66 protein-coding genes (2 of these 66 cut by a window edge) are annotated in these 56,180 nt (G+C 46.8%); all 66 read right to left on the bottom strand.

Annotation, left to right across the window (positions count from 1 at the left end):
- Window positions 1–1,638 carry the 5' portion of a glycosyltransferase family 2 protein gene (locus HZB61_10580; protein ID MBI5057048.1) on the bottom strand. It extends 2,241 nt beyond the left edge of the window, so the window shows 1,638 of its 3,879 coding nt (coding positions 1–1,638); the start codon lies at window positions 1,636–1,638; its stop codon lies beyond the left edge, outside the window.
- The gene (locus HZB61_10575) at window positions 1,631–2,773 is read right to left on the bottom strand and encodes a hypothetical protein (GenBank protein ID MBI5057047.1); all 1,143 of its coding nucleotides are present in this window, start codon (window positions 2,771–2,773) and stop codon (window positions 1,631–1,633) included. Before HZB61_10575 ends, HZB61_10580 begins: the two co-directional genes overlap by 8 nt.
- A gap of 128 nt (window positions 2,774–2,901) precedes the next feature.
- The gene (locus tag HZB61_10570; GenBank protein ID MBI5057046.1) at window positions 2,902–4,884 is read right to left on the bottom strand and encodes a class I SAM-dependent methyltransferase; all 1,983 of its coding nucleotides are present in this window, start codon (window positions 4,882–4,884) and stop codon (window positions 2,902–2,904) included.
- 5 nt (window positions 4,885–4,889) lie between these two features.
- On the bottom strand, window positions 4,890–6,476 hold the full coding sequence (locus HZB61_10565) for a hypothetical protein (protein ID MBI5057045.1): 1,587 nt from the start codon (window positions 6,474–6,476) through the stop codon (window positions 4,890–4,892).
- Window positions 6,477–6,707 (bottom strand): hypothetical protein, encoded by a 231-nt coding sequence (locus HZB61_10560; protein ID MBI5057044.1) that lies wholly within the window; start codon window positions 6,705–6,707, stop codon window positions 6,477–6,479. It abuts the gene before it with no gap.
- 96 nt (window positions 6,708–6,803) lie between these two features.
- Window positions 6,804–7,169: a flagellar export chaperone FliS gene (gene fliS, locus HZB61_10555; GenBank protein ID MBI5057043.1), complete on the bottom strand. Its 366-nt coding sequence runs from the start codon at window positions 7,167–7,169 to the stop codon at window positions 6,804–6,806.
- A 360-nt stretch (window positions 7,170–7,529) separates the two neighbouring features.
- Window positions 7,530–9,737 carry a glycosyltransferase gene (locus HZB61_10550; protein MBI5057042.1) on the bottom strand — a complete coding sequence of 736 codons (2,208 nt, stop codon included), beginning with the start codon at window positions 9,735–9,737 and terminating at the stop codon, window positions 7,530–7,532.
- A 331-nt stretch (window positions 9,738–10,068) separates the two neighbouring features.
- A complete protein-coding gene (gene fliS / locus HZB61_10545) occupies window positions 10,069–10,458 on the bottom strand; it encodes a flagellar export chaperone FliS (protein MBI5057041.1) in 390 nt (129 codons plus the stop codon).
- A gap of 12 nt (window positions 10,459–10,470) precedes the next feature.
- The gene (gene fliD, locus HZB61_10540; protein MBI5057040.1) at window positions 10,471–11,838 is read right to left on the bottom strand and encodes a flagellar filament capping protein FliD; all 1,368 of its coding nucleotides are present in this window, start codon (window positions 11,836–11,838) and stop codon (window positions 10,471–10,473) included.
- Between the two features lie 4 nt (window positions 11,839–11,842).
- Complete coding sequence (locus HZB61_10535) at window positions 11,843–12,193, bottom strand: flagellar protein FlaG (GenBank protein ID MBI5057039.1); 351 nt, start codon at window positions 12,191–12,193, stop codon at window positions 11,843–11,845.
- A gap of 63 nt (window positions 12,194–12,256) precedes the next feature.
- Entirely contained in the window at window positions 12,257–13,105 is an 849-nt protein-coding gene (locus HZB61_10530; GenBank protein ID MBI5057038.1) for a flagellin FliC, read from the bottom strand.
- Between the two features lie 372 nt (window positions 13,106–13,477).
- Complete coding sequence (gene fliW / locus HZB61_10525; GenBank protein ID MBI5057037.1) at window positions 13,478–13,885, bottom strand: flagellar assembly protein FliW; 408 nt, start codon at window positions 13,883–13,885, stop codon at window positions 13,478–13,480.
- Window positions 13,882–14,112 (bottom strand): carbon storage regulator CsrA, encoded by a 231-nt coding sequence (gene csrA, locus HZB61_10520; GenBank protein MBI5057036.1) that lies wholly within the window; start codon window positions 14,110–14,112, stop codon window positions 13,882–13,884. The genes fliW and csrA overlap by 4 nt, the downstream gene beginning before the upstream one ends.
- A 45-nt stretch (window positions 14,113–14,157) precedes the next feature.
- Complete coding sequence (gene flgL, locus HZB61_10515; protein MBI5057035.1) at window positions 14,158–15,069, bottom strand: flagellar hook-associated protein FlgL; 912 nt, start codon at window positions 15,067–15,069, stop codon at window positions 14,158–14,160.
- Window positions 15,066–16,688, bottom strand: a complete 1,623-nt coding sequence (gene flgK, locus HZB61_10510) for a flagellar hook-associated protein FlgK (protein ID MBI5057034.1) — start codon at window positions 16,686–16,688, stop codon at window positions 15,066–15,068. The genes flgL and flgK overlap by 4 nt, the downstream gene beginning before the upstream one ends.
- Window positions 16,689–17,144, bottom strand: a complete 456-nt coding sequence (locus HZB61_10505; GenBank protein MBI5057033.1) for a flagellar protein FlgN — start codon at window positions 17,142–17,144, stop codon at window positions 16,689–16,691. It lies immediately after the preceding gene.
- Window positions 17,141–17,431, bottom strand: a complete 291-nt coding sequence (gene flgM / locus HZB61_10500) for a flagellar biosynthesis anti-sigma factor FlgM (protein MBI5057032.1) — start codon at window positions 17,429–17,431, stop codon at window positions 17,141–17,143. The genes HZB61_10505 and flgM overlap by 4 nt, the downstream gene beginning before the upstream one ends.
- 102 nt (window positions 17,432–17,533) lie before the next feature.
- The gene (locus HZB61_10495) at window positions 17,534–17,854 is read right to left on the bottom strand and encodes a rod-binding protein (GenBank protein ID MBI5057031.1); all 321 of its coding nucleotides are present in this window, start codon (window positions 17,852–17,854) and stop codon (window positions 17,534–17,536) included.
- Window positions 17,855–17,884: 30 nt separating this feature from the next.
- Window positions 17,885–19,048, bottom strand: coding sequence for a flagellar basal body P-ring protein FlgI (locus HZB61_10490; GenBank protein ID MBI5057030.1), 1,164 nt, complete (start codon window positions 19,046–19,048; stop codon window positions 17,885–17,887).
- Between the two features lie 31 nt (window positions 19,049–19,079).
- The gene (locus HZB61_10485; GenBank protein MBI5057029.1) at window positions 19,080–19,859 is read right to left on the bottom strand and encodes a flagellar basal body L-ring protein FlgH; all 780 of its coding nucleotides are present in this window, start codon (window positions 19,857–19,859) and stop codon (window positions 19,080–19,082) included.
- On the bottom strand, window positions 19,831–20,541 hold the full coding sequence (gene flgA, locus HZB61_10480; protein ID MBI5057028.1) for a flagellar basal body P-ring formation protein FlgA: 711 nt from the start codon (window positions 20,539–20,541) through the stop codon (window positions 19,831–19,833). The genes HZB61_10485 and flgA overlap by 29 nt, the downstream gene beginning before the upstream one ends.
- Before the next feature lie 34 nt (window positions 20,542–20,575).
- Complete coding sequence (gene flgG / locus HZB61_10475; protein ID MBI5057027.1) at window positions 20,576–21,364, bottom strand: flagellar basal-body rod protein FlgG; 789 nt, start codon at window positions 21,362–21,364, stop codon at window positions 20,576–20,578.
- A 126-nt stretch (window positions 21,365–21,490) separates the two neighbouring features.
- Window positions 21,491–22,198 carry a flagellar basal-body rod protein FlgF gene (gene flgF / locus HZB61_10470; protein MBI5057026.1) on the bottom strand — a complete coding sequence of 236 codons (708 nt, stop codon included), beginning with the start codon at window positions 22,196–22,198 and terminating at the stop codon, window positions 21,491–21,493.
- Between the two features lie 214 nt (window positions 22,199–22,412).
- Window positions 22,413–22,580, bottom strand: coding sequence for a hypothetical protein (locus HZB61_10465; protein MBI5057025.1), 168 nt, complete (start codon window positions 22,578–22,580; stop codon window positions 22,413–22,415).
- Window positions 22,581–22,625: 45 nt separating this feature from the next.
- Window positions 22,626–23,357 carry a FliA/WhiG family RNA polymerase sigma factor gene (locus HZB61_10460; GenBank protein ID MBI5057024.1) on the bottom strand — a complete coding sequence of 244 codons (732 nt, stop codon included), beginning with the start codon at window positions 23,355–23,357 and terminating at the stop codon, window positions 22,626–22,628.
- Window positions 23,351–24,172 carry a MinD/ParA family protein gene (locus HZB61_10455; GenBank protein ID MBI5057023.1) on the bottom strand — a complete coding sequence of 274 codons (822 nt, stop codon included), beginning with the start codon at window positions 24,170–24,172 and terminating at the stop codon, window positions 23,351–23,353. Before HZB61_10455 ends, HZB61_10460 begins: the two co-directional genes overlap by 7 nt.
- Window positions 24,173–24,174: 2 nt before the next feature.
- Window positions 24,175–25,272, bottom strand: a complete 1,098-nt coding sequence (flhF, locus tag HZB61_10450) for a flagellar biosynthesis protein FlhF (protein MBI5057022.1) — start codon at window positions 25,270–25,272, stop codon at window positions 24,175–24,177.
- Entirely contained in the window at window positions 25,262–27,274 is a 2,013-nt protein-coding gene (gene flhA / locus HZB61_10445) for a flagellar biosynthesis protein FlhA (protein MBI5057021.1), read from the bottom strand. Before flhA ends, flhF begins: the two co-directional genes overlap by 11 nt.
- A 21-nt stretch (window positions 27,275–27,295) precedes the next feature.
- On the bottom strand, window positions 27,296–28,333 hold the full coding sequence (flhB, locus tag HZB61_10440) for a flagellar biosynthesis protein FlhB (GenBank protein MBI5057020.1): 1,038 nt from the start codon (window positions 28,331–28,333) through the stop codon (window positions 27,296–27,298).
- A 115-nt stretch (window positions 28,334–28,448) separates the two neighbouring features.
- The gene (fliR, locus tag HZB61_10435) at window positions 28,449–29,243 is read right to left on the bottom strand and encodes a flagellar biosynthetic protein FliR (GenBank protein MBI5057019.1); all 795 of its coding nucleotides are present in this window, start codon (window positions 29,241–29,243) and stop codon (window positions 28,449–28,451) included.
- Window positions 29,244–29,284: 41 nt separating this feature from the next.
- Entirely contained in the window at window positions 29,285–29,554 is a 270-nt protein-coding gene (fliQ, locus tag HZB61_10430; protein ID MBI5057018.1) for a flagellar biosynthesis protein FliQ, read from the bottom strand.
- Window positions 29,551–30,300, bottom strand: a complete 750-nt coding sequence (fliP, locus tag HZB61_10425) for a flagellar type III secretion system pore protein FliP (GenBank protein ID MBI5057017.1) — start codon at window positions 30,298–30,300, stop codon at window positions 29,551–29,553. Before fliP ends, fliQ begins: the two co-directional genes overlap by 4 nt.
- Complete coding sequence (locus HZB61_10420) at window positions 30,297–30,611, bottom strand: FliO/MopB family protein (protein ID MBI5057016.1); 315 nt, start codon at window positions 30,609–30,611, stop codon at window positions 30,297–30,299. Before HZB61_10420 ends, fliP begins: the two co-directional genes overlap by 4 nt.
- Window positions 30,608–30,931: a flagellar motor switch protein FliN gene (gene fliN / locus HZB61_10415; protein ID MBI5057015.1), complete on the bottom strand. Its 324-nt coding sequence runs from the start codon at window positions 30,929–30,931 to the stop codon at window positions 30,608–30,610. The genes HZB61_10420 and fliN overlap by 4 nt, the downstream gene beginning before the upstream one ends.
- Window positions 30,932–30,999: 68 nt before the next feature.
- Window positions 31,000–31,974, bottom strand: a complete 975-nt coding sequence (fliM, locus tag HZB61_10410) for a flagellar motor switch protein FliM (protein ID MBI5057014.1) — start codon at window positions 31,972–31,974, stop codon at window positions 31,000–31,002.
- Entirely contained in the window at window positions 31,971–32,474 is a 504-nt protein-coding gene (locus HZB61_10405; GenBank protein MBI5057013.1) for a flagellar basal body-associated FliL family protein, read from the bottom strand. Before HZB61_10405 ends, fliM begins: the two co-directional genes overlap by 4 nt.
- A gap of 670 nt (window positions 32,475–33,144) precedes the next feature.
- The gene (locus tag HZB61_10400; protein ID MBI5057012.1) at window positions 33,145–34,887 is read right to left on the bottom strand and encodes a hypothetical protein; all 1,743 of its coding nucleotides are present in this window, start codon (window positions 34,885–34,887) and stop codon (window positions 33,145–33,147) included.
- A 1-nt stretch (window position 34,888) separates the two neighbouring features.
- On the bottom strand, window positions 34,889–36,256 hold the full coding sequence (locus HZB61_10395) for a hypothetical protein (GenBank protein ID MBI5057011.1): 1,368 nt from the start codon (window positions 36,254–36,256) through the stop codon (window positions 34,889–34,891).
- Between the two features lie 9 nt (window positions 36,257–36,265).
- Complete coding sequence (locus HZB61_10390) at window positions 36,266–36,661, bottom strand: hypothetical protein (GenBank protein MBI5057010.1); 396 nt, start codon at window positions 36,659–36,661, stop codon at window positions 36,266–36,268.
- Window positions 36,658–37,122, bottom strand: a complete 465-nt coding sequence (locus HZB61_10385; protein MBI5057009.1) for a hypothetical protein — start codon at window positions 37,120–37,122, stop codon at window positions 36,658–36,660. The genes HZB61_10390 and HZB61_10385 overlap by 4 nt, the downstream gene beginning before the upstream one ends.
- Window positions 37,119–37,865, bottom strand: coding sequence for a hypothetical protein (locus HZB61_10380; GenBank protein ID MBI5057008.1), 747 nt, complete (start codon window positions 37,863–37,865; stop codon window positions 37,119–37,121). Before HZB61_10380 ends, HZB61_10385 begins: the two co-directional genes overlap by 4 nt.
- A gap of 46 nt (window positions 37,866–37,911) precedes the next feature.
- Window positions 37,912–40,476, bottom strand: a complete 2,565-nt coding sequence (locus HZB61_10375) for a hypothetical protein (protein ID MBI5057007.1) — start codon at window positions 40,474–40,476, stop codon at window positions 37,912–37,914.
- Window positions 40,469–40,747: a hypothetical protein gene (locus tag HZB61_10370; GenBank protein ID MBI5057006.1), complete on the bottom strand. Its 279-nt coding sequence runs from the start codon at window positions 40,745–40,747 to the stop codon at window positions 40,469–40,471. The genes HZB61_10375 and HZB61_10370 overlap by 8 nt, the downstream gene beginning before the upstream one ends.
- 35 nt (window positions 40,748–40,782) lie before the next feature.
- Window positions 40,783–41,166: a hypothetical protein gene (locus tag HZB61_10365; GenBank protein MBI5057005.1), complete on the bottom strand. Its 384-nt coding sequence runs from the start codon at window positions 41,164–41,166 to the stop codon at window positions 40,783–40,785.
- A gap of 52 nt (window positions 41,167–41,218) precedes the next feature.
- Window positions 41,219–41,980 (bottom strand): hypothetical protein, encoded by a 762-nt coding sequence (locus HZB61_10360; protein ID MBI5057004.1) that lies wholly within the window; start codon window positions 41,978–41,980, stop codon window positions 41,219–41,221.
- Window positions 41,955–42,107, bottom strand: coding sequence for a hypothetical protein (locus HZB61_10355; protein ID MBI5057003.1), 153 nt, complete (start codon window positions 42,105–42,107; stop codon window positions 41,955–41,957). The genes HZB61_10360 and HZB61_10355 overlap by 26 nt, the downstream gene beginning before the upstream one ends.
- Window positions 42,108–42,539: 432 nt before the next feature.
- Window positions 42,540–42,971, bottom strand: coding sequence for a DUF1834 family protein (locus tag HZB61_10350; GenBank protein ID MBI5057002.1), 432 nt, complete (start codon window positions 42,969–42,971; stop codon window positions 42,540–42,542).
- Window positions 42,972–44,759: a polysaccharide deacetylase family protein gene (locus HZB61_10345; GenBank protein ID MBI5057001.1), complete on the bottom strand. Its 1,788-nt coding sequence runs from the start codon at window positions 44,757–44,759 to the stop codon at window positions 42,972–42,974.
- A gap of 3 nt (window positions 44,760–44,762) precedes the next feature.
- Window positions 44,763–45,200, bottom strand: a complete 438-nt coding sequence (locus HZB61_10340; GenBank protein ID MBI5057000.1) for a hypothetical protein — start codon at window positions 45,198–45,200, stop codon at window positions 44,763–44,765.
- Window positions 45,201–45,212: 12 nt separating this feature from the next.
- Window positions 45,213–45,644, bottom strand: a complete 432-nt coding sequence (locus tag HZB61_10335; protein MBI5056999.1) for a DUF1320 domain-containing protein — start codon at window positions 45,642–45,644, stop codon at window positions 45,213–45,215.
- Window positions 45,645–45,702: 58 nt separating this feature from the next.
- Window positions 45,703–45,855, bottom strand: a complete 153-nt coding sequence (locus tag HZB61_10330) for a hypothetical protein (protein ID MBI5056998.1) — start codon at window positions 45,853–45,855, stop codon at window positions 45,703–45,705.
- A 57-nt stretch (window positions 45,856–45,912) separates the two neighbouring features.
- Window positions 45,913–46,848: a hypothetical protein gene (locus HZB61_10325; protein MBI5056997.1), complete on the bottom strand. Its 936-nt coding sequence runs from the start codon at window positions 46,846–46,848 to the stop codon at window positions 45,913–45,915.
- 60 nt (window positions 46,849–46,908) lie between these two features.
- Window positions 46,909–47,697, bottom strand: a complete 789-nt coding sequence (locus tag HZB61_10320; GenBank protein MBI5056996.1) for a hypothetical protein — start codon at window positions 47,695–47,697, stop codon at window positions 46,909–46,911.
- A gap of 5 nt (window positions 47,698–47,702) precedes the next feature.
- Window positions 47,703–48,758 carry a hypothetical protein gene (locus HZB61_10315; protein MBI5056995.1) on the bottom strand — a complete coding sequence of 352 codons (1,056 nt, stop codon included), beginning with the start codon at window positions 48,756–48,758 and terminating at the stop codon, window positions 47,703–47,705.
- On the bottom strand, window positions 48,755–49,234 hold the full coding sequence (locus tag HZB61_10310) for a phage virion morphogenesis protein (GenBank protein ID MBI5056994.1): 480 nt from the start codon (window positions 49,232–49,234) through the stop codon (window positions 48,755–48,757). The genes HZB61_10315 and HZB61_10310 overlap by 4 nt, the downstream gene beginning before the upstream one ends.
- On the bottom strand, window positions 49,231–50,025 hold the full coding sequence (locus HZB61_10305) for a minor capsid protein (GenBank protein ID MBI5056993.1): 795 nt from the start codon (window positions 50,023–50,025) through the stop codon (window positions 49,231–49,233). Before HZB61_10305 ends, HZB61_10310 begins: the two co-directional genes overlap by 4 nt.
- The gene (locus HZB61_10300) at window positions 50,018–51,511 is read right to left on the bottom strand and encodes a DUF935 family protein (protein ID MBI5056992.1); all 1,494 of its coding nucleotides are present in this window, start codon (window positions 51,509–51,511) and stop codon (window positions 50,018–50,020) included. The genes HZB61_10305 and HZB61_10300 overlap by 8 nt, the downstream gene beginning before the upstream one ends.
- A 167-nt stretch (window positions 51,512–51,678) precedes the next feature.
- Complete coding sequence (locus HZB61_10295; protein ID MBI5056991.1) at window positions 51,679–53,190, bottom strand: hypothetical protein; 1,512 nt, start codon at window positions 53,188–53,190, stop codon at window positions 51,679–51,681.
- Complete coding sequence (locus tag HZB61_10290; protein ID MBI5056990.1) at window positions 53,187–53,708, bottom strand: DUF3486 family protein; 522 nt, start codon at window positions 53,706–53,708, stop codon at window positions 53,187–53,189. The genes HZB61_10295 and HZB61_10290 overlap by 4 nt, the downstream gene beginning before the upstream one ends.
- Window positions 53,708–53,944: a hypothetical protein gene (locus HZB61_10285; protein ID MBI5056989.1), complete on the bottom strand. Its 237-nt coding sequence runs from the start codon at window positions 53,942–53,944 to the stop codon at window positions 53,708–53,710. The genes HZB61_10290 and HZB61_10285 overlap by 1 nt, the downstream gene beginning before the upstream one ends.
- Entirely contained in the window at window positions 53,941–54,210 is a 270-nt protein-coding gene (locus HZB61_10280) for a hypothetical protein (GenBank protein MBI5056988.1), read from the bottom strand. Before HZB61_10280 ends, HZB61_10285 begins: the two co-directional genes overlap by 4 nt.
- The gene (locus HZB61_10275; GenBank protein ID MBI5056987.1) at window positions 54,207–54,395 is read right to left on the bottom strand and encodes a hypothetical protein; all 189 of its coding nucleotides are present in this window, start codon (window positions 54,393–54,395) and stop codon (window positions 54,207–54,209) included. The genes HZB61_10280 and HZB61_10275 overlap by 4 nt, the downstream gene beginning before the upstream one ends.
- The gene (locus HZB61_10270; GenBank protein ID MBI5056986.1) at window positions 54,392–54,964 is read right to left on the bottom strand and encodes a hypothetical protein; all 573 of its coding nucleotides are present in this window, start codon (window positions 54,962–54,964) and stop codon (window positions 54,392–54,394) included. The genes HZB61_10275 and HZB61_10270 overlap by 4 nt, the downstream gene beginning before the upstream one ends.
- Window positions 54,957–55,562: a hypothetical protein gene (locus HZB61_10265; protein MBI5056985.1), complete on the bottom strand. Its 606-nt coding sequence runs from the start codon at window positions 55,560–55,562 to the stop codon at window positions 54,957–54,959. Before HZB61_10265 ends, HZB61_10270 begins: the two co-directional genes overlap by 8 nt.
- Window positions 55,563–55,710: 148 nt before the next feature.
- Window positions 55,711–56,028, bottom strand: coding sequence for a hypothetical protein (locus tag HZB61_10260; GenBank protein ID MBI5056984.1), 318 nt, complete (start codon window positions 56,026–56,028; stop codon window positions 55,711–55,713).
- Window positions 56,025–56,180, bottom strand: the 3' portion of a protein-coding gene (locus tag HZB61_10255; GenBank protein MBI5056983.1) for a hypothetical protein. Its footprint extends 144 nt past the window's final position; the window shows 156 of its 300 coding nt (coding positions 145–300); its start codon lies beyond the right edge, outside the window; its stop codon occupies window positions 56,025–56,027. The genes HZB61_10260 and HZB61_10255 overlap by 4 nt, the downstream gene beginning before the upstream one ends.

The following is a 56,180-nucleotide window of genomic DNA, read 5'->3' as shown; positions in this document are numbered from 1 at the left end:
ATCTATAATCAGGCGAAGCTCTTCTTCAAACTTGGTCAAATTTGTTGTCTCAGGCAATATCCTTATGTTCAGTTCAGGGAATTCTTTTTGAAAATCTTCCGCTGAATCCGGGGAAGCAAAAACCATATCGGCTTCATCATATAAATACGATTTATCGGGATCATGCCCACCCGTAAGATTTGACCCGGCAGCGTTAATAATTAAAATGCTCCGGGGAGATGATTCCCGGATTACAGACAGATAGAAAGATGAAATCTCAGTCGATCCAAGCAGAATGACATTAAAGGCTTGATGGTCCAGTAGGGTCTTAACAGACACTGTAGAGGCGTATTGACTATTAACCGAAACTCCTGATGAAGCGTGTTCCATTAAACCGTCCACGTCGTAGAAAACAATTACGCCCAGCCTCCTCAGATGCTCAACATATTTCCCCTTTTCAGCCCCCCTCCTTGCGACAAAGGTGACCTTGTGGGTTTCAGCCAAAGCCTTTATCATCAGGTACAGCCGGTCATGAGGGTCGGAATCAAACTCCGGGATATTTTCAGCGATTATTAAAATGGACTTCTCTGTATTATCTTTTTCCCTTTTGTCGCTGTCACCCTGTGATAAGATGTTTAAATTTCCCGCCTCCTCGGCAGTCTCCCAATCTGCAGCAATGACCACGGTGTCCTTTAAGTCTTCGAAGGCAAATCCCCATTTGCTGTCATTAAAGATAATGGGCTTCCCTTTCGCATTCATATCAGACGTCCATCCCTCAAACTGCGAAAGCTTTAATACGGGAATTTTTTCCGTCTTTTTTTCCTGTTCCAGTTTGCTTGCGTTTTCAGCTATCCACGCGCCGCCGTGCTCCAAATGATAAAGCCGCATAGGCTCCCTGAGTATTTCCTGCCGTATCCCCGCGTAATAAGAAATGATGAGCATAAGAGAGTCCAGATGGGGCGAGTACATGTCAAACTCCGGATAGCCGTTTAATCTGTGCCAGTCCGCAGTGGACATCAGTGTAAAGTCCCCGCAGGCGTTAAAATGCAGGTTGGTCAGCACAACGTCTATCTGGCCGTAGCTTGGATAATATCGTCCCGTCAACTTCTGGAGCGTGCCTTCCCTGCAATTAATCCTGATTATATTTTCCAGGCAATAATTAAGCTGTTCGTCGATTGTCGCTTGCAAGGGCACGTCTTCCGGCACATCCGTCCTGTCAATCCTGTATAAGACGCCTTCCCTCAATTCAGCCTTTGCCAAAAAGTGCATAAGCTCATCGCTGAACAGGACATCAATATTTGTTGCAAGAATAAACCTGCCTCGTGCCCTCCTCATCCCGACGTTCTTGGCGATCATCTGGTACAGCGGCAGCTTATGGGCATACTTATATTGATTATGTATTGCCGGGGGCACTTCAATGATCCTGACAGTGCAGAAGCCACTGTTATCAGGCCATATCAGCGCTTGAGACAACCGGGGTTTTTCCACTGGCGGGTTCCACTCAACGATAATCAATTCCGCCATGAGTTTATGCCTCTCGCATTGGGCCAGCAATCCATTGACGAATATCTGCATCCTGTGGATGAAGCCGCCGCCGTGGTTGTCGTTACGCGCTGTAACCACGATGCTCATTTTTATGTCCCTGCTGCCGTTAATCATTTTCGCACCTCTCTTTTGAGTCAGGCAATGTATCCCCGTCCAATCTCCTGATACCCGATAATATTTCTGATGATTCCCTGAAATTTCCAAGCTCCTTTTCTGCAATCCTCAGGGCCAGATTTATTTTTCCCATCTTCAGATAATTATTTACTCTCCGTATAATTTGCGAAAGCCGGGGTTCCGACAGGACCGCGTCTCTGAGGGAGACATCGAGTATACGGACATGTTCGAATATATTCGTTTCGTAATAATTCCTGCTGACGTCCGCCTGATAATGAGGAAATGTCAAAGGCCCTTTTCTCTCGTTCAATGTAAACCAGAACCAATGGGCGCCAAGCGAGAACAAATCATTTCCGAGCACATCCAGCATTTCTTTATGCCTTGCCGGGTCTTTTCCGATTTCCATATTCAATGCATGGTCGGCAGAATCAAATACAATGTTGTTTCTTGATACAAAGTCTACAATTGAGACTGCCTGCTCCACTGCGGAATTAATGTTCCCAAGTCTTACCCGCGGGCCTGACCAGTCATTTCCCTTCCATATGCCGTTATCGCCATATTCAGAGCTTTCAGCCGGAATATAACGCGCGTCAGACAGATCATGCATGATTACCATATTGGGTGTCCCTGCGATCTGCGGCAAAATTCTGCCGAGGACGCATTCAGCAACGTCATATCCATGCGCATCCCAGAAAACCAGGCACCGCTCCGCGCCCTTTAAAACAGATCCAAAATCAAAAGTCAGGATATCTCCTCTTATTACCGTAAGCGGCCTGAACCATTCCTCGCCTGTTTCCCGCAGTATTCTCCATTGAGTGATCTTTTCCCAATAATCTGAAAGACATATGCTTACGACCCGGCAGGCCGGTCCTTCTTTATTTAAATGATTGGCAGCTTCTGTGAATGCGCACGTTGAATTGCCGTGATGACGACCAAGTTCGAGAATGATGTCAGGCTTGAACTCAAGCACAACAGCCATCAATTGCGCCCACTGATTCGGACTTAAGTCCCCCTTGTAGTCTATGGCATCGGAAAGCTTAAGTATCCTGTCTCTCAAAGCACGCAATTCAAAACGCTGGTTCCAGTAAGCCTGTGCAGGGCTGAATATCTCCGGCTGGGTAGTTAAATCAAGCATTCATGATCCCGTGATTAAGGGTACAGTGATTTTGCATCCCGGGTTTGGCATCGCTGCTGTGGTCGTCGTTACGGGCCGTGACGACAAAGCTGACTTTTAACTGACGGTTCATTCTATCACCTTTCAATTTATTTCATATCCAGTTTTAATAATATAGGCAACGCCTTGTCAAAGCAGCCAAGCTCCGCTTTTATAATCCTTGAAGCAAACCCTGTCTTCCCCATCCCTATGTATTTGTTGATCCTCGGTATCACACGTAGCAGTTCAGGTTTAGACTCCGTCTCCTCCAGAAATGATACCCCCATTATTTTAATGACCGTGTCCGGTAGCTGGCTGTGCTTTAACAACTTAGGATTAATCCATGTCTGAACGCCGTCCAGAAAAATTATGTCCCCGTATTGCGTTGTACTTGTGCCGCCGCATGGGAAGTCGTATACCGAAATCCAGCCCATCTTGCCAAACATGGCGCGAAGCCCCTTTTCCACCTGGAGGCTATGTGTTCCGATGTGGACTTTTTTCACTTTCCTGTCCAGCTCCGCTGAAGCGGCTGAAAGTACCGACAGTTCCTCCCCCTGTACATCGAGATCGATCAGGTCCACTGAGTCCAGCGGAGCCAGTAAAGTGTTAAGACTGACAGACCTGATATCTTTTGCTGAAGATGATGCCGTAATTTTCCCCGCTATTGCCTGACCATACCATTCGTCCGCCCTGCCTGTATAAAACATCACGTTCCCGTCTCTGTCTGAGACGGCAGCTTCAATAAGCTGATGACTGTCAGGGTCAATGCCGTTGTCCAAAAAGTGCTGTACCATCCACCTGTAATGATCAGGTTCTGCCTCAACACCGATAAGCAGACTGGGGATATGATTTATTTTTCTAAGGGCGGTTGCCGCCCTGATCAGCCACCTGCCCCACCCGGCCCCCAACTCGATCATGACAAACCTTCCACTTGATGAGCAGGCAGCCTCAAGCACATCTGTCCATTCGAAGTACTGCTCGTCATAATCAGGATAAGAGGAAGGGTCGTAATTCTCCATATTATTAAAAAAGGTTTCTCTTGTCCGGACACCAAGGAAATCATGCAGCCAGCCATTGCCCGGCTTGTCACCCGAGCATTTAAAAAGACTGAAAACCGCATGATGGCCCGAGACGGCATCAGATTCTTCTTTGTTGTTCGGTTCGACCTTGTTCTGTGTATCATCCCGATTGATACTATGTCTGCAGGATCTTAAGTCCCTGGTCTTTATGCCGCCTACTACAAAAAACCCCGGGAAAAACTTTTTCTCAAAGAGAAGCCTTCTGCGCCCAAGTTCATACTGTTCATGCTCCGTCTCAACAAGCCTGTCCCAACATGGGTCCTCACTGAAATGATCCAGGCTCGTATTTATCGGCTGAATGCCGCATTCGCCGAACCATTCCAGAACGTCCTTCAATGTCCATTGCGTCTCGTGTGGATGGAGGCACTGGTCCCTGTACCACGATTTGAGAAATACGTCGCTGAACGGCTTATTGTGCAGATTCTTCCATAGTTCAAACCCCTCGCGCTCGATCTCCTCTCTTTGTGACGGGGTATCAGCATGCAGCAGGCGTTCTCTTATCGGACGAAACATTTCGAGCAAAGCATGTCTTCCGAATCTGTGATACAGACCTATATTCAAATACCCCCCGCTCTTTAACATGGAAGCAGCAATTTTAAGTCCCTCAAAACAGTCCTTTGTGTGATGCAGGACGCCGAGTGAATTAACAACATCAAACTCTGTTTGAACAATCTTTGGAAGTTCAAAGAGGTCATGGCAGATAATTTGGACCTTGTCAGCTACGTTCAGTTCCTCAGATGTGGCCCGCGCCTGTTCGACAGCCTTTAAACAGCAATCAACTCCCAGCACATTAACGCCGTACCAGTAAGCTGCTGAATTGCTGAACCATCCTGTGCCGCAGCCGATTTCCAATATTTGGGCGCCAGGGTTTTCAGAAAGACGGCGGGCAAGCGGCAGATAAGCTTCAATCTGATTCACTCTGCGAATTGTCTCAGCCTGTTCTGAAGCGCTTTCCTCATAATTGAACGGTATTTCTTCATAGAATTTTTTTACAGATTCATAGATTATTGACATTAGGCTCACCAAAGAGGATAAATGTTTTTCCTCAGGTCCTCATCATCGCCCCGATAATTACAAGAAATGGTCTTATCTTTCCGTGCAATTCCGAAAGACCCGGGATGTGACACAGGATTCACTGGATCAATGAAAAACTTATCTGTCCTGATCTGAAGTAAGTTTTTTAAAGGCTCATCAATTACTCTTCCGATGTATCTTCCAATCTTTTCATATGCTGAGGGGCGAGGATGACAAACATCGTAGAAATCATTTGGTATTTCCTCGTAACTTTCTGGAAGCATGAATGAATGAAGGTCAATTAGAATATATCCACGTTCCAAACAATATCTTCTGAGGAAATCATTATATTTACGCACCCCGTCTACAACTTTCCGAATATTTTCAAGTGATGGCTCCATATTGCACCAGAAATTAAAATATCTCCTGTTCAAACTTTCAAGATTGTACTCAAAATAGTTGGCATAATCTTTTCTGGGACTGTCGGTGCATAAAAGGGACTCTATCCCTTTCTGCTTGCATTCGTCGGTCAAACAAGTTGCCAGCGTACAGAAAGCGAGGACGTGCTCGCCTGCAAGGATGTCGAGCTTGGAACGCCAGTAATCTTCACTTGATTCGCCGTAAATAATATTGTGCCATCCCGTGTAACCTACTACACAGGCAAAGTTCACTATTTTATTAAGTTCCTTATATCTCTCAAGGACCCTGTCCAGGTTGTAGCCTTCAACAGCGGCATTGAGCGGCTGACACCCCCTTATGTTCAGATGCTGGGGCCAGCTGTCCACTGAAAAGCTTGCGCCGAATGTAGCGCTGTCCCCGAAAAAACCTACAACAGGAATGCCGCTCTCCAGTTCATTGCCTTTGCATCCGAGGGAATTTATCCTGATAATACGCTCTCCGCTTGCCCATATTTCCGTATTGGGTATTAACCGCCCTGTACTGGAGTCCATATAAAGGTCCTGCCATTCTGAGTACTTCTTAAAGTCATTAATACATTCGAGTTCAATCTTTCTGATAATATTCATATTCCCTTCTTTCTTCTCTGCGGCGTGGTTCTTGTAATAATTCACTTTATCTCTCCGTGCTAAAAACTTTTCCACCTCCTGAAATTTTCTGTAATTAGTCAACTCATGGCCTTTTTGTATAATTTCCCTGTTAATGAATTCGACAACGGATTCTGCACCCAGGAACTCGGATTTACCATTTATGTATTCCAATTTGATATCACACACCATGTTATGACTGATGTTCCAATAGCACATGGACTCAGGACTCCAGAAAGACAGGTAATCTTCCAGCTTCTTTAGCGGTATGCACAGGTTGGTGTCAAAGGAAATCTTGTGTCCGTATCCGGAGGCAAAATTAACGAATTCTCTCATGCCCGGAAGTATCAGCGGTTCTCCTCCGCTGATAAACAGATGCGTCGGGGGTATATAGCTGATGAAGTCGAGCAGGGTCTTGTCCTGTAACAAGTCGGTTGATATTGTATTCGTTCTGACATCCGACTGGGAACAGTATGAGCATTTAATGTTACATGCTATAGACGGGGTAAAACAAAACCACGGCATATCCAGAAGTTCTCTCATGTTCATTTAGCTTTCCTTCAACTTTGCCACCGCCATTGTGTGCCATCCCAGCCGCTTCTCAAACCAGCGGAAAACCGGCTTCGGCATAAAGCGGAAGTACCAGACCATTTCGTATTTATAGTTAACGTATTTATCGATCCTGTAAGGGAAGATGTGGTCTTTATATATTTTCACTACATCATATCCCTTCATGAGTTCACGAAAACCATCAAAAAATAATAATATGTCACAGGACATCCGGTCTGTGCCTCGGAATAAGTTCTAACAAGTTCGTCCGCCTTCTTTGATTTTGCGATTTTTTCTATAAGACTTTTCAAAACTTAATCTCTCTTTTTAGACATTACCTTTATCTATTTCCTTCCAGGCGTCTCTCAATATCATGATCACCCTCTCCGCGCCTTCAATTGCAACGATATCTTTCTGCTGTTCGGCCAGGAGAAGGCTATTGAGCACAAAATCATAGAGTCTTTTTAAATTCAGCGCTATCTCGCCGCCTTCCATGTTTAATGAACCCGCAAGCTCCCTTATGATCGCCGAGGTTTTTTTGATATACTGTTCAGCTCCGTATGAATCGCCCTGTTCCATTTTTTTCTTTGCGATCTTCAGAAAATTTAGCGCACCGTCATAAAGCAGCGATATGGTTTTTATCCTGCCTGAAATACCTGCTTCTGTCTCTTTTTCGATAACTGTTTTTTCCATTAGCTCCCCTTTCAATATTTATTAATAGACAACTGCTATGACATTTTCATGTAGTTATGCTTTCTCACTTTTCAAATAAAGAAATCATACCGTGATGTGATTGCAATTCCTTTGCCAGAAATGTGATTGAAGAGGAAATAAACAGGATGTTACTTCTAACTAATTAATATATTGACTTTAACTTGTTGCAGGATGATCTTGATTGAAGTTCTTTCTCTTATCTTGCAAAATGGGATTCACGTCAATTTAGTGACGCCTGCTCCCGGTAATGTCTTCATTTCTTAAATCTTATACACATTTTGTTTAGTTAAACCGAACAATGGCTTGGTGGCAGGCATAAATGTGAAAATCTTATCCTACCTATGCTCTTATTTTATCCATCAATGCGGCAGCCTTTTGATTTCCCGGATCGAACAGAAATACTTTTTTCAATTCTGCGTCTGCCTGGTCGGGGCTTCCCAACCGCAATAAAATTTCTGCTAATACCGTAAGGGCATCCAGATCAGCCGGATGATAGTTGAGGTATTCTTTTAAGGCGTTTTCAACAGCATTCAATTTCCCGGCTTCCGTTCCCATCCTTACGAGTGAATCCAGAACAGTCTTGTTGTCAGGGTCCTCATAGAAGCCCTTACAGACCAGTTGAAATCCATCCTCCTTATTTCCATCCTTCCAGCATTGCAGTCCTTCTGCATAAATTGTCCTGATACGGTCCTCCGGCGCCTGCTTGTTTAAAACTTTTTCAAAAATCTCCCTGACCTTTTCAGCAATTTTTTCAGAATCAAATTCAGTTTCCGCCCTCGCCAATGCCTTTTTACCGATACTCTCTCTGAGCTCTTTGTCGCTTATCAATTTTCCTATCGCATTATAAAGTGAGATATGATCATTTGATTGAACAAGAATACCCGCTTCCCTGACAACTTCAGGTATTGAGCCGGAATATGTGGAGACCACTGGTTTTCCACATGCCATGCTCTCTATCAGCACCATGCCGAACTGTTCCTGCCATGTTCTTATGGATATGCTCGGCAGGACAAATATATCAGCGAGATTATGCAGCTTGTGCATTTCATGATATGGATACTCCTCTATGAACGTGAACCTGCCGGAGATACCTAATGCCGCTGCACGCTCCTGCACACCGTAGAATTCGGATCCCTTCCCCACCATAAGAAATCTGACTGGAAGCCTGTTCAACGATCTGTCGCGTAGAATTCTCGCTGCGGCATGAACAAAATCATATACGCCTTTTTCCCATACCATCCTTCCGATAAAAAGGACCACTATTTCATCTTTCTTTATTCCGATGCATTCCCTGTCCCTTAATACATCTTCCTCTCGAGGCCTGAATCTTTTCAGGTCAATCCCCATGGGAACTACATCTATCATTTCAGAAGGAATGCCTTCAATCATGAGCGCCTCCATGGCGCGCTCTGTAACTGCAATATAATGATCGGCATGTTTTCTTACCGTTTCTTTAATATTGCGAACAGCTTCATATTCCTCATAATTGAAGGGTATATTTTCCCACTCCAGACATACAACTTTACATCCATACAATTTCTTGGCCTGCACGGCCTGGGCTGAAAATTGATATGTTATGTCCGCTGAGAAAACCAGGTCTGTTCCTGCAAGCTGATCTTCAAGTCCCAGCATATTCAGCAAGAGTCCCTGTGATTGGAATGGAAGCTTTATAACAGGTATCCTGATCTGGGTCGTGTCAAAACATGTCTGTATTGTAGTATAAGCGGTAAGGTTATATCTGTCTGACAGCGGCTCATAATTCTGCATCTCCCATTTATTCAGATTGGCCCCCCTGACAATCGCGATTTTTTTTAATCCTTTTTTGCCCGTATCAATCTGATCTGGCTGTTGAGATGTATTTCCTGAAGTCGTCGGTCTGCCCTGCATAGCTTTTATAAGATACTGGACTACAAAGAGGTCTTTTATATCATCCTCTGCGAGGTCCTTCAGTAATACCTTTCCAAATGCTATCTCTCCCGAAGAAGTATTATTAAGCTTATAATACCTGGGGTCAATATTTGCATTAATATCTGTTACCTGAAATCCTGCGTCTGCAAAAAGTTTCTCCATCTCTTTTTTAGTGAAAAATCTTAAATGCGTTTTGTCAAGGATGCCGTATTCTCCATACTTCCAATGCCCTTCTATCAGCATGTTGACGATTCCCCAATATCTGATATTAGGTATACTTGCCACAATAACGCCTGAAGCAGAAACATATTTCTTGAGTTTTTTTAGTGTTAGCAAAGGGTCCTTCAGGTGTTCCAAAATGTCAGCAAGCACTATGCAATCAAAATATCCCTCGTCAAAATCAAGCTCCATATCTTCTATATTGCCGCTTATCAGGCTTGACAGATTCTTTCTGGCATTAATGCCTGCATCCGGATTAACCTCTATGCCTACAACTTCTCTGACCCCTCTCTCAAGAAGTCTTTTGCCAAAGTTACCTTCTCCACAACCTACATCTAAAACCCTCATGGTATCTTGAGGGATAAGCGCTTCAACTTCTCTTCTTTCCTGCCTGTAATAGTCGCCTGTCTTAGTATTCATAGGAGATATCGTTCTCGAATAATGTATCTACTGACAAATCAAAAAACATGCCGTTACTCATCGAATATAATCGTAGTTCTGGCAACTGTTTATTTTCTAATAATATTTTTCGCAATGTAAGCACTACTTGTAATATCGCAAATATCTTGCCAAAACAAAGAAAATGTAATATGCAAAGGTAAGGTTATTTAACTGCATGAAAGTACGGATAAAATAAAGACAGCTTTATAGATACACAAAGCTGTCTTTTATTTCGGAAGGATATTTTGGGTAAGTATCGTCAATATAATGACTTATATAGAACATACCGAAAGTGTTTTCCAGTTTGAATTCAAACCCCTACTGCAACCTCCTGCTGTTTTAATCCCTTTATCATTTCTTTCCAGCCGTCTTTTATCGTGCCAATGATTTTTTCAGCTTCTTCCAGTGCAGCTACATCGTTGTTCAGATTTGCATAAAGAAGACGCTGAAGGACATATGTATAAAGGCGTCTGAGATTCACGGATATCTCTCCTCCTTTTTCCATATCCAGCACATTAGAAAGTTCGGTGACTATTAATGTTGCCTTACTTATATGAATTCCTTTTGATAAGGTGTCTCCCCTCTCGATTTTCTGTTTTGCAATTTTCATATGATTTAACGTACCTTCATAAAGCATCAATATGATCCGCACCCTGTCTGTATTCGCAAGAACCGTTTTCTTGTAACCTGTAATATCCATTAAAAATGCCTCCTAAGCTATACGATTCAAATAATTTCCTATCGTGCTGTAACCGCTGACAAGGGACTCCAGCGCAGTAAACTTACGCACCAGATCGCTTTCTTCCTTGTCCAGCCTGTATTGCATATTTTTCACAGTATCATCAATATCCGTGATAAGATCCTGCAGGCCTTTTGCCCTGAGGGTTAAAGAGCCGTCAACTGTGCTTGTAATGTTGGTTATATATGTATACGTTTGATTTGCGATACCGGTTGACGCTGTTGTAAAGAAGGCCGCAACATCATCCAGATCGGAAGAAAGTTTTGTATCCAGAGTGCTGGTATTTACATCCAGTTTGCCTGTTTTACTGTTCGTTGTTATACCAAGTTGTGACAGTATATTCATATCATCCGGCTGACCCGATATTGTGCTTGATATGATGCTCCTTAAGTTATTCTGAATACTGCTTGCTGTTCTTTCTCCTAAAAATACACCGCTTACTTTTGTGGTAGCATCATAAGATGCATTACTGGAAATAACATTTACAACCTCGTTATAGGCCGTAACAAAATCATTTATTTGCTTCTTAATAGCGTCTCTGTCTGCAGTCACTGTTATTTTGCTTGATACGCCACCGTCTTTTATTAAATTAATGGTCATTCCCGATATTACATCCGTAATGGAATTTGTGCTTCTCTTAATCTGAAGAGTGTCTATTGTAATATCGGAATCTGCCGCGGTCTTTTTCTGAGTAAAAGTTGATGCCATGAAATCTGTGGTACCGCCGGTGCCGTCAAGAGTAGTACCGGCGTCAACCGTTATAGTTTTTGTAGCGCCGGAACTATTGCCCTTAATTATAAGTCTGTAAGGTGACACCCCGACCCCGTCATTAATAATTGTTGCTGTAACGCCGGGATTGCTCGTATCATCATTTATAAGATCTCTAAGCCCTTCAAGCGTGGTCCCGTTAGCAACGGTAAGGCTTCGTTGTGTGCCTGCATATGTATACTGAAATACCTTGGAGCTTCCGCTGTTATTGATCACCGTAGTTGACGCTGTTACTCCGCTATGCACTTCCTGTTCCTCAGATGCAAGGCTTGCAACGGTAACTGCGTAGCTTCCGACTGCGGCAGAACTGGTAACTGTAGACTCTAAGACAGTGGAATCGCTTACCGAAACAGCCTTGGCATAAAAATTTGCAGAGGTCTTTAATTTTTCAGCAGCGCTTTTAAGGCTCGAAAGTTTTGAGGAAAGACTGTTATATTTTGATATCTTATCGTTATACGAAGTTTTTTTCGTCTGTAATAATTTAATCGGCTGGCTCTTGGCTTCAATAAGCTTGGAAATTAAACCATTGTAGTCTATGCCTGTGCTAAGGCCGCCAATAGTAAATGACGACATATTATTAACCCTCCTTGTTTATCAGGAGACCTTTTAGATCTTTTGCATTTTTTGATAGTTCAATAAGTTCTTTCGGCGGTATCTGACGGATAACATCTCCGGTATCTCCATCTATTACCTTTACGACCACGGTATCTTGATCGACTTCAACTTTGATTTTACGGTTAAAATAACCCGCTGACTTGACAATATGTTCAATAGCCTCTTGTACTCTTTTATTAGCATAGTCTTTTACATGTTCCGCATTATCTGTTTTTTCAGCTTTCTTATTTGCAGTGTCCGAATTATTTTTGAACTTGGTATCTACCGTTGAAGCATTATTAAAATTATTTGTTTTAACTATGTCTTCAATCATTTCTCCACCTTCTTTTATTCAGGGGCGGGGTAAGTTTTACCCCGCCCCTGAATACTTACTTAATTATCTCAAAAGTTGCAGAGCATACTGCGGAAGCGTATTTGCCTGTCCAAGGACAGCAATACCTGCCTGTAATATGATCTGGCTCTTTGTAAGGTTTGCCGTTTCAACAGCAAAATCAGCATCTACAATTCTTGAATTTGCTGCCGAGAGGTTCTCAGCCGCGATTCCAAGGTTTGCGATGGTGCTACCGAGTCTGTTCTGAACACCGCCCAGAGTGCCTCTTCTTGTAGAAACAGTAGCTATTGCGCTGTCTACAATTGTCAGCATGGACTGTGCATTGGCAGCCGTATCGATACTGGATACGTTTGTTGTTGTGAGTCCTATCGATGATGCATCAATATCATAGAAAGTGGAGCCGCTTACTGATATCCTGTCATTGGCGGTATTATTGATGCCGACCTGTAAGGACACGCCGTTAGCGCTTAAAGTTCCATCCAGCAGACTAAGGCCGTTAAATTCGGTTGTGTCTGAAATCCTCGTGATTTCACTCTTCAGATCCGCAAACTCGTTGTTTAGAGCGGTCCTGTCACTGGTTGCTAAAGTGCCGGTTGAAGCCTGTTGCGCGAGTTCTCTCATCCTTATGAGGATGTTGTGGATTTCATTCATTCCGCCTTCAGCAGTCTGCACAACGGAAATACCGTCCTGCGCATTTCTGATGGCCTGATTAAGGCTTCTGACCTGTGAAGTCAGTTTCATTGAGATTGCAAGACCTGCTGCGTCGTCCTTTGCTGAATTGACTCTTAAACCTGAGGACAGTCTTTCTACGGATGTTCCGAGGCCGGTCTGAACTTTTGATACGTTCTTCTGTGCATTGAGAGCAAATAAATTTGTATTGACTATTAAACTCATTTTTCTTCCTCCTTGATTTTCAGTCATCAGTCTTTAATGACTCACGACTGCTTGGTTTCCTTACCAAATTTATGCGGGCAAATCCCGCTGTTACAACTTTTAAGGGTTGGGTCTTTTAGTTCTTGCCTCCTTTCTTGACCGTCGCCTTTCTTTAGATTTCTTATCGGATGTTTTTTGAAAAACTTTAGCCCCGACTGTAAATATTTTTATCAGTTTTGAAAAATCTATTGCGGTAAAAAAAATCAATATTACCTGGAACGGGTTGCTTTATTCCGGGCAGGGACGGACTCTAATTAAACGTCATAACCGAGGATAAATTCCGGGAGGTAATGCGTTAAAAGAGGACTGGTGTTGATAGGGTATGTTGGTGAATCAGCTTTTCCGGATAAACTTATCAGGACTGTCGAGGATGATCTGTACGCCCTTCATATTACGTGCGTTAATTATCAACGGCCCCTGGAAGTTGGCTATTACATCCTCCCCGCTGACTCTCATAATTACAAGCACAACAAGGTCGTCATCATTTTCAAGTTCGATGAATTCTCTTACCGTCCTATCTAAATTCAATGGATACTCAGCCGTAACAAACTCAGGTGATGCAACTATGAAAGCCATGTCGGGATCGTCAAAAGACTGGAGCCACTTAAGCGGGGTGTCTTTGTGGTCAATAAGAACAAACCTTTTCAAGTCCGGGAGACCAACCATCCCATCAGGAAAAGTTATAATCTTTTCTTCTGTTACCTCTAAATCTCCAAACCTCGTTGTGCCGAATTTAATCATTTTGACCTCAACACTTTATTGATCTTTTGAAATTCATCCATGGAGTGGCTTGATGACATCAGATTTTCCTTCTTGATTTTTTCGTAAAGTTCTTTTCGGTATATTCTAAGCTTGGCTGGAGCATTGATCCCCAGCCTGACGGAATTACCTTTTATTTCGACAATCGTGATGGTAATATCATCGCCGATGTTTATTGATTCACCTGACTTCCTTGTCAATACCAGCATCCTGCCTCCTTTATAAGCTGATAGCTATCGACTGACAGCTATCGGCTATTGTAAAAAATCCAGCAACGACTGTGATATTACCTTCGCACCCGAGACCCTGAGTGATTCAAGGGCAACTTGTATCTTTGTTATCTCACTTACAGTTTCCGCGATGTCCGTATCTTCGGTATTTGACAGCAGAGTCTTCATTGTAAGATCTCTGTCTTCGTGTGTGCTTTTCAGCCCCTCAAGATAACTCATTCTCGCGCCGACGTCCGCGCGCACATTCGCAACCTGTCCGATTGCATTATCAAGAGACGTGATAGATTCCTGTATTCCGGGCGACTCTAAAGGGTCTGCCGGGTTTGCTTTCTTTAATTTATTATTCATAAGAGCAGTGTACAGATCATCAAGGGTTTTCATGAATGATACCCCTCCGTATCTGAACGCAACATCCCCTGTAACATTCATAGCAACAGTAGAATTTCTGTCAATAAGGACATCCATTGAGCTTGAATCTCCCTGATAGTTATACCCAGCGTCAAACGGCGCGGTATCCGTTTTATAACCTGAGAATATATATATGTCCCTGAATTTGGTCCCGGCCAGCCTGGAAATTTCATTTCTCAGGTTCTCAATTTCCGCTGCAGCAGCTTGCCTGTCTTCAGCAGATTGAGTGCCTGTAGAAGTTTGCACGGCAAGCTCGCGTGAGCGCGTCAATGCAGTAGCGACGGAATCCATTATATTATCCGTCAGGCTTAACTGGCTGTCAGCCTCATCAATGTTTTTCCTATATTGGTCAATCTCGTTTATCGTTACCTTATAATCCATTGACTTCATCATGCCGAAGACATCGTCTGAAGGTTTATTTATCTTCTTGCCTGAAGATAACCTGTCGGAATAAACAGACAAGTCCCTCAGTCTTTCTTGTAAGGACCTTGTCATCTGATTGAATATTGCAAAAGATGTAATTCTCATAAATTAATTATCGTATCCAGTAATTCATCCGTCATTTTCAGTATCCGCGCCCCTGCTTCATACATGTGCTGATACTTTACAAGATTGGCTGCTTCTTCATCCATGGAAACGCCTGAGGCTTCTTCCCTTTTCTTCTGTAACTCAAAGAGTAAATTATTATCATACGTAAGGCTGTCGGATGCGGCCTGGCTCACGACCCCGACATTTGAAACAATTCCGCTGTAATAAGCATTAAAGGTGGCTTCGCTGAGGTCCGAAATGCCGGTTTGAGACAACTGGAACATGGCGAGCGCATTCGTGTTGTCGCCGGGCAGGGTCAAATTGGAAGACGCCGCTGCAATCTTGTTTGTATCCGAGATTGCCACATTGAAGTTTTCAATCACACCAGTGAGAGGGCTTATTAAAAAGCTGTCGCCTGCTGCGGGAGCGCCATCGACAACCGCCTGGATTCCGCCGAAAGAAATAGGGTTCCCGGGAGTATACGCACCTGATGTTACAAGCGCCCCTGTTTGATTGTTATACACTTCATAGCTTGACGCATCAGCAAAATTTATATTGTATTCATCAAGTGTGAGGGCTGAAGGATCGGTAACGGTTGCTGAAGATATATATCCCCCTGATGAATAATCGCGTGTGTATATCTGCAAGGCGTCAAAAAAGTCATTGCCGGTTGAGCTGTCAAGGCCGAAGCCCGCACGGTGCTGGATGTTTGTTTCTTTAATTATTGACGCTACCAGAGTTCTCACGTCATGTAAGGTATTTGATTTAATATCATCCCTGACGTCAATGTATCCTCCGAGCTGCCCTTTATTGAATACGGATGTTATATCTTCTCCATTAAAAGTCACGCTCTTATTCCCGTCAATGTCCTCGGATGTGGAAAGCTCAAACGCCTTCAAGGGTGATACAAGGCTCTTGCCTCCTACTATGATCGTTACACTTTTATTATTGTCTTCATACCATGAATAATCTATTAATTCGCCAAGGTCGGAAAGCAGCTTGTCCCTCTGATCTCTCATGTAACTCCCCTGCTCGGTGGTCATTCCGCCTTCTATCTGTGCGATCTTTTCATTCAACTGCGCGATCTTCGACGTAATAGTATTTACACGGTCAACTACATTCCCTATTTCGTCATTTACGTTTTCCAATGCATCCAGGACGTCTCTTTCTATCTGTTTTGCATTCTGTACAAGAGCCTTTCCCTGCTGAAGCAATACCGCCCTTTGCGCCTGTGACTCAGGGGTCGTTGCAAGGCCCTGCCAGGCATTAAAATACTTCTGAAGTGAATTGGATAATCCCAATCCCTTGGCCTCATTAAATATTTGTTCAATATGACTCAATCCCTGATCAAGGGAGTACGATCTTCCATAACTCTGATTCTGACCGATAAGCTGAAGGTGAATGAACTTGTCATAGTGCCTTCTTACCTCCGAGGTGGTCACCCCGGTGCCAATATAATCGCCTCTGTACTGAACGGCGTTGGACACCTCAAGTACAGCCTCCTGACGGCTGTACCCGGGCGTGTTAACATTGGCTATATTGTTACTGACTACGTTAAGGGCGGTTTGGCTCGCAAAGATTGTGGATTTGCCTATATCAAAAAGTCCTAATAGGGACATCTAAGTCTCCTTTGATAAGAGGACGCCTGTAGTTTGTGATATATGATTGGCTGTAAATGAATTAAAAAAACTGGCGGTCGTCTTGATGTATTTAAGTGAACGGTTTATCAGGATGCTGTTAAACCGGTTCATCTCTTCTATGCTTTGAAGAAGAGACAACATCTGTGAGCGCAATACTGAAAATGTGCTGTCCCCTGTATGCCTTGCCATCTCTTCCAGGTTCATGCTGCCGGTAAGGCCGCTGTCCTGGGAATATATTTTTATCAGCCTTACGCGTTCTTCCTCAAGGAGCCTCAACCTCATTACAACCGTGTCTTTCTCCTTTGAGATCTCCTCGATCTTATCAGGATTAATATCTACAAGACACAGTCTCTCCTTTTTAAGGAGTTCGAGAAGTGTCTTATAGGTATTAACCTGCTCCCTCAATATACTTACAATCGCTTTGTCAGGTGTCATATCTCTTCCAGAATCTTCTGTGCTATCTTCCTTGCGTCAATGTTGTATGTTCCCGTGTCAAGTGCCTGCTTGAGTGCATCAACTTTTTCTGTCCTTACGTCAGGCAGTTGATCAATTGCAGCCTTAAGATCACCTATCTCCTTTGACTTTCCTGAAAGACTTATTTTGTCTTTTTCGGCGTCCGATTTTTCAACGTCCTGTTTCTTTTCAGCACTCAGGTTTCCGGCAGACTCCTGGACCTTAAACAAGTCCTTGTTATCAATCGGGTTATTTCCGTCTATTCTCATCTTCTACCCCCTTTCTTAATGTTTTAACCGATATGTGTAAATTTTCTTTACACCTTTTGATTCTCTTATCGGCACATTCAAGAAAATCTTTAGCTGCATTTTTCACTTCTTTATTTCCTCAGTTGCTTTCGCTGTATCCGGCATTCTCTCAAGCCATTTCATTATCGCATCCTGAATGCCGAATCCTTTATTAGCTAAGGCCTTTGACACTTCCATATCAAAAAGGCTCATGTATGTATCATTGCCGAGCGAATTATTTTCCTCGTCGGAAATGCCTTTTGTTGTCTCTCTCATTTCTTTGAGAAGCTGATACACAAAAAGGGACTCCATTTCCTTTGCGACTTTTTTAATATCAGCCTTCTTGTCTTTATGTACGGTATTCAGATTACTAAGATTAATCTGTTCAAGACTCAGTCCGTCCAACTTATTCTCCTTAATGACTTAATCATTTACTTATATTATCTCAAGTTCAGCCTTTAATGCCCCTGAGGCCTTTAAGGCCTGAAGTATGGATATCAGGTCGCGAGGCGTAACTCCGAGCGCATTCAACGCCCTTACTATTTCGCCTAAAGTAACACCGGAAACCTCAATGAGCGATCCCTTTTGTTCCTTGACTGCAATATCAGTCCTCGGAACCGTGACAGTCGCTGCCTGGTCAGGCGCAAACGGCAGAGGCTGTGAAACCTGCGGTGTCTCTTTAATTTCAATTGTAAGCGATCCGTGCGCGATGGCAACAGGCGATATCTTTACATTATCGCCCATTACAATGGTCCCAGTCCTCTCATTAATTATAACTTTTGCGGGCATGTCGATTTTCACATCCAGTGTTTCAACTTTCGTAATCAATCCTACAACGTTGCTTTTAAAGTCCGGTGGTACGGACAATTTTATTGCCGATGAATCCACAGCAACAGCATAATTACCGTTCAGGACATTATTTATCTTTTTTGAAACAGCATCCGCGGTAGTAAAATCCGCCTTGTGGAGAAACAGCCTGATATTATTTCCGTCTCCGAGATTAAACGGCGGCTCCTTTTCAATAATTACCCCTTCGGGAATTTTCCCCGCTGTGGGATGGTTCTTCTGGGCTGTCGCGCCTTCGCCTGACGCAGCAAAACCACCTATGGAAACAGGTCCCTGTGCAAGTGCGTATACCTTGCCGTCAGGTCCCTTCATGGGGGCAAGAAGCAGCGTGCCGCCCTGAATACTCTTTGCGTCACCGATGGTCGAAACAAGCGCGTCAACCTTAATCCCGGGTTTTGCAAAAGGCGGGAGCGTTGCGGTAATCACAACTGCCGCTATATTTTTTGACTGAAGGTCCCTTGCATTAATTGAAAGTCCCATCCGGTTGAGCATATTTACAATGCCCTGCGCCGCTGTCAGCCCTTTATCTCCTGACCCGTCAAGGCCGATAATAATACCGTAACCTATCATCTGGTTGTCCCTGACCCCTTCAAAGCTTGCAATGTCCTTGATGCGGTCAGCGTTAACAACAGTGACAAGTGACGGGTAACGAGTGACGAGAAAAAGAGTTATCAAACACAATGCAATAATCCGGATTTTTCCGGCTTCCGTCTTCGGGGTTCTAACGTCTACTTTTAATTTTTTATTTCTCATTTTTTCTCGTTACTCGTTACTTGTCACTGCCTTAAAACGGCCATATCCCATCGAGTATTCTTACAAACCATCCGGGGCTTTGCTTTTCCTGCAAGACGCCGTCGCCTACGTAATAAATCTGTGCGTCGGCCACTTTGGTGCTTGAGACCGTGTTGGCCGAATCAATATCGTCCGTCCTTACTGTACCGGTAAGAACCAATATCTGTTTCTCATTATTGATGGTCAGTTCTTTTCTTGCTTCCAGCATGAGGTTCCCGTTAGGCATTACTTCTACAACCTTTGCGGTTATTGTAGCTACAAGTTTCCCCTCTCTGTTTGTGTCCCCCTTGCCTTTGAAATCCGATTTGGATGTGCTCTTGACCTCGGGCTGAAAAACATTACCGTCCTTAAAGAGGTTCTTCAGCAAGAAGGCATTCTGAAGGTTAAAATCATTGTTCATTCCGAACAAGTTCTCGAGCTTGAAATCCAGGGTCGAATCACGGCTTGTTTGCGTATCCGCTGTTCCGGAGCCGGTGAGGGTTTCCACAATGTTTATTGTCACCAGGTCATTTAATCTCCTGGCCTTTGTATCTTCAAAAATATTTTTAGAATCGCTCCAGAGGGAATTGGCAGACCTCCTGACCATTTCGTCTTCAAACGGATAAACATATTTCGGCGGAGGAGGAGGCAGCATCGACGACGGCGTGGCACAGCTCAGCAGAACACAGAACACGGAGCACAGAGCACAGACAATGAAAGCCTGTCTTATTGCTTCTGTCTTATTGCTTCTGACTTCTGTCTTCTCAGAGTTCCACTCTAACCGTGTTTTCATCGATTAAAACTCCTCTCACCTCTTTTTTAGAGGACACATTTATTGCTCTTATCTGCATCCCTACATACCCCTTTTCTTTTGTTTCACCGATTGCCGTAATATTTATGCCCTGTGAATATATTAAGAGCGCCACCCGGCTGCCCTTTTTTACAACCTGCTCTTTCTCGATCATTCTTTCAGTGATCGTTGCGTTTGCAACCGTGGAAACTTTAAGCGGCTTTCCAATAATCGTTTCAGGCCCCCTGACAGCTTCCTGGGGCATTTTATTGATTTCCACCTCTGATTGATAAATGTCATCAGCATTCAAGACATATCCCTTCCTGAAAGGCCTTTTACTTTTGATGACCTTCTCAAAGGCCCTGACATCCGCCCTCACAGTAACTTTCTGCCCGTCGTTAAAGATATATGAGAATATGCTATTGCCGAGAGGGCCTTTTTCAACCACGATCATATCGGGCGTTTTATCAGGCACGCTGCCGTTAATTTGGATATTGCTCACTTCGATCGTCTCCCAGGGATAGTTGTCCCTCAGAAATGTTTTTAGAGTGTCTTCGGGACTCCAGGAAGAAGCAAAGGCAGAAGTAACGAGTGATGAGTGACGAGTGACGAGCAAAAGAAGAACAAAACAAAATACAGCTATCCAACTTCTTCTGAATTCTTTTCTTAACTTTTCGTTTCCCATTCTTTCCTCGTTACCCGTTACCTGTTACCCGTCACTACCTTTTAATATTGTTCGCGATTGCGAGCATGTCATCCGACGACTGTACCACTTTAGAATTCAACTCATAGGCCCTCTGGCTGACGATCATATTCACCATTTCTTCAACTATGTTCACGTTGCTCATCTCAAGAAAACCCTGGTTAATGGACCCAAGCCCGTCTGCGCCAGGATTCCCTGAAGTAGCTTCGCCTGAAGAGCCTGTTTCAAGAAAAAGGTTTTTACCTATCGCCTCAAGACCGCCCGGATTAATAAACTGCGACAACTCTATCTGTCCTACCTGCGTAGGCGTGGAGCTTCCGGCCTCCAGCGCGGACACGGTCCCGTCCTGGGTTATTGTGATCTGAAGTGTGTTGGCCGGAATTGTAATTGCCGGCTCCAGGGGGTATCCGTCGGAGTTTACCATCTTCCCTTCGCTGTCAAGCTTGAAAGAACCTGCGCGCGAGTATGCAACTTCACCATCAGGCTTTAATATCTTAAAAAATCCCTGCCCCTCTATCACAAGGTCAAGGTTGTTTCCTGTAGAGACAAAATCTCCCTGCTGAAACATCTTCTGCACCGCAGCAGGTTTAACGCCCAGACCTACCTGTATCCCTACCGGAAGTTCTACGCCTTCGGCAGAGGACGCGCCGGGGGTTTTCAGTCCCTGGTACAGCAGTTCCTGAAAGTCAGCCCTGCTCTTTTTAAATCCGGTTGTATTTACGTTTGCGAGGTTGTTGGATATAACGTCTATATTAAGCCTCTGCGCCTCCATCCCCGTCGCCGCTATGAACAATGACCTTTGCATTTTTTATCCTCCCAATGCTGTCATGCCCGAAGTTTTTAATCGGGCATCCAGTTCTTTATTTACTGGATTCCCGCTTACTGACTGCGGGAATGACGCTAATATAGCTTTTTTCATAAACGCTCAACTTTATTTACCCATCTCATTTGTGACTTTTGACGTCGCATCATCAAATGACTGGATCATCTTCTGATAAGCCTCAAATTCCCTGATAGCGGTTATCATCTGCACCATCTCTTTGACCGCGTCGACATTAGATGACTCAAGAAAGCCCTGGCTGACTGATGATTTAACTTCTTCGCCGGGCATGTCCGTTGAAAATGCCCCGCCATTTAATTTTCTGAGTGTGGTCTTGTCCGGAAAATCAACGATCTTCAGTTTCCCGACAGATATGTCATCAACAAATACTTCGCCGGATGTGCTGATATTGATCTTCTTTCCCTGCACTGATATCGGGCCCCCGCTGCCGAAAACTTTTGTCCCATCCTGCGCTGCGAGGTAACCCTCGCTGTCAATCTTGAAATTGCCGTTCCTCGTATACTTATTCCCCTCAAGCGAAAAAAAGCCTTCACCGTTGACTGCCAGGTCAAGCGGGTTGCCTGTGCTCATGATACCGCCGCTTGAAAAGTCATTTTCAACCTTTCCGAGCTCGGTCATTGTCCTTCCATCTGTAACCAGCGGCGGTTTATTGTCCACCGGGATTAGATAGTCCTTAAATGATATCCGCTCTTTTTTATAGCCCGGGGTGCTCGCATTCGCAACATTCTGGGCAAAGAGGTCCATATGTCTCTGCTTTAAAATTGCTCCTGAGAGCGCTATGTACATTCCTTTATACATTTTTTATCCTTTATGTCTCTGAGATATACTGCAAGCCTGATGCCAGCAATTTTCTCCCTGGATTCCATTCTCACTGCTGTAAAATCAACCACTTACATTTTCTCCCTGAAACCTTACCGTCAATTTTTTGGTTACCCGGAGGAAATATTTTCCTGATAGAAAATATTTTCCTTCCGCATCATTCCCTGGTTCCTTCACTTTATCGCTCCAGCTCTCATATCCTGATGTCCACCCTTCCCTCTTTTTCTGTCCGGTCTTCCTGCTCCTTTTTCTTTTCTCTCTTCTGGTCCTTGTTCCGGTTTCTGCGGTCAGTCTGTTCGGTCTCCTGCTCTTTCTTTACAACCGGTGTTCCGTATATGTTTCCCAATCCGTCCACTGCCATGGCCGTATCCCTTCCTTCAGCCCTCCGACTTCATCCTTCCGCCTTTTATCTCAGCTCCTGGACTTTCGACTTGAGCTTTACAAGCGCCTGCGTGTGGATCTGACAGACACGGGACTCTGTAATGCTCAGGACCCTGCCGATCTCCTGCATAGTAAGCTCTTCATAGTAGTAAAGAGACAATACAAGCTTTTCTTTCTCCGGCAGCGTGTCTATCAGTCCCGCGAGCTTGTCCTGCACGTCCTTTTCCTCAAGCGACTCAAGCGGCGTCTTTGCCGTAGGGTCGGCAATACATTCAGAGAGATTCAAATCGCTGTCAGCGTATTTAGTGTTCTTGAAATCTTCCATCCTTATCGGCGAGGCGGAAACCGCGTATTGCAAAATCTTGTAGTATTCATCAAGCGGCATCTTGAGTGTTTTTGCCACCTCAGTATCGTCAGGCATCCGGCCGTGCTTCTTTTCAAGCCTTTCACGCGCATGATTGATTTCGTCAATCCTTTTTCTCATAGACCTCGGAATCCAGGCCGTGGCCCTGAGCTCATCTATCATCGCGCCTTTTATGCGCAGCTCCGCGTATGTCTTGAGCTTGACCTTGCCCGGTTCGAATCTCTCAAGAGCGTCCATCAAACCCATAAGGCCTACGCTTACCAGATCATCGATAGTCACGTGTGGAGGGAGCTTCCATGAAAGCCTGTAGGCGGTGTATTTGATATAAGGCAGAAATTCCTTAATTATCTTTTCTTTCTGTTCTTCTTTTATCTCTGTCTTGTATTTTAGCATTTGGCCCTCAACAGACCTCCAAGAAAAAACTGGAGTGTCCCTTTAATGTTATTGTTGTTTTCACTGGAAATTTTATCGGCAATTTGCATTATGCTCTTCGCGGCCTCGCTTCCGGGATAAAGTTCAATCAACGCCTTTTGCTGACGCACTGCCTTCTGCAGTAAATTGTCATACGGCACAAACCCGAGGTAATCAAGAGATATGCTGAGGAACTTTTCCGCGGCGGTCGCAAGCCTCCAGAATACGTCGGTGGCCTCTTTAGCGTCTTTCACGTTATTGACAAGGACCTTAAAATTCTTTTCCTGGTATTTGGTAAACAGGACCTTTATAAGAGCGTATGCATCGGTCATCGCTGTCGGCTCTGCTGATGTCACTATGACTATCTCCTGCGCCGCCATGCAGAAAAACGCGACGTTTGTAGATATACCGGAGGATGTATCTATCAACAGATAATCCACGTCGCCGTCATAAGCCTCGAACTCTTCTATAAGCCTGAGCCTCTGAAATTCATCCAGCTCCGTAAGCTCCTGGATACCTGAGCTGGCCGGCAGCACCTTGATGCCCATCGGCCCTTCGACGATAAGGTCTTTTAATGTCTTTTCTCCGTTAAACAGATGCTTGATGTTATATTTCGTTGCGAGGTTAAGTACAACGTCTATATTGCTGAGCCCGAGGTCCGCGTCAAATATAAGCACCTTTTTATTGAGCTTGCTTAACCCGATCGCAAGGTTTGCGGTGATATTAGTCTTTCCGACCCCGCCCTTGCCGCTTGCCACCGCTATTGTCCTGATTGTCTTTCCTTCAGCGATATTCATTGTTATGCGCTCCCTGTTCTTAATATGAGATTGGTCAGTTTTTTGTTGTCAACAAATTCTATATTGCCCGGCACCCTCTGCCCTGTTGTTATATACGCGACAGGTTTTTTGTAAATGCGGCATAGGTTGTATATCGATCCTAATTTCACGGCCTCGTCGGTCTTTGTGAAGGCAATGTAATCTATGGGAAGCGCGCCGTAGTGCTTATGAGTTTCCATGAGAAAATCATTGTCGCTGGACGCGCTCAGCAATAGTTGGGTTTCAACCGGCAGTCCCATTTTATAAACATCCTTAAGACTCCTGATGTATTCATTGTCCCTGGGGTTCTGTCCCGTGGTGTCTATTAATATTACGTCCCTGTCCGAAAGCTTCCTTATGCCCTTCTTTAGCTCTTCCGTGCCTGAAACGACCTCAAGGGGGATCCCTATCATCTTCGAATATATCCTTATCTGCTCTATCGCCCCTATTTTGAAAGTGTCGACCCCGATGATCCCGACCTTTCTTCCCTCTTTGATCGCCTTTGACGCGAGCTTGGCGATGGTTGTTGTCTTGCCGACCCCGGTAGGGCCTATGAGCATCAGCATCCTTCTGCTGAACTGACATGACATGTCCCAGACCTTTCTGGTAAAAAGCCTCGCCGAATTCATATCGTCGGTCATGATCGTTTCGAGCTCCTCAATACTATTGGTCCTTTCAATAATACTGAGGGCAAATTCATCCTTGATCGATTTCTCGCGCAGGAAGTAAAATATGTTCCTCCTGTTTTCCGGCAGCGTCATTTCAAAACCGCTGTTTCTCATTATCTCTATGCTCTCCCTCAGGCTTCTAAGCTCGTTCTTCAGCTCCCTGATGTCGCTGTTATGAACTGAAGGAGACGAAGTTCCGCCCTGTTCAGGCTTGCTGAAAAACGGCGCCGGAGAATTAATCCCTGGCGCTCCGCTTGTGTCAACGTCATAATCCACCGCAGCTGTGATCTCCACAAAAGACCTTGCGCCCTTTTTGTCTTCCGAAGAAAGTATCACGGCGTCTTCGCCGAGCTCTCTCTTTACCTGCGCAAGGGCCTCGCTGAAATTTCTCGCCTGAAACTTTTTAATTTTCATACTTCACCATTCCTCTTATATCAAGATTTGTAGTAGACACGATTTCCGAGCTTGAAAGCACAATTATCGAGGAAGAGATCCTTTCAACTATCCTCCTGAGGTATCTCCTGATATTCGGAGAGCATAGGATAACCGGCTGTATGCCTTTCATTTTTCCCGAGGTAAGGACTTTTTCAATGCTCCTCACCAGCTTGTTGATCAGATCGGGTGTTATGCCGCCGCTGTCGGCCTGGGACATTATTTTCTCAAAGGTCGGGTCCAGTGTAAAAACCGGGAGCCTGCCTTCTTCATTGAGGTATTGTTTAGTTATCGTCCTTGCAAGCGCCTGTCGCGCGTATTCAGTAAGGGCTTCAGGGTCTTTTACGTTAGGCGCGTAATCCAGCAGTGTATCGAGGATGCTTATGATGTCCTTGATCGGCACCCTCTCCTTCAAAAGATTCTGAAGCACGCGCTGCACGCCGCCGAGCGTGATATGCGCGGGAATGAGCTCTTCGACAATCTTCGGGTATGATTTTGAAATATTATCCAGTATCTTTTGCGCCTCTCCCCTTGTAAGCAGCTCCCAAGCGTGTCCTCTTATAAGCTCCGTCACATGCGTGCCTATGACAGTGGCCGTGTCAACAACCATATACCCCGACAACTGCGCCTTCTCCACGTCGTTTTCTTCGATCCAGTACGCTGGCAGGCCGAACGCTGGCTCTTTCGTGGGGACGCCGTCAATCTTCTCGGCCTCTCCTGATGCGACCGCAAGCCAGTTGCCCATCATTACCTCGCCGCGCGCGATTTCCACTCCGCGGATCAGGAAGCTGTACTCGTGGGGCCTTAACTGCAGGTTGTCTTTTATGTGGATCGGCGCAACAACAAAACCGATCTCTGTTGCAACCTGCCTTCTCATGGCCTTGATCTTTTTAAGCAAGTCCCCATGCGGCTCATCAACAAGCGGTATGAGCCCGTAACCTATCTCCAGCCCGAGCGGGTCAAGCTCCAGATAGGATTCTATCTTAGGCTCATCAGAAGCCGGCTCCGTTATTATCGTCTTTTCTTCTTCCTCAGCAGGCATCTTTGTCAGCACGTACGCCATTCCGCCTGCGCCTGCGGATATCAGAAAGAAAGGTATATGCGGAAGTCCCGGCACAAGCCCGAGTATCAGTAAGACACCCGCAACCGTAACAAGCGCCTTCGGGTTTACCAACACCTGCTGCGTTATGTCTCTTCCGATGTCGCTGTCTTTCCCCGCGCGGCTGACAACTATACCTGCGGCAGTTGACGTCAGCAGGGCCGGAATCTGTGATACAAGACCGTCTCCGACGGTAAGTATTGTGTACGTCTTTGCGGCCTCTGCGATAGGCATACCTTTTTGCAGGATGCCGATGATCAGCCCGCCCACTATATTGATCGCCGTGATAGCCAATCCCGCCACCGCGTCTCCTCTGACAAATTTGCTCGCGCCGTCCATTGCCCCGTAGAAATCAGCCTCCTGGGCTATTTCCTCCCTGCGCCTTCTCGCTTCTTTGTCATCAATAAGGCCGGAATTCAAATCAGCGTCAATGGCCATCTGTTTTCCGGGCATGGCGTCCAATGTAAACCTTGCCGCAACCTCAGCGATCCTGCCCGAGCCTTTTGTTATGACCACGAAATTTACGATTACCAGAATAAGGAATATAATTATTCCGACTGCGTAGTTGCCGCCAACAACGAAATTCCCAAAAGATTTTATGACCTGTCCAGCCGCGTCCACTCCCTCATTGCCTCTTAGAAGTATAAGCCTCGTTGACGCGACGTTCAGCGCCAGCCTGTAGAGCGTGGCCATAAGCAGGATTGAGGGGAGGACTGAAAAATCAAGAGGCTTCCTGATATAGATCGAAGTGATCATTATCGTAATAGACAGTGAAATGGAAACCGAAAGGAATACGTCCAGGAAAAATGGCGGAACCGGGAGAATCATAACACCGATAATCGAAACCATCAGTATGGCAATGAACACGTCCTCCCTCTGCCTCATTAATGTCAATAGTCGTATCACTTATATCCTCCCCTTGAGCTTGTAAATGTACGCGAGTATCTTCGCTACCGCCACATAGAGTTCTTCAGGTACAAAAGTTTCCAGGTCAAGTTTAAAAAGCGCCCGCGCAAGAGGCTTGTCCTCAACGATCGGCACGCTGTGTTCGGCTGCGATCTCTTTGATCTTCTGGGCGACAACGCCGGCGCCTTTAGCAATTATCTTCGGAGCGGCCATCTTTCCCTCTTCATACATGAGCGCAACAGCAAGGTGGGTCGGGTTTGTAATTACAACGGTCGCCTTCGGCACTTCCTGCATCATGCGCTTTCTCGCCATGTCCCTCTGAATGCTCCTTATCCTCGCCTTTATCTTCGGGTCGCCTTCCGACTCTTTCATCTCTTCTTTGACTTCCTCTTTCGTCATTCTCAAGGAACGCTCATGCTGCCATTTGTCGAATATATATCCGACAAAAGCCACTACGGAATAATAAAGGAACGCTATCCCAGCGGCCTGCATGATCATCCTGCCGGATGTCTTTACCAGGGGCCCCAGCTCCATCGCCGCAAGAGCAGGAAGGACCTTCAAGTCTTTTTTTAAGATGTAATATACGACCCATGCGCCTACGCCAAACTTCAAAAGGCTCTTCAATAACTCGGTGATACCCTGCATTGAAAAAAGCCTTTTTATCCCTGAAAGCGGACTGGCTTTCTCAAATTCAAGAGTGAACGGTTTTATTATAAAACCGCCCTGGGCAACGCTTGTCAGCGTACCTAAGACCGCGGAGGCCAGCAAAAACGGCATGACCGCTTTGACGAAATATACGATTGCGATCCTGCAAACCTCCATAGGGTCTCTTCCGTACTGCATCCCGAGAAAACTTCCCGTCATGCCGGACAAGCTTTTGAAGAAATATTCACCGCCGAAATAAAACACCATCAATATTCCCCCCGTTGACGCAACTGAGATGAGGTCGCGGCTCTTTGCGATCTGGCCCTTTTCCCTCGCCCTCTGTTGTTTTCGGGGCGTTGCCTGTTCCGTTTTCTCCTGAAATTCTTCCGCCATAATTAATTCTTAATTCCTGATCCGCAGATTACACAGATTGACGCAGATTCTTAAAAGAGCTTTTACCTGATCGGTGAAATCTGCGAAATCTGTGGAAATTTTTTTAAACAATTTTTCATCCTCTCGCCAACAGTACAATACGCATCATCTCGTTCTTTAAGTCACCGAAATTTATATTCAGGACATATTCAAAAACAGGGATGCCTAACATTATTAAAAGCAGCCCCAGGAAAATATTTAACGGCAACGCGATAAAAAATATATTCATCTGAGGCGCAACCTTGGACAAAAATCCCGTCAGCAGATTTGATATCGTCAGGCCCACGATAACAGGCGCCCCGAGTTTCAGCGCGAGTACAAACATCTTGGTCCCCATGGCAAGCACCTGGGGAATTACAGCCGCAAGGTTCATCTGTCCCGCAGGCAGCAGTTCGAAGCTTTTTACAAAAATATATATGATTTCGTGATGCGCGTCCGTGACAAGAAAATACAGCATCGCCATAATTCCGAAGATCTCGCCTATGAGAGTGTCCTGTCCGATCTCAGGGTTGAAAATGCCGGCAACGCTCAGGCCCATTGTCTGGCTGATGATCTGTCCGGCAAGATTTATCGCCATAAAAACAAACCTGACAGTCAGTCCGAGGGCAAGCGCGATAAGCACCTCTTTGACAATGATCAGGGGAATGGAATCTTCCCTGATCTCGAACTTCACGGCAGGCGCCAGGAGTATCGCGATGAAAAATGCCAGCCCAATCCTGAACTGCCCCGGCAATTCCTTGCCTCCGATGATCGGCAGGAAGCTTACAAAAATGCTGCTCCTGATGAAAATAAATAGAAAGTTGGTCATATAGCCTGAGAGGAATTGCAGGTTGGTATTATTAAAGCTGTTTATCAATGTCGCAGTTTTCATTTTTTACTTTCTTACTTCTGCATTTTTGCTCTTTTGCACTTTCATTTTATATACACCGGTATCTGTTGTATCAAATTAGTAGTAAAGGCTATCATCTTGCCAGACATCCACGGCATCAGGAGAAAGAGGCATATGAACACCGCCAACATTTTTGGTACAAATGTCAGGGTGAATTCCTGTATCTGCGTTATTGCCTGGAAGAATCCGACAAGCACGCCAACAACCAGACCCACGAGCAGCGGGGGGCCGGCAACAAGCAGCATTGTTTTAAACGTCTCTTCAGAGATTCCTCTTACAAATTCAGGGCTCATGAAAAACTCCTTATCATTGAACCTACTATCAGGTTCCAACCGTCAACAAGGACAAACAAAAGCAGCTTAAAGGGAAGCGATATCATTACCGGCGGCAGCATCATCATGCCCATGCTCAAAAGGATGCTCGCAATGACCATGTCGATTATCAGAAACGGCAGGAAAAGCAGAAAGCCTATTTCAAAAGAAGTCTTCAGCTCGCTTATCGCAAAGGCCGGCACGAGAATGCTCATCGACAGGTCTTCGGTTGTCTTTGGCGGCGGGTTTTTTGAAAGGTTCACAAATAATGCTATATCTTTTTGTCTTGTCTGTTTAAGCATGAATTCTTTTATAGGAGGCGTGGCCTGTTCAATGGCCTCGCTGAAATCTATTTCTTCATCTATGTATGGAGTGAGCGCCTTTTCAGTTACTACGTTGATCGTCGGCGACATGATATAAAATGTCAGGAACAGCGAAAGCCCGATAATGACGGGGTTTGGCGGAATGGTCTGCCCGCCGAACGCGTGGCGCAAAAAAGACAGCACGACTACTATGCGTGTGAACGATGTGAACATGATCAGTATCGCGGGCAGGAACGAGAGAAAACTGATAAGAAGGAACACCTGGATCAGCGGATTGTCAACGTCCTTGAAGTCAAATGCATGTGCCGTAGATGTGTTAACGAAGATGCTGAACAACAGGAAAGCGGCGGTTGTGACGGCCCTTGCCAAACCTGTCTTCTGTCTTCTGTCTTTTGTCTTCTTCATTTCTCCTCTGTCCTTACTCTCGATTTAAATTTTTCCAGCTTGCTGTGAAAGCCCTCGTTCTGTGTTAAATCAAGTTCGTCTTCCCTGAATACTTTCAGCAGGCTCATCTCGCTTGATGTCACGCCAAGTATCAAAACTTCCTTCCCAACTTTCAATGCCGCAACGCCTTTTTTGGGGCCGAACGGCTGGTAGCCGACAACGCTCATAAGGCCGAACTTGTTCTGTTTTTTCTTCAGTAAAAATCCGGCGCCGGCTATGAGAAGTATTACAAAGAGAAGCGCCGCGACCATCTGAAAATAAGTTCCGGTCATTTCAGCTGGCTCAACCTTTCCGACGGGCTTATTATGTCAGTAAGCCTGACGCCGAACTTTTCATTTACAACAACAACCTCTCCTTTTGCTATAAGCCTGCTGTTTGCCATTATCTCCATCGGCTCTCCAGCGAGTTTTTCCAGCTCAACTACCGATCCCTGTCCAAGCTGCAGCAGGTCTTTTATCAGCATCTTTGTCTTCCCTAATTGCACTGTAAGCTCAACCGGGATATCAAGCAGGAACTCTATGTCCCGCTCCGACGATTGTCTCTTCTCTTCCTTCAGATCGCTGAATTCATGATTCTGGACTTCTTGTTCCATTTAAACCTCCTTTAGCGTTATCGCGTTCAATTCTTTAACGCGATAAACGCACAACACGATAACGTTTTTCACTTAATGATTCCCGTTAATTTGATCGCCTGGTTTCCCCTGCTTGCCCCCGGCACCCCTTTGAATTTCGGCGAACCCTCGACCTTCACGAGGAGCTCTTCGGTTATTGATTTGCCGACATTCAGAACGGTCCCGACCTCAAAATCCATTACAGCTCCGAAGGTGGTGTTTATAGTCCCTACCTCCGCAGTTATATTTACAAAAGTATCCATCAAGGCTTCTTTCATTACCTGCGCCCATCTGTGGTCTGTCTCAAACTTGTTCCCGTGTATGCCCGAATAAAGTTTTTCTTTGACCGGCTCCACCAATGAATAAGGAAAACAGAAGAACATCTTCCCCGCGAAATCTTCTATCTCTATCAATACCTCAACCTCGATAACGATCTCAGCGGGTGTAACAATTGTGACAAACTGCGGGTTTATCTCGGAGCTGACGTACTCAGGCTGTAAAGGCGCTATAACGTTCCACGCGGAGCCCAAATCTTTCAATGCCAGCTTTACGACCTTTTGTATTACCCTCTGTTCAATCGGGGTAAAGGCCCTGCCTTCCGACTTAATGTGCTTTGCATTGGCGCCCCCGAAGAAAAATTCGATGAACGCGAAAACAAGAGGCGCCTCCAATACAAGCAATGAGTACCCCTTCAGCGGGTCCATTTTGAAAATATTTATACTGGAAGGGACCGGTATGGTCTTTATGAAGTCGCCGAATTTTATTATCTCAACGTTCTGGATGCTGATGTCTATAAATTTCATCAAGAGGGAAGACACGGAGCTCCTGAACAATCTGGCAAATCCCTCATTTGCTACCTCAAGCCCCGGCATCCGGCCCCTGATGATACGCTCCTGGCTTGTAAAGTCATAGGGCCTGACGCCTCCTATGATCTTGTCCCGGGCTTCATCAGTGTCTATTTCGCCTGACGCGACTCCTTTTAACAGCGCATCGACTTCATCCTGTGAAAGTATCTTGTCTGTCATTGCATTACAAATTCAGTAAAATAAAGGTTTTTAAAAATTTCCTTTTCCGCGCCCATTACCTGATTGGCCCTGAAAAGGATCTCGTCTTTTAGTTGAAATTTCCCTTCGGGGCTTGCTATTGAACTCAGGGATTTGCTGCTTACCAGGGTTATTATCGTGTCCCTTAACTGCGGAGTGCGGTCTTTTACAGTTTCTTCGAGGGCCTTGTCCGACAGCTCGAGCTGAACGGTCACCTTGAGATACCTGCCGTGGTCAGCAAGGTTAAGGACAAAAGGGTCAAGCGCCACAATGGCTGTCTTGGCGTGTGTCTCATCCTTTTTTTCTGCGGCATGATCGCCGCCGCCCTTGCTTGCAAGCAGCTTGTACCCGGCAAAACCGCCGGCCCCAAGCACGATGGAAGCGGCAACAATAATTATAAGCAGTTTTTTGTTGCCGCCCTTTTTTCTTGTCACCTTCTCCTCAGGCGTGTCAACCTGAATGTCGTCTTTTTCTTCTGCCATCTCGTAATCCCTCCGTATTAAGCTTTTTATAAATCCTGATTATTATTTTCTTTTTCAGGCAATAATATACAAAATTCATGCCTGTTGTAATGTCTTGATAAATTTAAATTTAAAGAGCAAAAATCATGTCAAAATAATGACCCGTGGATGCTTTATTGGCTGTAACTATAACCAAACGCTCAGATTGAGAAAGTTTTACGCTCAGATTGAGAATTTGTTTTTCAGAAATTGGTGATTTAATAGCTCTTTAACCGCCTTTTTCTTATTTGCGCCGCCAGCACTGTATGTCGTCTTTACAGTCTCAATGTCGAACTCCCCGAACCGTCTGCCTTATCTCCTTGGTGTCGTTTAGGCTCATTATAAACTTACCTTTAATGCCTTTTAACAGGCTATTAAGCCGGTCGAAATCTGCCCTCCCAAATATCCCCTTGCCGTAATAATCCTCGCAGCCGTGGTATGGAGGTCTTTATCGATCCTGAGCAGGTTGAAATTTGAGTGCCTGAGCGTGGATATTGAGAATGTAGGATTAACTATCCTGCTGCGACCCTCCTAAAGTTTTGAGGGTTATCTCCGATAAGTAATTCAATCGCTACAGGAGCAGCCCTTAAGGGTTATCTGTGAACACAGGTAAGTGAGGAGGGGTTGCTACCTCCCGCCTGCTTATTTATTTTTAACCCGGCCATTCGAGGCCGATGATGTTTACTTTCTTTTTGTCAACGCGCCTGATGTTTTCGATATAAAACTTTTTGCCGTTATAGAGCGGGCTGTTTATATCGAAGGTATCGCCTGCGTCGAGGCTGAAATTCTCCCAGAAGACTTTAAAGTTTATATTCAGAAGCTGGGCTTTCCGTTGCAATAATATGAAGTCCATCACGTCATCCGCCATCGCCTGAATCCGGATCGCATTAAAGTACACGTCTTTTTTATATGTGCCGTATTTGGTTTTTGACGCGGCGTCAGACTTGTTTAAGGTGCCGAGGTTGCCGCTGCTGGAATAATCCCGCTTGAATTTCGCAGTCAGATCATTCGCTATATCCACGAGGCGCATTTTGTTGAATGTGAATTTAGAATACTTGCCCGCGAGGCTTGACTTTGAGATGGTTCTTACAGGCGTAGGCGCAACGTCCGGGAGGTAATCGAGATACCATTTGTCGCGCCGGAATTGCAGGGTCGACCGACATTGAAATGCAAGGTTTTTGGCGAATTTATTGTACTCGATCTTATCGTTTATAACAAAGCTAAATTTGTACCCGCCCGTGATCGCTGCTGCGTACAATACGCCTGCGGCGGTAAATGATGATGAGTCAATATCCGTAAGCATAAAATCCATATGATTGCTAATGAAATGTTTTATGACCCAGTCTGGCCGCTCTATTAGATTCCCAATCCCGCCGTAGTCCCCTGTCTCATCAATTACCCAATCCGCGTCGACCGTGACCCGGTCTCCGATCACGATCCTTGCTGAGGATGATACATTCTGCCTGCTGTTGGTGTTCTCGATGGGCGATCTCTCTACTGTGCGCTGCATCCCCGATACAGAAAAGCTGCCGACACTCGGCACAATATAGAATGATACCGCCCAGACATCCGACGTGATCTCGATCTCCACTGACGCGCTGCCGCTTACGTCTATAATATATTCCTTGACCGCCATCGCAGCGCCGGTTTTTAGATTGGTTACTGACGCGATAATTTTTCCCCAGGCCGCACCTGTGTTTGAGACTGAGGCTGTAAATCTCTGAGTTTTTATCTTCCCCTTTTCTGCGGCATATGACAGCCAGACGGACTGCTTACCCAGCATATCTATATTGATAACTGCATTTATCATATCAACATCTGAATAACGGCTGGGCGCCGGGGTGTATGATTGATAACTCACATTGCCTTTTTGTTTGCCGATATAGGTCTCAGCGGTCAATGCGATCACTGCCTTACCTGGGTAGTCCGCGTGAGCATCTCCCGCCTGTCCGCTGTAGGCAACATACTCGGTTGATTGCAGGATCACATCATCGACCTCGACAGACTTGATCTGTTTCAATTTGCCGGATGACACGAGATAGACGTATTCAGTAGCAGCCTCAAAAACAATCTCGTCCTTTTTGTGCGCTGCGGCAGTCGTGCCGTCATACGCGCGCGTGACGACTGTGAATGAGCTGTTGGATTTAGCGGTAACATTTATACGCTCGTCGCCGTTCTGAATAATAAATGGCACAGCAGGGAATTTAGAGGCGTCCTTGACATTAAAGGACGTTTGAGTGGCAGTAATATCCGCCGTCAACGTTGTAACTGCCCCAGCTTTAATGCAGCGGCAGGGGACCTTCTCGACCGTGCCGTACCCGACGTTTGCGATATTACCAACGTCGGCGGGATCGATGTAAGGGAAATCGGTTTCAGTAAGCGTCAATAATGACATATTAGATACCTATCAGCCGGAAGAAATTGTCCTGGTTATCGATATCTATTGTCACTATACTGTCGTCCGGCTTCGCGATCAATAATCGCAGCTCAAATGGGACGTCGTCTGAGGGGGTAAGGTCTGCGGTTTCGAGCAGGAGTTTTGATAATGTTTCTATTGCCCCCGTTACCCATGTTTCATTCTTTGAGGTGTTTGGCAGATCGAGCCAGGATGATTGTCCTTTTGATCTGATCTGTATCTTTGACGCGCAATTTCCCTCGATAGTGTTGTAATAAATAGTTATCGCAATACTCTCAATGTATGTCTCTGTATCATTGGCTCCCGCAGCGCTTTCTACCCCTACAACACACCCGAAACTACTTGCATTAACATCAGCGGGAGTTAATGATAATCCCCATAAGTCAATTGATGACCCAAAAGAATGTTCAATTGGGGTTGTTTGTATCGATCCCCCATTACCATTATTATTACCAGAGATCGCTCCTGCCTTTACAAGTTTCACATTCTTCAGCGCCTGTGCTGCGACAGTCGCTTCAGCATAAGCTTTTACTTTAACCAACACACCTTTTATTGTTGCTGTAGTGGGGATATTAAATTTGAAATCAGTAGTTTTTAAATAATTGGAAATCTGCCCTGCATCTAACGTCACAAATGCGTAATTTCCATCAGGAGTAGCAGCATATGGTATGCTCGCCCATGCTATAGTTCCAACGGAGGCTTCGTTTTCGATTTTATTCCCATATTTTAGTGCACCATCGAACTGCCGGTTGAACGCCAAGTTGGCCTCCATAAACGTGATCTCTTCGACAAACCCCGGATTGATCCTGCTGCGCCAGACCTCAATAGGATTCAGCTCAAGTACTGACACCTCATCAAATAACATTGTCCCGGCCGTAGCTGTGCTCTTCTCGAGATACAACATCGCAGATGTCCCCTGCGCAATAAATTCAAAAGTGTATTTTGTCCAGGATGCGGAGGACGTCTGTTTGCACTCTATTGTATCGTTGCCGGTCACGATGTACGCCCGCGCTGCCTCAGCTCCACTGGATCCGTTTTTAATGTAGAAGGCTACTCGATAGAATTTACCCTTGACCGTTGTCACAGCCTGATACGCCTGCTGGAGACTCCCTCCCGTGCGCGTGATCTCAAGGCAGTTGCCGGACTGGCCGCCCGCCACGCTTGCGAGTGTGGCGTCTACTGCTGTCCATCCTGTTGTATTGGCCGTAAATGCTCCGTTACTGACAAGCTCGCTGCCGGTCGTTGTGAGCGCGTCTGATTTTGTAATGCTGGTCGTAGATTGTTTGCCGAGTATCATCGCGGCATCCAGTGCGTAGCATGTATAGTCGTATGGATTAGTAACTGGCATAGGGCCTCCTTAAAAAGCTATTTTTATACCGATCTTGTGGTTTGATATAACAAAGGGCGCGCGATAAATAATATTGGCGGCCTGCCACATATTACGGTATGAGATAATGTCATCATCTTTTAATTCACCCGGCAGCAGATCGCTTATGAGAAAGTGGCCTAACGCCATCACGACAAAATAAACATTAACGTTTTGCTGTGACGGATGCTGGCCTAACATCCTGTTCCTCTCATAGTAGCGGTCGGAGTTTTTTACGATAAAGGTTGTCTGCCCGTAGTCAATCAGGTTGATCGCCTGATATGTCACCTCGAGGGTAATGTCTTTCTTGTCCCACTCTCCGGCCTGGGCGGCTGAAGAACAGAAGAGTAAAAGTGCAAAAGTGCAAAAGAGTACTATTCTTTTCATCGGTTGCTAAGGTCCTTTCTGTATTCCATGCTGGATATAGCACAGATAAATTTCTGTTCATCAATGTCCCTCGGCTCATCAAGGGTCCCTTTAAATATCAAAAACGCCTCTGAGGGATTATTATTGTCGTCGAGATACACTTCCTTAGCGACCATCTCCGCGCCGGTGAACGGGTATGTGTCGTCAATCAGGATTAAAAACTGATATCCCTTATATCTGTCGTTTTTAAAGTTGAGCTTTATATTTGTGTTTAGCGACTCGGACGTTGCCCGCCTGATCTCATCGCCGAGGCCGTCCAGGGAGGAGAGATAATTCTCATATATCTGCCCGCCGACTGTGATATTGCGGTCGGAAAAATACAGTGTCGGGCCGGAGTTCTTGAGCGTGATCTCGATGAGATAGATATGATTGAGCCGGTTGCGGTCGAGGAGTTTTTTTTGAGTTGCGGTGTAGGTTTTCATCCGGGCAGCACCTCCTGAAACTCAAAACTGAATGGGAACGAGTCCGCTGCCTGCTCGGACATCTCCATCTTTAAGATCTCACCGAATATCCATATCCCCTCATGATCATATAAATAAAACGGCATTGACCCTGCCCAGGCATCATGCATTAATTTTGCATTGTCTTTTTGAGCGGTCTTTGCTCTTACTTGCGGGTAATTCCTGTACTTGCGCGGGTCGCCGTGTTTGAAAAATCTCGCATGACCTCCAACAGATTCATCGCGCTCGACGTTAAGCTTATCTAAAAAATTGCCGGTCGGCCTCGATGGATTGCGCTCCCATATATAGCTCTGCGTCAGAAATAATTCCGTGAGCTGCGGGATCGATGCCGGTGACGTGATGATGAATTTTTTGTATCGGTGAGTGGATGATGCCCAGCTCTTATCAATAAGATTATTGTCTCCCTGCACCCACTGAGACACATAGGATGCATAAGACGAATCATTGTCGGAATATTTCATATCGAGCGTCATCCCGCTGAGATTATGCCCCGCAGGAATCAGCAGCCGGTCGCAGGCGAGGTTGCCGCTTGCGCCCTGGTCGATCTTGATCTCAATAGTGACTGCCGCAGCGGCCTTAAAGACTTTACCAATATCTCTGTCGTACGAACGATAGAGCGGATAATTGGCGTCCTCAGCTCCTGCGGAGAGGATGACGGTTGAGGTCTCTAATAGATTTTTAAAACAGCATTTAACCTGGCTCATTTTCTACACACCCCTTAATCCCCTCTTAATAGAGGGGACGAAACTCCTACGTCGGCAGGCCGATTGGCCTGCCTTGTATATCATTGTCCTGCGAGTATTCAGACCGGCTGTATCTCGATTGGTCAGTGAGTATTCTATCGACCTCTCTCGCCACGTCATTGGCATCCATGCCCTCGGTCTTAATGTTGAACGTGTTGTGATTGGTTATGTTATACGTGTACGTGTTGCCGGTCCCGCCGGTTGAACCGGTCCCAGTGCCCTGTGCGTTACTGCCGCCCCGGGCTTGAGTTATTATTTGATCTAATACATTAGAATTAACCCACCTATTTTCTTTCATGAAGGCTTTAACGCCCTCTGGCGACTGAAGATTAAATCGCTCAAAAATACTTAATCCACTCGCAGAATCATACATCGGCACCTTACTCCCTCCGATAGCTGCCTCAAGTTTCAACCGAGGATGCATCTCATCCCACAGTTGCTGATATTGCAGCTTTGACATCTTATGCGCATCAATCGCGGCTTGCGACGCCTGACGCTGTAGATCAAGGAGGGGATTCAACCTTGCATTAAATGCGCCGAGGTCTGAGGCAGAGTTGCGCCAGCTTTGTAAATATCCAATCCATTTTGCCAGGTCAAGCGGGTCATAATTTCCACCGCCGGCGCCGCCGGATACTGGTTGATAAAAATCCGCCAGAGCATCCGCGGACGTAGGAGTGATCGCGCTGTCTCCCATAGCGCTAAGAGAATTACCTGATCTTGCCACTTTATTCTCGACATTACCATCATACCCCACGCCGAAACCAATGCTATTGCCGGGCTCCCAGTTGACTTTAACCGTATGATCTGTTTCTTTCGGCAGGGAATTAAGTTTATCAGTCACATACGAAACGCCTTGTGTGAACGGCTGGGCAGGAGACGCGGAGAGCATGGTTTTTACCGTCAGTGTCACTGTTTTATCGTGCACCGAGTCGAGCCCGGCTTTGACGCTTTGGATTGCGGCATATGCCTGCGCAGCGTCAACGTTCAGTTTCTTTGTCGCGTCCATAGACATCGCAGAATCAACTTCACGGATACTGCTCATCGCAGATTCCACTTCGAGCCTGAATTCCTGGTCTACCGGCAGAGTCTGTATCGCGCTGCGGATATCCTCCAATGTCGATGTCGCGTGCTGCCGGACTTCGTCCCATGCGTTTCGCACCTCAAGCACTTCGGTTTGCTGTTGATTATACGTTTTTGCGATCTCATCTCCGAGCCCCTTGATCCGATCCATAGCTGCTGACTCGGCTGTAGTCGCATCCACGACAACTTTTTCCCCTTCCTTCACTTCATCGGAGATGCCGACCCAACCACGCTGAACGTTCTCTAACATTTTTATCTTTTCGTCCCCGGAGAGCGCCATCGCCTGGTTGTATTTCTTTTCGAGATCGTTGACTGTGGAATAATATTTCTCAGAGGCGGACATGCGCTTTTGCTCGATCTGTAAAACCATATCAGAGGTTGATATCCGCGTCTGCCGGATCGCGCTCTCGATCTGCTGCAGCTCCTTGTCTTTCTCTATCATTTGAGAGACGGCTGAGCCGTGGAGCTTTACGAGGTCGGTGAAGTCTTTTTTGTACTGTTCTATATCGATTTTCACGGGGGAGACTGTCTCTGTGTTTTTTGCGTCATTAATAAGCTTGTCTTTCATTGCAAGTAATGATTCCAGATCGCTCTGAAGTTTTGCTTTTTCCGCGTCTAATAAGAACAGCCCTGACCAGATCGATCCTATTACGCCTTTGCCTTCAAGGATGGTTTGAATGTTGCCGATCTTCTTCTCGATCATATCGAGGCTCGGCGCGCCGTCTGTTATTATGGCGAATAGATCGTTCAGTTTCGGGATCAACCAATTGCCGATATGCTCAGTAACCCCTGCAATGTTCTTTTTAAGGACGTTTAAATTGTCATTAAACTGGTCTGCTGCCTGAGCTGCTGAGGTAGTAAATACTATACCCAGCCGTTCGGCCTCTTGATGCAAACTTTTAATCCCGGCAGAGCCCTCGTTTAATATCGGGATCATCTCCAGTCCACCGCGCCCGAATAACTGCATCGCATAGGTTGTTTTGTCCGCGCCGGCTGCCATGTTTTTAAATGCATCCGCCGCCTGAAGCAATGCCTCATACGGGTCTTTTGCCGTGATCCCAAGCGTGGCAAGGGTTTGTGATGTGTCAGTGCCTTCCTCGTTCATCCCGGTGAGGGCTTTATTAAGGAACTTAACGCCCATCGTTAATGAGGCCAAGTCGGTCTCCGATTGCTCTGCGGCGAATTTAAGCCCGGACAACTGCTCGACTGATATGCCGATTTGTTTGCTGGTTTTTAGCAACTCCTCGCCCGTGTCTGCGGTATGTTTTACGAGGGCAATGATAGGGCCTATTGTTGCGGTTACAATGCCGACGTATGATAGCCAAGATGATTTGACCTTATCGACGGCAGCTTCAAACCTGTTAATTTTATCCCCAGCGGACGTGGCGCTATTTGAAACGCTTTCAAACGCTGTTTTAGAGGCATTTTGAATAGTGTTAAAGGCTGGCGTCGCCTTATCTTCACCAATAATGGTGATCTTAACTTCAGCCATTATTCTCTCCTGGAGTGGGGATATTTTCATTCTGCATCTTTTTTATCTCATCCTCTAAAAAAGCCAGCATCTCTATGTCCTCGATGTCCGCGCTATACAATCGAAGGATGGTGCCGGGATCGACCAATCCCTGCAGTCGGATAAGTTTGTCCCGTATTGCAAATATAAACTGCCCTCGCTCATCGGGTTGTGGTATCCAGCATTGACTTTTGAAACATGGCGGCTCGACTTCATCTATCAGCAGCGCCTCCTTACATTTTTCACAGCTCACATTCGGGAAATCTGCTTTCCCTTTTATGTGAGCTGTTAGTCGTTTTTTATTTCCGTCTCCCTGGTGAACTCGTCTTCGTCAATGCACGTCTGATTTACAAACCTCGAAAATTTGAGGCTCTTGGTCATGAGCATATCGATGTTCTTTTGACAGACCGGCAACGGCTGCTTATCGACCGTTAATCCGGGGTGATTATGATCTGCAATTTTGCGCCATCCAAGGACCACGGCCCTGCCCAGGAGCCTGTCCGATACATCCGCCTCGTCTTCTCCTGTCAGTCGCGCATGTTTAGCGGCCTTTCTGCCGATCTCCCGGAGCTCACGCTTGGTGATTAGTTTTATGTGGACCTCCGTGTCCACGTCGTACTGTATAAATTTACTGCGTTCGTGATCGTCTTCAACTATTAATGTCTCTGCCATTTATGTCTCCTTTTTATAAAGGGCGGGTTTAGAACCCGCCCCTACGATTAATTTAATTTCCAGCCTGCAGCGGGTCCCCGCCGAAGGTGTTTGTTAACGCCAGTCTAAACGGCTTTGTTATCCCGGTCATGCCTGTCGGCGCTGCAGCCGCTGACAGGCAGTTAAACTCAATTGGGTTTTTGATAATGCCCCGATCCTCGGGCGCCTCTACGTTTGAGTATTTAAGGTTGGGGAATGACAGCACCATCTTGCGGTATGATGACCCGCTGATCAATGCGCCGGTGAATGTCATGTCCATTTTCTTGGCGTTGCCCGCGTCCCAATCAGTGAAAGGAGTCTCAGCGGTATAACGCGGATATTCCAGTTTCAATTTAACTTCCGGGACGCCGTCATTGGTCGGCTCATCGATCTTGTCGAATGATCCGCCCGCGCCGTACACGCCCGTCATTTTCCTCGTTGCAGTCAGCTCAAAGCTGTTAGGGTAGACTTTATCTCCATCAGCAAGCGCGCCGCCTCCCTGAGCGTTCAGCCGCATAACTCCCTGGCTGTACAAGATACGGTTTGCCTGTTCACGGTATGTTACGTTTGCAAATGTCGAGAGCGTATTCACCGCTGAATTCCAGATAATGTCATATGCGAGCACTTTAAAACTTATCTCCAGCGGATTGCCGATTGATCCCTTGATTGTCATGCCCATGATCTTCGCGGACACGGCTTCCTCAATATTAATTTTTTTATTCATAGCGAGGCATAGAAATAATCCGTCAAGGTTATCCGCGAGGTCGTAATTATGAGCTGCGATCCCGGCGGACATGCTGCCCTGTGTCGTTGCGCTTGTGGCTGCAGGCAGAGCTGCAGCAAATGTGAGCGTATCGGCAGTGTTGCTCACGATACGCCGAACCGCTCCGACATTCGTCGGCTGCCCGGAGTCTGCGGAGCATTGCCAGAATTTACCGGCATGATCATTCACCCCCCAGCCGGCCCCAGTCTTAAGCAGCGTAGTCGTGCTGCCCGCTCCGGTGCCGTTGGTTGCGACACCGCTCGTGTAAGCCGGCGCGCCCGCAGTCCCCATGAAATTAGCGATCAGCAGATCAAGGGAATCATAGCGTAAGTACGCGGGCCGGTCGCCTTCTGTTTTAATCGCGCCGCGATCTGAATCAGTAGGCCAAAAAAGCCCCAGAGAATCATCAATCTTATCGTCAAAAGATTTTTTTAATGACCCCGGCAGGATCAATATCCCGTCATTCGCCCCGCACTCTACCGCAGTGCCCCATGTGACGCCTCTCTTTGCTGCCATTTTAAATTCAATCCCAGCTACACCTAACATAATTTATCCTCCTTTATTCGTGGGGGCATGGCGCGCCATGCCCCCACTACCAGTTAAATGTCGTATCAAAATTAGTCTGAAAATCTATTCCATAAATCGTCACTGACTGCGTGATGCCTATCAGCGACACGCGCAGTATTTTTAGTTTCTCCATGGCGAGGCCAAAAGTCTTATTAATGAGGTTTGTCTTTACAGCCTCGATCAGATCATAAGCGCCATTGACTGCCTTCCGCTTGGCCTCATTGCTCTTTAAATTCTTCACGCACACCATCACCGAGAACTCGCAGGTCTCATTATAGTTCGGCCCGTCCACCCACACGAAGCTCGATCCTACATATGCCACATACACCGCAGGGTATTGAATCGGCAGCGCCTCGATCTTGCCCTCTAACTGCCCGGCATACGTCTCGACTGTCTTGATGTATGTCATCTGGGTGATCTCGGTTATGATTTTGTCTTCGATGTCTTCGGTCGTCATTTAATCCAGATAATATGTTGCGTTCTCTGTGTTAGAAATTACTGTTACTTTGTCATATTGATTGACCAGCGTCCGAGCTGAACCCTCAATATTTGGACTAATTGTTACGGTATTGGCTGGAGTGTTGTCTATACGCTTAAAAGTATAACTGAGCCTGCCCTCATTGCCTGTCACCGTCGGCAGCGTGATCGTGTAACTGCCGCCACTGCCATCGACGTAAACCGTTGCGGGTGAGTCAGATGCATCAAGCGTTATCGCGGCGTCAACCGTAAACGACGTTGGCACACCGAGAATAGATTTTAAAGGAGTCACTCCCATTATCGGATAAAATAGATCCAGAAGCTGACTCCATGTTATGACTTTAATATTCGATAATGTTGCTATGTAATCGATAATCGCATTGTGTGTTGTGAAACATAATGGCTGACCAGACGCGCCACAAGTGCTTGTGGCGAGCGAATGAAATCCTATTATGCCGATGCCGGGAGTGGCATTGAGTTTGTCCGCAAACGCCTCCATCGCAGAGGTAGGGTCAACACCATTATTGTTATAATAAATTCCGTAATTTTCCCAGTACGGGAATTCAGGATTAAAAATTCCGGGCTGTTGGTTTACGCTACTCCCTACTGCAACTGAATAATATTTCCTCAGAATTGGCAACATCGAACTGCTCGTTTCCAGCGTGCCGCCGTTCCCCGGAAAAACAACAACTCTATTGCCATTGCCGAGGCCGTTAAACTCAAAGTATTTTCTCGCCCTAAGCAACTCTTTCTCCTGTATCCCCGCAGAGACATCGCCAATAAATTTATTTGCTCCGGGTGACAACTCTCCCGTTATGTCCTGCACGTGAGTATTGGTATGTGATAGCAAATCCCATCCGCGTTTTGCCAAGTCCTTTGCCTGCGTCAGAGTTAATTTTCCGGTCGCCCCAACACCGTACACCTCACCGTGGGGCACTACCGCAAGATTCGCGGGAAACTGGTACTTATCCAATACATCTTTTAAAAATGAATAGTGGCTATTACTGCCATCATCATATTCAAGGATCAAAAGTGAGTACGGATATTCATCAACTGCAACAATAGCATCGATGGCAATGTTTTTGTTTTTAGCTGAGCATGTAAATCCAAGGCGTATATTTGTTATGTTATTCCATGCAGGAGTACCGTTCGCACTAAAATTATCTCTATTCAGATATATGGGCAGCCATTCCCCCGTAACATTTTTAAACATTTTATTTGTTAGATTTGCGTTATACCAACTTGAGCCGCTAAAAAATATAAGGTCAAAAAAACTGATTTCCTCTGCCGTAGCTGTGGACTTGATATAAATTTTTATATACTTTTTGGACAGGTCTAATGGATAAGTTGACGGGGATTTCAGTGTGGTGATATTGAATTGCTGAGATGCTGTACTGCACGGACATACAAACTGCTCTGCATATCGCCGGTGTATACCAGATACCTGGCTAATGCCTGTGTTACAATCTTCGTCGCATGTCCCATCATTTACAATATCACATGTACTCGTGCCATAGACGTAAATATCTGTTTGGTCGTTATCTGCATCCCATAAGACAGTTTCTGCCAATGGAAGACGAAAAAAACCCTTGATGTTTTTTGATGTAAGAGTGTTTGTTTCAAGCGATGAAATCTCCTGCACACCGTTGATCTCCTGATAGCTGTACTCCGCGTCAATATATTCTGCCCTAAGATGTGAGAAGCAAGAAGTGAGAAGTAAGATAACTAAAAAACTTATGACTCTTAATTCGTAACTCTTGACTCTCATCTATTACCTCCTCCCCGCGCACTCAAACGTGATCGACACCGTCCCTGCGGTGATCGTCGAGGTTGCGTACCACTCCGATATCGGGTGCGTGATTGAGATTATCTTTGTGTCCGCCGTTGTGAAGGTGTATGTTTTTATCGCCTTTGCGGCGGTGCCTTCTTTAGGCGTGACGGTGAGGTTGACGCTTGCGCCTGCCGTGGTGATGGTCAGGGTTTTTGCGCCAGTGCAAAAATCAACATTGACCGCAGTATCACTGTCGCCGGTGACTGACTGGTTAGTGGCGAGTATCCATTTGTATGATTCGGGTTGATTGCCCTTGTTGATACTGGTCGGCGATATGTCGGCAGCATGGACGGCAGTGCAGAGCAGCAGTATAAAAATCAAAAGAAAAGACTGGATTCCCGCCTTCGCGGGAATGACAAAAAGACTTTTAAATTTCATTTAAACCCTCCATTAATAATTCGTCATCGTGTCCTTTGTAAAGACACTGTCGCTTGCTGTTTTATTGGTTGCTACTCCGCCCTCTGCTGCAGCGGTAGGTTCGGTGCTCTCTCCTATGGATATGCTGCCCTTGGCAATTCCTTCGAGTTGCCTGATTGCGTTTTTGTATCTGTCCGCCCTGGTCGCGGGGATCTCCTCGACCCGGCGGGAATAGAGATTATAGATAGATATGTCCACGGAGCATTTTTTTACGATGTCCGGGACGGTGCTGAAAGGTACGGAGTATTTACCCCCGCAATAGCTGTCGATCTCAGCGTCCGCCGATGCAATCGCTTCATCGACGCGGGTTGTAACGACCGCGCCGGTGTCCTCGTCATCCGTGAGCTGGATGACGGTTATTTCAGGGATGAGTTTTTTTATGTCTGTCAGTGTGCAATATGGCATTTGGTTATGTAGGGGCGGGGGTTTCCCGCCCCTGCGTGTTAATTAACGGTTATAGTTGTTATTCTTTTTCTTTCTTTTTCTTTTCCTCTTCCTTTACGGGTTCAAGTCGCAATTGTTTTGCGACCTCCTCTGAGACATCCACGATATCACCCGGCGCTTTCAGTTTGCCGCCTATTTTTTTATGTCCGTCAATGACTTTATATTTAGGCATTCTCTGTCCTTTCTATTTTTAGAATGACGGGCGGGGCATCGCCCCGCCCCTGTAAATTTACGCTACTGCGTCCTCGATGAGATAGCCGCAATCGCTTGCGACCACTTTTTCATCAGAGTTCCATCCGGGCCTGATGTAATGCGCGCCTTTGAGCCCGCGTCTCTTGTCAAAATCTCTCGCGGTGAATCTCAATGTCTCCGCAAAAGTCACGCCGAAGGTTACGGTTTTGATCCCAGGAGACGGATCGACATACAGTGCCGCGCAGTGTTTACCCCACAGCCTCGTGTATGCCGCTGTCTGCCCAGGCTTGGACGAGTTGTATCTTGAGCGGCCTATCAGTACGCGCTCGACTTCAAAAAGCGTTGCGACTTCCTGTGCGGATGCCATGCCGCCTTTGAGTGTTGCCCCGGCTGTGGCTTTACAGGCATCCAGTATTTCAGGGAGCTTTCTGAATTTCAGCCAGGCGTCAACTCCGAAGGCCAGTGTATTGGCCCGCTGGAAACACGCCTCTATCGCTGTCTGGATGTCATCAATAGGATCGTCAGTGCTGCCGCCCCACTGGTCATTACCGCTGAGCTGCACTTTGTTCCCGGTCGGGTATGAGGCTACGGCAAATACGATATCCGCGACTCTCTTCTCCTGCGCGACGTCCAGGAGCATGTTAAGAAAATCGTTTGTATCGATCTCCGGCTGCAGGGGATTATCGGAGTTATCGATAGTCTCCTGCGGCACCCAGTCCCCCTGCGCATGGTCCTTCACGGAGTAATTCGCGTCAGCGACTCCCCAGTCGGCCTCATTCGCATAGCCTTTAGGGGATATGCGGTCATCGACGAGCTTGAAGCTGTCCTCTTTGTTGTAGACGTAATACACGTCTGACCGCTTATTGACCTTTACAACAGGCATTAAAAACGGCCAGATCATATCGGCATTGCGGTATTTGATCGAGAGATTCGATAGTACCGCGTCTTTGTGTAAGGCTTTTGGTTCCGGCATATTTTGTTATCTCCTTTCTATAGGGGCGAGGCATCGCCCCGCCCCTGCATTTTTTAATTTTTATACGCTTACTATGTATTCAGCGTAGAGTCTGAGTTTCCCGGCTGTAAGCGCCTCAACCGCTACCGTTGCGCAAAGCTCTCTGTCCGCAGTGCATTTTGCCAGCGCGTTTGCAATGGCGCCTGTCTGTATACCCTCGACCAGGCCTGCATCATAGGGATTTGCGCCATTCGAAATTGCGACTGCTGCCTTGATCCCTGCCTCCGACTGAGTGTCAATACCCAGCGCTATTGTGGCTGCATCAGTTGCGCTCGTGAATGTCGTCAATACCTCATACCAGGAGCGGTCTACAATCGCATTGTCCGGCAGAATGACGCCGAGACCGTGCTTAGCAACTGTACGCTCGCCTGAATTTGCTGACGGATCGAATGTTGCTATTGCAAGACCCTTAAGCGTGTTGCCGTTTGCAGCCTGGTTAGGTGCGATCATGCCAGGCGCGATAAGTACCGGGATGATATCACCGGTGACGCCGGATGCAAGCGCGTATCCTATATAGTTCTGACCGAGAGTCGCCTTTACTCCCTTTGCGGCAGAGTCGGATGTTATCTGGTCCCCGCGTGTGACGGTACCGCCGAGTTTAAGGTCTGATATGCCGTCAAGCATGACGCGCACATCCTCACCCGCTGCGGAGGTTATGTGCTGAAAAATACCTATCAGCCCATCGGTGGCCGCTAACGCTGCTGACAGCGTATTATCGTCAGCTCCGAATTTTGCGATTGTGTTTGCTACGGCAATCGCAGCCGCACATTTTGCGGACTTTTCAAGTCCTGAAGTTTTACCCATCATCATTGTGATTAGTCCTCCTCTCTCTGAAATAATTCAGGATGCTCTCTTGAGACTGTAAGCACAGCCTCTTTATAAGTGACAGCCTTGTTTTTTTCCATGAAGTTGCTGATCGCCTTTTCTCTCTTTTCCGTGTCGCTGCCCGCGCCCGGATCGCCTGCCCGCTTCGCCACCTCGCCGAACTCAATCTGCTTCGGCAGGGCCGTCAGAAACGCCTGCATGAACTCAAGCGGGGTCTGCTTTTTCTTGTCATCGCCCTCGCCGAATTCAATCGTGGTGATAGTGGAGATCTGATTCATGAACTCGGAGATCCCCATGCCCAGCTTTTCCATTGCGGGGAGGAGCTTGCCCTCTTTTTTCAGGTCTTCGCAAAAAACTACGATGGCCTTTTTCTTGCCCTCAGTAGCCTTAGCATTGAGAGCGTCCTCTTTTTTCTTGAGCGCGGATTCTCTCTCCGAGAATTCCGTCTCTTTCGTCTTTGTTGCCTCGGCAAACTCTGCGTCTTTTGTCTTAAGCGCAGCAGCTATGCCGTCGTTGATCTTTTTCTGAATTTCCTGCTCTGTCATATCCGCATTTTCTCCTTTCTTTGCTCCCGACCTCATAGACTTAATTTCAGTCATCATGTCGGCGAACATTTTTTTAATTTCTTCTAACATAGTTCCTCCTTCCTCGAATTCGATTATTGTTTGATCGCCCTCGTTAAAGGCGACGTCTTCAAGCCCTTTAACAGCGGGCGGGTTTGCGCCCAGGAATCCTACATGCCGGAGACTGCCGTCCGGATACAGGGAAATTGACCGCTTTTTAAACATCTTCAGTTTCAGCATCTCAGCGAATGCCGGGACGAGGTCCTTCATCTTCATGTAAAGTGTCTGGCCCTCACGCTTAAGCCCTTCAATCCATGCCCAGGCCGGGGCATTGTCTTTCGGATGTCCGATGACAACCGGGGCCTCGTGATCTGCGGGATTGTATTGCGCTATCCTGTCCAGGTCGGCTTCAGTCCAGGTCTGGGTATCCCCCTGCGAGTCTGTATGCGTGCCGGTTTTAAATATTGGGATCCAGTCGTTCATTTCACTCCTTTCATTAGATACGCGGTAATGGCATGCCCGATCTCGGTCAGGTCTTCATCCTGCACGACGATCCACGGGCGGCCCGGGATAGTGACCTTATGCCCCCTGCCTGCCTTGCCACCGAATTGCTGTATCGCTCCGTAAATTTTATTTGTGCCGATGGTCACGGAATTAGTGCCGACTTTTTTCGATACCGATCCCGCCATCAATCCGGTCTGCTGTAAAATCTTTCCGGGCCAGTGGCCCTTTTTAGTCCGCTGCTTAATAGTGGCGGGGGAGAGTCCCTTCCACTTTCTGGATCCACCCTTCCATGAATCAGGGGATGAGTACCGCCCGCCGACCTCGATGTTTTTTTCAATGGATGAAATCACGATATCGCCTATCTCGCTCATGACCGGGCGGGTATTGCCTGCCCTATCCTTGAGATCTCCGAGGAGAGCGACCACTTTACTGTCATCAACTCTTAATGTGATCATGAGGCCTTACTCCAGCTTGCCCGTCCGGGGTTATAGTCCCATCCGGGGCCTGTTGTTATTTTGTCACCCGTTGCCGGGTCCCGATATGTTGATATGGTTGATAGCTCTCCGGTGTTTTCGTTGGCGAGTACTTCTCTTGTCTTGATCTTGCCGGTCGAGTACTCGGGCTCAAATCCGTCGCGCTCCATCTCCCTCTCCGAGAGACTCTTTACCCTGCAACGGCAGCCCCAGTCATTGGGTGGATAGAATTTGTCCCAGAAAGGATCATTCCATCGGAATATTTTCCCGTGCATCGCGCGGTGTGCAGGACGGGTCCTGCTGTCCAGTACTGCGATGTACTGCCAGTAGGGCCGGGCCTTCGCGACCTCTTCCATCCCCTGTTCCCTGCCTGCCATATATGCAACCTGCAGGTTTGTGCGATAGATAGTCTTGAGCCTCCAGGGGGAGCCGAGCTGTACGAGTTTGTCCGGATCAGCTCCGCTTACTGGATCGAATCCGGGAACGTCACTGGCCAGCATCTTACCCCACCAGCCTTTTGCCTTCAGTCGAGGGGTGAGTTCGTTTTTGAATTGCTGAAATGTGATCCCTTCATTGAGGGCCTTCTGTACCATGTCCCGGATATCAATTAAAATGTCCTGCCTCATCGCCTTGGCCACGGTGAACGCCTTGGCCTGTGCTGCCTGCCAGAGGTCCTGCCAGTCCCAGGAGAAGGCATAGCCTTTGTCCTTGAGATATTTAATAGCCGCTTCGGGCGGCAGGTTGAATGCATTAATGAGGATATCGTCAGGCATTTATCCTCCCCCATAATTCAGTGATAAAGATCGCCCTGGAGAGCATCTGCTCAACTGCGTCGGAGTCCATGTCCGGATACGACATTGAAAGCTTCTCCATGATCGCCTCGTATGATTCGCCGTTTTTTACGAGGTCTATAACGGGCTTTAAAACGCCGTTTAGCTGCGCTTGTAATTGCTCCGGGGTGAATGAGTCGTTGAGGTTGTCGACGGCTGTCTGGTCCGGGAAGGTTTTGCCTTCGGCGAATTCATTCGTCGCAATCCGGGCAGGCACAAGACCTGCCCCTACAGTTACAATTTCCTCCCCTTCCTGCGGCTCCGGTATCCCGTATGTGTCATAAAAATATTTCTTCGTGATCGGTACGCCGATCTCGACGAGGAGCTTGTCGCGCTCCGCCAGCGGCTTTAAATCGTCTTCATCTTCCGTGCGGATCCAGATTTTCGGATAACGCTGGACATTGGGGAAGTTATAATCGACCAGCCATTTAATCACCTGGTCGTTTAACGCCTCGCAGAGTTCGTCAGCGTCGGCCTTTACAAACTCCTTCCTCACCTCATCGTGGGTCTTTGATGCTGCATAGCTGCCCTTGTCTCCGACATCGGAGGTGAGGGTCTGGCCGAGGATGAGCTTTGTTTTTTTCTTATCGAGGTAATTGCAGAGGCGCTCATAGGTGTCCATCGATCCCTGCCGCGCGGCCTCGAGTAATTCGATTACCATGGTGTCCGGGATAGCGATAGCCGCTTCGGTCTGGATGGTCTCAATGGCGGATAATAATTTACCCTGCTGCTCTGTCGTCGTGCCGTTTGGATATTTACCGACTGCGGTCGGTGAGCCGAACTTGTCCGCGAAAATCATCCAGAACTTGAGTGTGTTCTTCGCAAACCAGTCCATCCAATAGAGTGAACTGCCCAGGCCGTAGCCGAATGGAGAGCCGTTGTCAGAGCCCCATGCAAAGACCTGAAACTTCCGGGACGGCACTGCCTCGCCCTCGATCATGTTTTTAAAGGTGAGCAGCCGCAGATTATTATCAACGTCAAAGGTGAACCGTCTGGACGGCTTGCCGATAAAGCGGTTGATCCAAATACTGCCCTCGGAATACTCCCACATGATTTCTGCGGACTTAAATCCGAGTACGATTGCCGAGAGGAGGGCCTTCCTGCCATTATCAAAATTGCAGGAGAGCAATACCTCCTTTATAAATTCGGCAATTTTTATATCCGCGCTCTTTTCCGAGCCCGGTATGATCTCCCATTCCCTGCCGACGACCGCAAGCCTGCGGGTCTGCATGGCCTGCCGTATCTCCGGGTCGCGCAGGAGGTCTTCATAGAGTTCGATCCCCTTGCCGCTGCCTTCGGTCTTTAACGTCTTGTCCGGATTGATCAGCGTCCTGCCGATATAATCCATATAAATGTCTTTTTCGACCGTGGCGATCTCGTTTAATTCCGGCTTTTTGGTGTCGTCGATCTTTATGTTTTCGTCGCCCATATTAGAAAATCCTGTTTTTAGGGGTCACCGTTATGAAATTACAGGCCCTAATCGCCCCGTCTACCCTTTTAAACTCGTTAAATTTCAATTCAGCCGTCGTCATGGCTACCTAACAGCCTCTTTTCCCGAAATCGTTGATCCTGCGCGATTTCCGGCTTTATAATTTTTCATCTAAAAAACCCCGCCATTTTGGTTGACTCGCGTTTGTTGCCGGTGGATTGGAATTCAATCGGCCCAGCCGTTAAATTATCCACCGCATAAACCAGCAGCATCCCTGCAACCGCCGAGTCCCCGTGTCGCTTGCCGCCTTCACCGCTTACCTTCCGGCTATCGGAGATGACCGGCACGCCTTTCTCAAGTCTGACGACGCGGTGATCGTCAAGTATCTCTGCGTCTGCGGCTATCTCAATAGTTTTGTCCTCAAAGCGGACTTTGTATTTCGGCATGGCGTCCTGATAGAACTGCCTCGTGAGCATGATCTGTTGTATCCTCGATGCGCCGTAACGCTGCATGGCGACTTCGGCGAGATACTGGCCGTTGCCCCTGGCATCCATCGCGCCGCCCCTGAAGTTGGGCAGTTTATCGCAGATGTAAAATAAGATTTGCTCTTGCTGCCGGAACGGCACATTGCGCAGCTCAACGATAAACGGCGTCCGGATTGTGAGATTCGGCAGGCGTTGGCCAAACATCAATATCGTCAGATCAAGGTCACGCGCAAAGTCCTCGCCAAAGTAATGCGCCAATTCAGACCACCCCTGCCCCTCCTTATCAAAGAGGGGAGCTATGTTGTCGTCAAGCCAGTCCTGACAATCCTTAGCCCTGACGTCATCGGACATCTGCTCAAACCCGTCCTTGCACGTCCACCGCCGGACCGGGATATCCTGCTTCATACAGGATTCAATCAGTGCGCTGGTAAAATATATGCCGCTGCCCTTTGACGGGATGCAGAACAATTCCTCGTCTGCATGCTCGCCGTAGGATTTAATTAAGTCCGCTTTCCACTGGGCCTGAGCGTCCGGGGTCCACTGCTTCCCGAGTACGAGGCAAATCCTCTTATAAAGTCCGTCTTCAAGCGCGTCATCCAGCGTGATGGTGTGGAGGCTGTAGGGATATTTCCCTTTGCGGATATCGTCTATAAGTTGATTAAATGTATTGCTCTCTCCAAAATGTGTGGAGATAATCCGCACCTTGCCGCCCCACATCAAAAACGCCATCGCGGCTTTGATCAATCCCTGCAGGTCGTCGTGGAACGCGGCCTCATCTATGACCGCTATGCCCTGCTTACCTCTGAGGTTTGAGGGCCTTGAGCTGAGGGCAAGGATTTTAAACCCGGAGGCAAAATCTATCCTGAAGGCGTGGATCTCTTTATCCTCGTTTTCTTCCTTGAAAATAAATTCCGAGACTTCGGAAGCGGCGAGCTTATAATGACGCGCCCAGAAGGCGCATGCGTCTATGAATTCCCTCGACATGTCCTTGTTGTACCCGATATAGAAAACGTCCATGCCGGTCTGCTGAGCTGCGATAATAGCATCGTCTGCGGCCTCTCCCCAGGTGAGACCAACCCGACGGGATTTTTCGCAGACTTTAACGTCTGCTTTGTCAGCTATCCACTCGCGCTGATAGTCCAGCAGTACTCCGTCTTTCGGCAGGTCGTCTATGTTGATGATGCCCGTTGTCATTTTGCTATCCCTAAAATCTTCGCGCGGATCTGCGCGGCTGCGTCGTCGGTCAGTCCGCCCTTTTTCGCTATTTTTGAAACGTCGTCAGCGGTTTTAACGATTTTGTCTTTGACCTCTGTATGCCACTGCTCCCTGTGCATGCTGGATTTCTGCAGGGCTGCAAATGCCTGGATGAGCTTTGCATTTTTCATAACGTCAAATTCTTCATTCTGTAGGGCAAGGGCAAGGCGCTTCGTTATCATTGTCGCGGTGAGCTTTTCAAGGAGCATTGCCTTATCCGGCTCGGAGGTAATCAGCGCGGCCTGGTCACGAAGCATTTCCGTTTCCCTGACCTCGTTAAAAAAGCTTTTTCCGTAACGTCCTATTGCGGACTTTGATATGTCATGCCCTTTTGTTTTAAGGAATGCGCCGACGTCTTCATATGTGATGTTTGGCTCGATCAATAATGCATGGACTTCTTTCTTTACTTCACCGGGTAGATCATCCAGAGAGCTATGTTTGCGTTGGTGCTGGGCCACTATTCAAGCTCCTTAATTTCAGCAACCAGTTGCAGACACTCTTTTTTCTTGGCCTTCAGTTGATCGAGATGAGACTGAAGGCTATCGACATTGATCTCCTCAAGGGGCTTGATCTTTGAGCTTACGGCTTCATTCAGCAGTGCCTGTAACGCGGCCTTGCCGTCAATGACCGCTCTCATGCGCGCCTGTTTTCTCTGCCCGATTAACCCCTGTTTAATTAAGTCCTCCGTGCTCATTTAATCCTCTCTTTTATAATTGTTGTGAGTTCGGTAATGGCCGCTGTATTCATCGTTATCATTCCCATTTGATCACATGAGAGCTGTTCATATTGAGTGACCAGCGTCGCGTTATTCTCGTACATTTTCACGACTGCCTGATGCCGCTCTTCCCACTTCTTCGATTCTTTTTTCCCGTCCCACCATATAAAAAAAACTATGCCCCATGGGCCGAGGGTCTGAAATAAGAGCGTAAAGTCTTTTAACGCGGCAGCAATCTCGCTCATCCCGCTTCTTTCTCCAGCTCATCAAACGGTTTCCACCGCATAGACTCCAAGAGGGCCTTGGCCTTTTCCTTGTCTACCGGCGGCGTGTCCGGACGCGTTGCGATCTCCTCGTAATGAGCAATCATGTTGATTAATGCCGGTAAGCATGATGCCAGAATATTAAGTGCCTGGACTGCGTCGTTCATTGTCCACCTCCCTGAATGAGTTTGAGATCCACGCCCAGCTCAATGAGCTTTGATAGCAGCCGCATGGACTCATCGAGGGCCAGATTATAGTTTTCGGAGCTGCGAGGATCCTCGCCGACCTCTAACGACATCTGCATCACATATATCGCGGCATCGCTTGCCTTCCTCGCGCTCTCATACGTGCTCTTTACCCGCAGATAACTCTTATCATCGAGGGTCCCGGCCTTGTGCATGTCGATGGCGATCTTTGCGATGCCCTCGGCAGTGACCTTTGTCGTCTCGACGTATTTGTAGGTATTGGGGGAGAGAGACGCGCAGGACGTCAGGAGCATAACAACCAGCAGGCACATACCTAAACTGTTTAATCCGCTTGAGCTGCCTGAACTGTTTGAATCGTTACCAGTGATCGGTTCGGTTGTGATGAATCTGAGAATGATATTAACGATACTCAGTATTAATGCCTGCAATTTCAGATCGAGAAAATATACAGTCTGCGACTGCACGATCATTGCTATGATGCTCAATGCATTGACCCATAATGTCTTTGATTCATACCATTGTTTACCCATTAGTCCCTCCTTTGGTTTTTGTAATTGTGATTCTACAGGCCCAGCCCCGCGCAAATCCTTCCTGCGTCGGGCTCTTTTTCATAATCTCCACGTAACGCGCGCCCTGTAAAATGTTCATCCACAACAGCAGCATCTGCGCAGGGTCTCTCTGTAAATACATCTGCAATGCCGTGATGGACTTTTCTCCGATGGACCCGTCCTCAACGAGATCGGGATATAATGAGCCGTTTCTGTTGAGCAGATTCAGCGATTGCTGCAAATAGATGATTGCCCAGTGTTCGCCCTGATTGACGGCGGTGTCAAACATTTCAGAGGCTACGTCCGGAGACAATGCCGCTACTCTGTCACCCCATATCCGGTTCCAGAAGTGGGCTCGGTAAAAATCCTTTACCAGCTGCTCAATCAGCGCATTACGCTTCAGTGACGCGGGAAAATCTGGATTTTTCTTCTCCTGGTCAATAATCTCCCATCCGTACCAGTCAGGCTGTTTCTTCCGTGCGATCCCCTTGTACGTTTCGCCGCCGAAATCGTTGGGGTTATTAGAGTATCCGCCCTCTATACCCATTGTCTCCGCATATGTTTTTTCGTAGGGTGTCATTTACCGGGGCCTCTCTGAGAAAAAGGGGATGCCCCGCTGGATGGACGGGGCATCATTAATCTGGAGGTGAAACATGAATGAGAAAATGAGCATGATTGAGTTTAGAGGAGAATTAAGGAAGCCGTCTTGCTGAAACGTTTCAGAGGTTTTACTTCAGGAGATTGAATAAAGTGGGGAGGTCATCCAGGGCAGGAGATTTCCCTAAGATATTATAAATCTGTCTTTCTGTCAACTTATTTTTAATCGCGAGCTTAGCGACTTTTTTTGGTGTTTGCTCTTTATCGTACTCCTCGCGGATGTGTCTATCTCGCATTTCCCGCTCAAAATCATCGAGCGCATGCATGTATAAATAAGTGCCCCGGAATGCCTTCGCTAATTGGATCGTCGCCTCTAATCCGATGACGCGGGCGACCCTGGGGAGATCCAGTCCGGGGAGCTGCTCTATCAGGTCGTTTTCATTTTTCATATACTCCGCACCCTCGGTAAATTCTTTCTGATTAACTCAAGTACCCGGCTCCAGCCGACACGCTTTTTATAAGGGTTGCCGTCAACGTGCATATCGTAGCAGTCAATGCGGTCAGTCCTGTAGAGTTTGATCTCATGTGTCACGTCACCGAA

This window comes from Nitrospirota bacterium (assembly GCA_016214845.1).
In the GTDB taxonomy this organism is placed as follows: domain Bacteria; phylum Nitrospirota; class Thermodesulfovibrionia; order UBA6902; family UBA6902; genus SURF-23.
The sequence above is the reverse complement of the archived record's forward strand: the minus strand, read 5'-3'. Positions and strand labels throughout refer to the sequence as shown.

Excerpts from the sequence above, each read along its gene's own strand:
- fliP (MBI5057017.1), bottom strand. The coding sequence starts at position 30,300 with ATGAAGAAGACAAAAGACAGAAGACAGAAGACAGGTTTGGCAAGGGCC.
- csrA (MBI5057036.1), bottom strand. The coding sequence starts at position 14,112 with ATGCTGGTATTGACAAGGAAGTCAGGTGAATCAATAAACATCGGCGAT.
- HZB61_10285 (MBI5056989.1), bottom strand. The coding sequence starts at position 53,944 with ATGAGCACGGAGGACTTAATTAAACAGGGGTTAATCGGGCAGAGAAAA.
- HZB61_10485 (MBI5057029.1), bottom strand. The coding sequence starts at position 19,859 with ATGAAAACACGGTTAGAGTGGAACTCTGAGAAGACAGAAGTCAGAAGC.
- HZB61_10330 (MBI5056998.1), bottom strand. The coding sequence starts at position 45,855 with ATGCCTAAATATAAAGTCATTGACGGACATAAAAAAATAGGCGGCAAA.
- HZB61_10325 (MBI5056997.1), bottom strand. The coding sequence starts at position 46,848 with ATGCCGGAACCAAAAGCCTTACACAAAGACGCGGTACTATCGAATCTC.
- HZB61_10405 (MBI5057013.1), bottom strand. The coding sequence starts at position 32,474 with ATGGCAGAAGAAAAAGACGACATTCAGGTTGACACGCCTGAGGAGAAG.
- HZB61_10505 (MBI5057033.1), bottom strand. The coding sequence starts at position 17,144 with ATGACACCTGACAAAGCGATTGTAAGTATATTGAGGGAGCAGGTTAAT.
- flgM (MBI5057032.1), bottom strand. The coding sequence starts at position 17,431 with ATGAGAATAGACGGAAATAACCCGATTGATAACAAGGACTTGTTTAAG.
- HZB61_10360 (MBI5057004.1), bottom strand. The coding sequence starts at position 41,980 with ATGTCCGCCGGGATCGCAGCTCATAATTACGACCTCGCGGATAACCTT.
- flgK (MBI5057034.1), bottom strand. The coding sequence starts at position 16,688 with ATGTCCCTATTAGGACTTTTTGATATAGGCAAATCCACAATCTTTGCG.
- fliR (MBI5057019.1), bottom strand. The coding sequence starts at position 29,243 with ATGAAAACTGCGACATTGATAAACAGCTTTAATAATACCAACCTGCAA.
- fliM (MBI5057014.1), bottom strand. The coding sequence starts at position 31,974 with ATGACAGACAAGATACTTTCACAGGATGAAGTCGATGCGCTGTTAAAA.
- HZB61_10345 (MBI5057001.1), bottom strand. The coding sequence starts at position 44,759 with ATGAGAGTCAAGAGTTACGAATTAAGAGTCATAAGTTTTTTAGTTATC.
- HZB61_10375 (MBI5057007.1), bottom strand. The coding sequence starts at position 40,476 with ATGGCTGAAGTTAAGATCACCATTATTGGTGAAGATAAGGCGACGCCA.
- HZB61_10460 (MBI5057024.1), bottom strand. The coding sequence starts at position 23,357 with ATGCTAAAATACAAGACAGAGATAAAAGAAGAACAGAAAGAAAAGATA.
- HZB61_10465 (MBI5057025.1), bottom strand. The coding sequence starts at position 22,580 with ATGGCAGTGGACGGATTGGGAAACATATACGGAACACCGGTTGTAAAG.
- HZB61_10350 (MBI5057002.1), bottom strand. The coding sequence starts at position 42,971 with ATGACGACCGAAGACATCGAAGACAAAATCATAACCGAGATCACCCAG.
- HZB61_10365 (MBI5057005.1), bottom strand. The coding sequence starts at position 41,166 with ATGGCAGAGACATTAATAGTTGAAGACGATCACGAACGCAGTAAATTT.
- HZB61_10380 (MBI5057008.1), bottom strand. The coding sequence starts at position 37,865 with ATGAGCCAGGTTAAATGCTGTTTTAAAAATCTATTAGAGACCTCAACC.
- HZB61_10310 (MBI5056994.1), bottom strand. The coding sequence starts at position 49,234 with ATGATCACATTAAGAGTTGATGACAGTAAAGTGGTCGCTCTCCTCGGA.
- HZB61_10575 (MBI5057047.1), bottom strand. The coding sequence starts at position 2,773 with ATGCTTGATTTAACTACCCAGCCGGAGATATTCAGCCCTGCACAGGCT.
- HZB61_10455 (MBI5057023.1), bottom strand. The coding sequence starts at position 24,172 with ATGAATATCGCTGAAGGAAAGACAATCAGGACAATAGCGGTGGCAAGC.
- flhF (MBI5057022.1), bottom strand. The coding sequence starts at position 25,272 with ATGAAAATTAAAAAGTTTCAGGCGAGAAATTTCAGCGAGGCCCTTGCG.
- HZB61_10385 (MBI5057009.1), bottom strand. The coding sequence starts at position 37,122 with ATGAAAACCTACACCGCAACTCAAAAAAAACTCCTCGACCGCAACCGG.
- HZB61_10320 (MBI5056996.1), bottom strand. The coding sequence starts at position 47,697 with ATGATGATGGGTAAAACTTCAGGACTTGAAAAGTCCGCAAAATGTGCG.
- HZB61_10280 (MBI5056988.1), bottom strand. The coding sequence starts at position 54,210 with ATGAGCGAGATTGCTGCCGCGTTAAAAGACTTTACGCTCTTATTTCAG.
- HZB61_10275 (MBI5056987.1), bottom strand. The coding sequence starts at position 54,395 with ATGAACGACGCAGTCCAGGCACTTAATATTCTGGCATCATGCTTACCG.
- HZB61_10300 (MBI5056992.1), bottom strand. The coding sequence starts at position 51,511 with ATGGGCGACGAAAACATAAAGATCGACGACACCAAAAAGCCGGAATTA.
- HZB61_10295 (MBI5056991.1), bottom strand. The coding sequence starts at position 53,190 with ATGACAACGGGCATCATCAACATAGACGACCTGCCGAAAGACGGAGTA.
- HZB61_10340 (MBI5057000.1), bottom strand. The coding sequence starts at position 45,200 with ATGAAATTTAAAAGTCTTTTTGTCATTCCCGCGAAGGCGGGAATCCAG.
- flgA (MBI5057028.1), bottom strand. The coding sequence starts at position 20,541 with ATGGGAAACGAAAAGTTAAGAAAAGAATTCAGAAGAAGTTGGATAGCT.
- HZB61_10535 (MBI5057039.1), bottom strand. The coding sequence starts at position 12,193 with ATGATTGAAGACATAGTTAAAACAAATAATTTTAATAATGCTTCAACG.
- flgF (MBI5057026.1), bottom strand. The coding sequence starts at position 22,198 with ATGTATAAAGGAATGTACATAGCGCTCTCAGGAGCAATTTTAAAGCAG.
- HZB61_10390 (MBI5057010.1), bottom strand. The coding sequence starts at position 36,661 with ATGAAAAGAATAGTACTCTTTTGCACTTTTGCACTTTTACTCTTCTGT.
- HZB61_10265 (MBI5056985.1), bottom strand. The coding sequence starts at position 55,562 with ATGACACCCTACGAAAAAACATATGCGGAGACAATGGGTATAGAGGGC.
- fliQ (MBI5057018.1), bottom strand. The coding sequence starts at position 29,554 with ATGAGCCCTGAATTTGTAAGAGGAATCTCTGAAGAGACGTTTAAAACA.
- HZB61_10270 (MBI5056986.1), bottom strand. The coding sequence starts at position 54,964 with ATGGGTAAACAATGGTATGAATCAAAGACATTATGGGTCAATGCATTG.
- fliN (MBI5057015.1), bottom strand. The coding sequence starts at position 30,931 with ATGGAACAAGAAGTCCAGAATCATGAATTCAGCGATCTGAAGGAAGAG.
- HZB61_10570 (MBI5057046.1), bottom strand. The coding sequence starts at position 4,884 with ATGTCAATAATCTATGAATCTGTAAAAAAATTCTATGAAGAAATACCG.
- fliS (MBI5057041.1), bottom strand. The coding sequence starts at position 10,458 with ATGGATATTACAGGTTACAAGAAAACGGTTCTTGCGAATACAGACAGG.
- HZB61_10315 (MBI5056995.1), bottom strand. The coding sequence starts at position 48,758 with ATGAACGACTGGATCCCAATATTTAAAACCGGCACGCATACAGACTCG.
- flgL (MBI5057035.1), bottom strand. The coding sequence starts at position 15,069 with ATGAGAATTACATCTTTTGCAATATTCAATCAGATGACAAGGTCCTTA.
- HZB61_10550 (MBI5057042.1), bottom strand. The coding sequence starts at position 9,737 with ATGAATACTAAGACAGGCGACTATTACAGGCAGGAAAGAAGAGAAGTT.
- HZB61_10260 (MBI5056984.1), bottom strand. The coding sequence starts at position 56,028 with ATGAAAAATGAAAACGACCTGATAGAGCAGCTCCCCGGACTGGATCTC.
- HZB61_10335 (MBI5056999.1), bottom strand. The coding sequence starts at position 45,644 with ATGCCATATTGCACACTGACAGACATAAAAAAACTCATCCCTGAAATA.
- flhB (MBI5057020.1), bottom strand. The coding sequence starts at position 28,333 with ATGGCGGAAGAATTTCAGGAGAAAACGGAACAGGCAACGCCCCGAAAA.
- HZB61_10560 (MBI5057044.1), bottom strand. The coding sequence starts at position 6,707 with ATGTCCTGTGACATATTATTATTTTTTGATGGTTTTCGTGAACTCATG.
- fliW (MBI5057037.1), bottom strand. The coding sequence starts at position 13,885 with ATGATTAAATTCGGCACAACGAGGTTTGGAGATTTAGAGGTAACAGAA.
- HZB61_10400 (MBI5057012.1), bottom strand. The coding sequence starts at position 34,887 with ATGTCATTATTGACGCTTACTGAAACCGATTTCCCTTACATCGATCCC.
- HZB61_10355 (MBI5057003.1), bottom strand. The coding sequence starts at position 42,107 with ATGCTCCGCAGACTCCGGGCAGCCGACGAATGTCGGAGCGGTTCGGCG.
- HZB61_10490 (MBI5057030.1), bottom strand. The coding sequence starts at position 19,048 with ATGAGAAATAAAAAATTAAAAGTAGACGTTAGAACCCCGAAGACGGAA.
- HZB61_10305 (MBI5056993.1), bottom strand. The coding sequence starts at position 50,025 with ATGCCTGACGATATCCTCATTAATGCATTCAACCTGCCGCCCGAAGCG.
- HZB61_10395 (MBI5057011.1), bottom strand. The coding sequence starts at position 36,256 with ATGCCAGTTACTAATCCATACGACTATACATGCTACGCACTGGATGCC.
- HZB61_10420 (MBI5057016.1), bottom strand. The coding sequence starts at position 30,611 with ATGACCGGAACTTATTTTCAGATGGTCGCGGCGCTTCTCTTTGTAATA.
- fliS (MBI5057043.1), bottom strand. The coding sequence starts at position 7,169 with ATGGAAAAAACAGTTATCGAAAAAGAGACAGAAGCAGGTATTTCAGGC.
- flgG (MBI5057027.1), bottom strand. The coding sequence starts at position 21,364 with ATGCAAAGGTCATTGTTCATAGCGGCGACGGGGATGGAGGCGCAGAGG.
- HZB61_10530 (MBI5057038.1), bottom strand. The coding sequence starts at position 13,105 with ATGAGTTTAATAGTCAATACAAATTTATTTGCTCTCAATGCACAGAAG.
- fliD (MBI5057040.1), bottom strand. The coding sequence starts at position 11,838 with ATGTCGTCATTTACTATTGGCGGCCTTAGCACAGGCATAGACTACAAT.
- flhA (MBI5057021.1), bottom strand. The coding sequence starts at position 27,274 with ATGAGGCAGAGGGAGGACGTGTTCATTGCCATACTGATGGTTTCGATT.
- HZB61_10565 (MBI5057045.1), bottom strand. The coding sequence starts at position 6,476 with ATGAACATGAGAGAACTTCTGGATATGCCGTGGTTTTGTTTTACCCCG.